Below are 57,671 nucleotides of genomic sequence, written 5' to 3' on the forward strand. Positions count from 1 at the left end.
AATAAATTTGAGACAGCTTCTTAATGTTAGTGTGATTTATTATTTTCAATTAGTTCAACACCAATTCGGTGTTGACAATGATGTCGACATCAGAAGCAACCGCTTCTACACCTGAAGGTAATTTATCATTGTATTTCATGCCGAAATCCTGACGGTTAATTTTTGTTTTAGCTGTAAATCCAGCACGTGTTTTTCCCCAAGGATCCGTAATGATTCCACCGTTTTGTGTTACCTCGAAAGTTACTTTTTTCGTTACATCACGGATCGTCAGATCCGCTATCATCTCATATTTTCCTTTTACTTTCGCATTTTTAAAACTGATAGACTTTAATGTCATTTTAGGGAATTTTTCCGCAGCAAAAAAATCATCGGTCTTCAAGTGGTTGTCACGTGCAGCAATGCGCGTATCGATACTGTTGACGTCGATAGAGAAATTAACTTTGGCATTATTGAAACTTGTTCCTGTTGGGGTTTCAACTGTTCCTTCTACCTTAGTAAATTCACCATCAACAAAGCTGATACCAAGGTGTTTTACATCAAATCTTGCGTTGGTATGTGCAGGGTCTGCAGACCATTTTACTTGTGCCACAGCAACATTAACCATTAATACTGCTACTGCCAGAATTTGGAAAAATTTATTCATCTTATTTTCTTTTTTTATTTATCTAACCTTCAAAAGTTCAAATTGTTTGTTTGAACAAGCTTCTGCAAAGGTGGGATAAACAGACAAAGAAAAAATTGATGTAGGTCAAGAATTTCGATTCGGCTTTAAGATCTGCCTTTTTAGGCGGCTAAGAAACTCCTGCGTAACACCAAGATAGGAGGCTAATTGCATATTGGAGATCCTCGGATAGATTTTAGGGTACCTTTTGATGAAATCCAGATAGCGTTCCTGTGCAGTGAAACCTATGCTCGAGATAATACGGTGCTGCGATGCGATTTGCGCACGTTGTGCCATAATCCTGGAGAGTTTCTCGAAGATGGGATGATCTTCGTAAAGTTTGTCCTTAGCCTTTTTTGAAAGGGTCAGGACGACGGAGTTTTCCAGGGCCTGAATGTTTTGGAGGGCCGGCTCCTGATAATTGAAGCTGGCAATATCACCGATCCACCAATCTTCAATTGCAAACTGTAGGATATGTTCAATCCCATCGGCGGTGACATAGAATGATTTAAATAAACCGCTGATTACGTATGCTTCATGGTGGCATACCTCGCCTGCCCGGAGAAAGTATTCTTTTTTCTTTATTTTCCGTACCTGATAACGTGAGACGATGTCATTTAGTTCTTCCTCAGTGACATCAATACGCTGTTTTACAAATTCCCTGAATTGTTCCATTTGGCTGTAAAATACGAATTTTTTGCCATGCTAATTGAATAAGTTGTCCAATTCCTATCAATTCTAAGGTAAAATAATTCAGTTGCAGGGGATTTCTTGCATTCAATTTTGTCAACACGGTGATAAAATCTACATCTTGGTGTAATATTTGACCGGATATTCGCAAAATTCAGATAGTTTGATCAATAATTGGTATCTTTTGTCAGATTTAAAATATTTGAATTGCTATAACTATAAAAGTGTCTCATGAAGTTTGTCGCCCCCAACACCCTTGAAAATGATAAGGTCGTATTACGCATCATCGAACCAACGGATTTTGATACGCTGTATCAGGTTGCCAAAGATCCCCTGATCTGGGAACAGCATCCCAATAAGGATCGCTGGAAGGAAGAGGTTTTTCAGGGATTTTTTGAAGGGGCCTTGGAAAGTAAGGCTGCTTATTTGATCCTGGATAAGGAAAGTGGAGCCTGCATTGGGAGCACCCGGTACTATGGACTTGATGAGGCGGAAAAATCTATTTTTGTTGGATATACGTTTTATGCCCGTGCGTATTGGGGGGCAGGAATTAATCCCTTGGTCAAAGAGATGATGTTTGACTTTGCCTTCAACTTTGTGGATCGAATCTATCTGCATGTGGGGGCAGAAAACTATCGTTCTCAGAAGGCCGTGGAACGTTTGGGCGCTATTAAAGTGGCCGAAAAGATGGTCAGCTATGTAAATGAGCCAGAACGTAAAAATTTTGAATACGCATTGGAAAAATCCGCTTGGCGGCGGATCAAGAGATAAAGCCTTATTATCCCTTGATGCCGCTAAGTATACTGCCGATAATGACGGTTAATACAATCAATGTAATGATGATATAAAGTCTGTCCTTTTCGATTACAAAACCAAACAGTGAACCAATCACCCGTACGATAGGTGTACAAATCAATAAAAGAACACCCAGCTGTATAACTTGGGGAATATTTCGGCTAAATGCCCCCGAAATAATTCCAGTAATTGTTGTATTGGAATTCCCTTCACCGACAAAATCTCGATAATTCGGTACGGTGTCCTGTCCATGAACAATCAGGTAGAAGATACCGCCGAGAATAAGAATAGAGGAAGCCAATATAACGCCTATTCTTAAAATTTGTCCTACCAACAGTGAGATGTCTTTGTCTCCCCAATAGTGTTTCGAAAATACTTGTTTCATTTTGAGTAATTAGGTCCTTCATTGCCTAGCGGAAGGACGTTACAAACTTAAAATCCTAAATCTGGTAAGCTACCGTTTTTAGAATTTATGCTGGAATCCGTTGAAGATCATTTCCAAGGCCACCAAAGTAATAGCGACGGCGAAAATGATACGTAAAGTCTTTGGGTTCATGCGCTTTAAGAGTTTGGATCCTGTAATGGCACCGCATAATACACCCAGGATAACCGGAAAAGCAATACCTGGATCCATATATCCTCTTTGTAAATAGACCACTGCAGAAGCAGCTGCGGTGACACCGATCATAAAGTTGCTCGTTGTCGTACTGACTTTAAATGGAATTTTCATCATGCTGTCCATCGCGAGTACTTTAAGGGAGCCCGAACCAATGCCTAATAATCCGGAAAGTATTCCTGCAACCCCCATCAAAGAGAAGCCGCCGACGACGTTGGTCAGCTTATACGGGATCAATTTTCCATCAGCAGGGTAGGTGCTATTCAGTTTCAATTTTTCAGCCAAAGCAGAACCGCCGGATAGCGCATGTTCGTTTTTCTTCCGTATAGTCATTGCTGCGGAGAAGATCAGTACAATACCAAAAATGATTGCAATGGTATTCGTCGGCATGTAAATGGCGATGACAGCCCCGATAACAGCACCAATCGTGGTCGCTATTTCTAAAAACATGCCAAGCCGGATGTTGGTGATGCCTTCTTTGACATAGGCTGTGGCTGCACCGGATGATGTCGCTATGGAAGCCAACAAGGCCGCTCCAATGGCATAACGGATGTCAACATGAAACAGAAGAGTCAATAAAGGGATGACAACGACCCCTCCGCCTAAGCCTGTCAGGGATCCTAAGAGTCCTGCTACAAAAGCACCCAGGAGAAGGATGATTGTAAAGGTGAGAATAGTCATAAATATGTGTTTGTTTGTGTGATCCAAAAAACAGCAGCTGTTTAATGGAAGGTAATTTGTTGTAAACTTAAGGGCTTTTTATTGCTTTTGAAACTTTAAACCTGGAATAGATACAAATGTTACATCAAAAGTATTATCAAAAAAATGGTACTGCCTGTCGCTTCACAGCCTGAGGCAGTACCGATGACCTTTATTGGTCTAAGTATATAGTATATAAAATATGGACAATATTATTCAGCTATTGTTTGTTGTACCTTTTCTTTTCTGTTGAAGATATCGTAGATGATTGGGAATACCAACAATGTCAATATCGTCGCTGAGATTAATCCGCCAATGATGACGATCGCCAAAGGTTTCTGTGATTCCGAACCTATACCGGTCGATAATGCAGCCGGCAACAGCCCGATGGAAGCCATGAGTGCCGTCATGACCACAGGTCGTGTTCGCGATTTTACACCTTTATAAATTGATTGGTCATTGGGTAGGCCTTCCTTCTTATTCTGATGGAATTCTGAGATCAGGATAACACCATTCTGGATACAGATCCCGAATAATGCGATCATACCTACCCCTGCCGAGATTCCAAAATTCATACCCGTCACGTGCAAGGCGATAATTCCACCGATCAGTGCAAAAGGAACGTTAGCCAACACGAGCAGCGAATCCTTGATATTTCCGAATAGAATAAACAATAGAAAGAAGATGACGATCAAACTGATCGGTACAACCTGTGCTAGGCGGTGTGTCGCACGCTGCTGATTTTCAAATTGTCCAGTCCAGCCAATAGAATATCCTTCCGGAAGCTTAATTTTACTTACTTTTTGTTGTGCTTCAGCTATGGTGCTTCCTAAGTCACGGTCACGGATGGAAAATTTGATGCCGATATAACGTTTGATGTTGTCGCGATAGATAAAAGCAGCACCATTATCTTTTTCAATGGTCGCGATACTTTTCAACGGAATTAATGTGCCATCACCACATGGAACCATCAGCTGTGCAATATCCTTTTCTGTTTTCCGATATTCGGGCGCATAACGCAGTCGAATGTTGAATTTGCGCTCACCATCGTATAAAATGGAAGCGGTCTTTCCGCCAAAGGCCATTTCCAGTACCGCCTGTGCATCTGCTGGCAGGACATTGAATGCCGCCATACGGGTCCGATCCAATACCACACTAACTTCAGGTTGGCCGATATTTAAGATGATACCAGGTTCTTTAATACCTTGAATACCTTTGACCTGTGCATAAACTTCTTTCGCCAGGCGGTCTAAGGTCGCGAGGTTATCGCCAAAGATCTTGATGCCGTTTTCGGCCTTGAAACCAGCAACGGCTTCAGCAACATTATCCGAGATAGGCTGCGAATAGTTATAGGTGATCCCCTGGAATTGTTTGAGTTTATGGTCCATCTCTTCAATCAGCTGATCCATGGTGATTTTACGTGTCCATTCCTCTTTAGGTTTTAGGGCCACAGCAAACTGAACAAAGCCAAACCCATTGGGGTCGGTACCGTCGTTGCTTCGTCCAGTTTGGGAAAGTACGCCGGTGACCTCAGGAAAAGTTTCTAAAGTACCCTTTAACAGTTTGGTTGTTTTAACCGATTCACGTAATGAAGTGCTCATGGGCATCTCGGCAGTAACCCAAAGGGAACCTTCATTTAATGTCGGTAAAAACTCTGTCCCTAAAAATTTTGCAGAAAATAAGATTGCAGCTAGTAAAGTAATTGCAACGATCATACTCAGACGCTTGTTTCGGAATGTAAATCCAAAACCTTTGGCGACAATTCTATTCCAGAATTCAACAAATGGATTGTGGCGTTCTTTTACATTTTTATTGAGCAGAATATGCGATAAAGCCGGAACGAGTGTCAAGGTAAACAGTAATGCACCCAGCAAAGCAAAACCCAGGGTAAAGGCTAGTGGCGAAAACATCTTTCCTTCTACTTTTTGGAAGGAGAATATGGGCATCAAGGAGGTGATGATAATCAGCTTGGAGAAAAAGATTGCTTTTCCCAAACCTGTTCCTGTCTGTTTGATCCAGCCGGCTTTGGCCATTTTGTTGAATTTCTCCATACCCAGCTTATGAGCCTGGTGATCCAACATGACAAATATCCCTTCCACCATGACCACGGCACCGTCGATGATAATACCAAAGTCTACTGCACCCAAAGAAAGCAGGTTGGCGTTCATACCAGCTAGTTTAATACATAGAAAAGCAAAAAGTAAGGCGAGGGGGATAATGATAGAAACGATGACCGTCGTGCGCCAGTCTGCCATAAAGAGCAATACCATCAAGGTGACGAGGACAATACCTTCAATCAAGTTGTGCATAACGGTATGGGTCGTGAAATCCATGAGATTGTCACGGTCATAGAAGGTTTGCATTTTGACATCTTTGGGAAGGATTTTGTTGTTGAGCTCGTCTATTTTCGCTTTTACAGCGGTCAAGACCTCTCTTGGATTTTCGCCTTTCCGCATCACGATGGTTCCTGCTACCACATCATCATTCTTACCAAAACCAGCTTGGCCCACCCGAGGCATTGCGCTTTCTCTTACCTCGGCTACATTTTTAACAAAGACCGGATTTCCCTTTTGGTTGATTACCGTGATGTTTTCGATATCATTGATCGAGTTGACCAAACCAATACCGCGTACGACGTAGGACTGGCCACTTTTTTCGATGACATCTCCACCGACGTTCAGGTTACTTTTGCTGACAGCATCAAATACCTGTAACGGGGTCAGATTAAATTTGTCGAGTTTGATGGGGTCGGTACTTATTTCGTAAACCAAATCCTGTCCACCAAAAACGTTGATATCGGCTACACCAGGTACACCACGCAAAGCGCGGTCAATGACCCAGGTCTGCAAAGTAAGGAGGTCGCGCGAATTGCGTTGATCGCTATGCAATGTATAACGGAAGATTTCGCCTGTAGGGCCGTAGGGGGGTTGTACTTCAGGGTCGACATTGTCTGGCAGGCTCACAGACCGCATGAGGTTGTTGACCTGATTGCGGGCAAAAGTGTCGTCTACACCATCATCAAAGATGATTTTAACAATAGAAAGGCCAAACATGGTGGTGCTCCGTATGCTAGTTCTCTTTTGGACTGGACTCATGCCCAGTTCGATTGGTGTCGTTACGAAGCGTTCGACTTCCTCCGCACTCCTTCCGTTCCACTGGGTAATGATGGTTATTTGTGTATTGGTCACATCGGGAAATGCCTCAATGGGCATGCTTTTAAAGCTAATGAAACCAGCAATAGCCAAAATACCGACCCAAATAAAGGTAAACGCTTTATTTTTAATGGAAAAGGCGATGATATTTTTAATGAATTTGTTCATTCGTGTAAATGCTAAGACCGATTAATTATTCAATGCTCTATAGATCAAAAGTTTATTGTTGACAACAACTTTTTCACCTTCCTGTAGCCCCGTAGCCATGTAAGTTGTTCCTTCGTTTTGTTTGATCGGCAATATTTCGCGAATCTTAATATCATTTTGGGATTTATAGATCAATACGAAATATTTGTTTTGATCGAAAATGACCGCATCAGAAGGAACTGCGAGCGCTTCCGTATTGGAGCGATGCAACACTTTAATGGTCGCTTTACTATCCGGAATAAGTAAACCATCCTTGTTGTCTAGCACCACGCGTGCCTGCATTGAATTCGTTTGGGGATCGATGATCTTAAAGATTTTATCAATACTGCCCTGGAATTTTTTGTCGGGGTAGCTCAGGGTAGACACAATAGCCGGCATGCCCATACTAATCTTGTCGATATCCGTTTCGTTGACGTTAAGAATTGCCCATACATCTTTTGTATTGGCCACATCAAAGATGTTGTCGCTGCGGTCACTACGCAACTGCATGTCCTTATTGATGTTCTTTTGGACGATGTAGCCATCGATTGGAGATACGACCGAATAAATATTACCTGTACGCACATTGTAGATCTGACTGACGGCCTCTGAACGACGTAGTTGCTCTTTGGCTTTGGTTAATTGCCCCTTTGCTTCCAGCATGTCTTTGTCTGTACTCAGTTTACCATTATACATGTCTTCGGCCACACGGTAGTTTTTCTCGGCGAGTAACACATCGGTTCTAGCATCGGAAAGATCCTTTTGTATACCGGCAACTTCCGTACTTCTGATTGTTGCCAATACCTGACCTTTATGGACATAATCACCCAGAGAAACATTAACGGAGACCACATTCCCCCCAACGAGCGGGAAAATATCAATGTAATTGTTTTGATCGGCCGATATCTTTCCAAAGAAGTTGAGTTCTTCGGTCACATTTTCTTTTTTTACCGTAGCAAAACTTGTCGATTTAAGCATCGTCTCACTAATTTCGAAACCTTTGACAATGGCTGCATTATCTGTTTCTTTATGATTTTGGCAAGAGTAAAGTAGTACTAATGCCACAGCGGCTATAAGAAGTTTTTTAGTTGACATGAGTTGAATTAAATATGGAATTTTGAGCCAGGTAGTTTAATTGTTCGGCGTTGAGAATAATTTCCTTTTTCATATCGTATAGCTTAAGAATGGATATGCGATAGCTGTCCATAAAATCCGTGAACTCAACTAGAGAAATATTCCCTTTTTTAAAATTATTGAATATGCCATCATAGACCACAGCGATGTTATGCAGGTCGTCTGGTGTGATAGTAAAATATTGGGTATATTGATTTTCCCAGGACTGATAGTTTGAACGGATCTGTGATTCCAGCAGCTGCCGTTGGACTTCAATATTTTTCTTTGCCTCTTCTTCGGCGTATTTCGCTTTGATCACATTTCCTTTATTTTGTTTCCACAACGGGATCGGAATGGCGGCTGTGACATTGAGCTCATTGCGGAATACACCTCCATTTTGGCTGTAGGAAAGACCAAGGTTGATATCCGGTGTGTTTAAAGACTGTTGCCATCTGGTAAATAACTGTGCGCTTTCCGAGATCTTCAAGGCAAATTGATAATCGGCATTGTTTTCCAAGGCCAATTGGTAGATGTTTTCCAAAGGCATTGTTGGCTTTACGGCAAGTTCCTGATCTGCTTCTTGATCTGTTAACTTTGGTAATACATCTTCCTGACTGGAAATAAGCACACGTAATTGCTGCTGTAGATTGATACTATTATTAATTGCTGTCGTTTTTTCGTTGTTGAGATCAATGGCCATTGTTTGAAGGCGAACCTGATCTTTTAAAGAAACGTTTCCTTTTTTCCCTTGCTCTTTATAAGCGGCGAGCAGATTATTGAGGTAATCCAGCTGAATTTTAATATCGGCCAACTTATGTTGCTCAAAGTAAAGGGAGTAGAAAGTTGTACGCAGCTGGGCGCGAAGGCTTGCCAGCAATTGGCTAAATTGTAGCTTAGCAAGTTCAACATTTGATTTGGCAAATTCAACTTCATTCTTCTTTTTTCCACCGAGATAAATCAATTGGGATACACTTGCTTCCTTGGATTGACCAATATGAAATGTTTTTTTGTTCTGTGGGTCGTAGGCATTGGCAGACAGTTCCAACTGTGGCAGATCCCATATTTTGGCTTGTATGACGTCTGCCTCGGCTTGACTGATGTCATATTGTTGCGCGAGTAGGGAGAGATTACTTTTAATAAAAGCCTCTTCGCATTCTTGAAGCGTCATCTTTTTTCCCGAGATCTCACTTTGCTTTATTCCAAATGTACTTTCATGAATGCTCAAGTAATCTGCCTGTGGTGGTTTTTGTTGAGCAAAAGCCATGCTATTGCAAAGCAATAAAAATATAAGGGGTGTCTTTGTCATGTGTTTCAAAACTTATGTAACAAAATAACTGGTCGAAGATTAAAGACCCCTTAATAAATGCTTAAAAAAAGCTTAAAAAAGCATGTTTTTCAGATCGGCGGATAGCTATGGATAGGTATAATAATATATGCGTTTATTGCTCATAGACTTGACATTGTCTACCGCACTTAAGCAACTATACTTCCCGGTTCGGAAACAATTTAAATAGTAATACAAAAGTATGCGTAGATTGTTTTAGATCGGCCTGATATGCTATTGTTGCTTGATGCGATTGCATGATACGCTGAACGATACGTAACCCTAGGCCCGATCCTGTTGTTTCACTTGCGTTTTCACCGCGGCTGAATGCATCAAAAATTCGTTTTTGGTCGATTGTACTCAAGGCCGGGCCAGTATTGCTGACAAGCACTTTAAGTTCCCACGTTGATTCTACAATCATTACTTTTACCTCCTTGGTATCGGAATAAAGCGCGGCATTTTTAAATAAATTCACAAAAGCGATTTCAATCAATTGAGCAGAACAGAAAATACTCAGTTTGGGATCTTCGATTCCGCCAATTGAAAAATCCAGTTGTAGGTCGGGGAATACCTTGGCTACCTTTTCATAAGCCGTAAAGATAATTTCATCAATTCTTTCCTCCGCATAAGTCATTTTCAAACGCTCGGAGTCGAATTTTGAAAGTAACATCAACGAATCGGTTACCTCCGAAAGATGTAAGGTTTCTTTGGATATATTACGCAATACCTGCCTTACTTCTTCGCTCAACTGATTCTGATGATAAAGGTTCTCCAGCTGGAAGGACATTCGGGCAAGCGGTGTTCGCAATTCATGAGAGGCGCTGGAATTAAATTCTTTCTGCGATTCGAAAGCAGCCGAAAGCCGTAGCAGCATGGTGTTAAATGCTCGGGTTAGTACAGCAATCTCATCTGTTTTACCGGTATACTCGACAGGTTTGGTCAGTTTGCTGGCATTGATCTGGGTGATATTATCTTTTAATTTATCGAGTGGGATCAATAAACGTTGGATAAGGTTATAACTGAATATCCAGACCAGCACAGCGCTCAGTACAAATAATATGGTTAGGACGAGCGCCAGATGATCCATTTTTTCATTCCCGGAGTAATCCTGTGCTTTTACGATAATATAATAAGGTAAACCGTTGATGCGGTAATATTTGGCCAAGGTTTCGTATTGATCCTGATAGTAGAAAATCTGTTTTTCCTGATTTAGCCGATTGACAATCGAGGCATTCCAGGTAATGGTCTGATCATTTACGGTGCTGAAGACCAGTTGTTTGTTTTTGTCAAGGATGATCACATCTTCATAGAAGAGGCCATCTTCGTCATCGTGGAAATAGTTTTTGTAAGACTGACGGTTGAAATAAGGATTACTGGCGATGTAATGGGAGATATTATCCAATTTATCAATCAGTCGCTGGCGAAATTGATCTTTCCGAAAATCGAAACTAGCATAGTAGATAATCAACATCGCCATACCGAAAAGGACGGAGAATGCAATGCTAAAGCTAATCGCTATCTTCTTTTTTAAATTCATTTTTCTGCCGATAGGTAATAACCAAATCCAGGCCTTGTATGGATTAGTTTATTTTCAAAGTTTTTATCAATTTTCTTTCGTAAAAAGTTGATGTAAACTTCAATTGTATTCTGTGTTGTTTGAAATTGGTTTTGCCATACTTCCTCCGAAATATGTTGCTTGGATAAGGTGCGGCCCTTTGCCTGCGCTAAGATAAGCAGCAGTTGAAATTCTTTTTGAGTAAGATTAATTTCTTCATTTGCACGTAGTACACGGGCCTCATCAGGATAAATGATCAGATCATCGACTACCCATGTTTTTGTTTCATTGCTTTCGCTATGTTGTTGTCGACGCAGTAGGGAATAGATCCGCATCAGTAACTCATCTAAAACAAAAGGTTTGACCAAATAGTCATCCGCGGCCCGGAGAAATGCCTCCTTTTTATCATCTATATCGTCGTATGCTGAGAGAATAATAATTGGGGTAAAGGCGTCATGGCTTCTTATCTTTTTACAAATCTCCAGTCCATTGATTTTGGGCACGTTGATATCCAATAGATAAAAACCATATTTTTTCTGGTGTGTTTTGGCCAAAAACTCAATTCCATCAAAGGCTTGATCACAGGTAAAACCCTGGCTTAACAGAAAAGAGCGAATCTCCTTAGAGAGTACCTTGTCGTCTTCGAGCAGCAAAATGTCCACCATATGTATATCTGTTGTGTTTTCGTAAAAATAAACAAATTTTTGTCATCCTATCAAGGAGATATTTTCTGAGCGCTTAATTTGGTAACATAAGATTTACACGAAGAAATATGAAACAAAAAGAAATCTAAGTAGATTCAAATCGAAATTATAAATAAGTATTATGGAAAGCAGAAGAGAATTCCTCCGAAAGACCCTACTATTTTCGGGAGCAGCAGGTATTGCCAGCTTTATGCCCGCATCGATCCAGAAAGCCTTTGCGATAGACCCTGCCCCAGGAAGCAGTTTTTTAGATGCCGAGCATATTGTCATCCTGATGCAGGAGAACCGCTCCTTTGACCATACGCTAGGTAGTCTTTCGGGAGTTCGGGGGTTTAATGATCCCCGTTCGATACGTTTACCAAACGGTTTACCCGTCTGGTATCAAACGGATAAAGCGGGAAAAACTTATGCTCCTTTTCGATTAAATCTGAAAGAAAGTAAAGTGACCTGGATGGGTTCGCTTCCACATAGTCGAGCAAGCCAGGTGGATGCCTTTAACCAAGGACGTTACGATCATTGGCTGTTATCGAAGCAATCAGGGAATAAACAATATGCGGCGATGCCACTGACATTGGGATACTTTACACGGGAAGATCTACCTTTTCATTATGCCTTAGCGGATGCTTTTACAGTATGTGACCAGAATTTTTGCTCGGGCATGACAAGCACGACGCCTAACCGTTCCTTTTACTGGACGGGTAAGATTACAGAGATGAAAGATGGTCTGCAAAAAGTGAATATTCGGAACGATGACTTTGGCTATGGTAAAATGACCTGGGCAACTTTTCCGGAATTGCTTGAAAAGAACGGCATTAACTGGCGTTTCTATCAAAATGAGACCAGCTGTGGCGGAGGTTTTTCTGGACAGGAAAGAGCATGGTTATCCAATTTTGGGTGTAATCTACTGGAGTTTTTTCAGGCTTATCAAGTTAAATTTAAGGAGAACTATATCAGAAGCCTGGAAACACAGGTTCGGGATTTGCCCATGCAGATTTCTAAGTTGGAAGAGAAGTCACCTTCTTCCGAGGAACAAGCAGAAAAGATACGCGCTGATATTCGCAAAAAAAGTGAAGCACTGGAGCGAGCTGAGACCGAACTAAAGGAATTCAATGCAAACAATTATAACAAGCTAAGTGATTTTACGAAATCATTAAATGAGCGGGCGTTTACGGTAAACAAGGGGGATAAAAATTACAGGTCGCTTGATACCTTACGTTTTAAGACACAGGGAAAAAAAAGCACGCTGGAAGTCCCTAAAGGAGATATTCTTTATCAATTCCGTAAAGACGTTGATACCGGGAAACTGCCTGCCGTATCCTGGTTGGCCGGTCCGCAGAATTTTTCGGACCACCCGAGTGCGCCCTGGTATGGAGCTTGGTATGTATCTGAAGTCTTAGATATCTTAACGAAGAACCCCGAAGTTTGGAAAAAAACAATTTTTATCATTACCTATGATGAAAACGATGGTTACTACGACCATGTTAAACCTTTTCTGGTGCCAGATTTAAAGAAGAAAGATACAGGTGCATGTTCTCCAGGGATCGATACGGAGGTGGAGATGGTTCGTTTAGAAAATGAGCTAAAACAGGGGATTCCTAAAAAACAGGCACGCGAAGGGGCTGTGGGCCTAGGTTTTCGTGTTCCCATGTATATTGCGTCGCCTTGGTCGCGCGGTGGTAAGGTCTGCTCTCAGGTATTTGATCATACCTCTACTTTGCAATTTTTGGAATCTTTCTTTAATAAAAAGCTGAACAAGAATCTGCATTTGGAAAACATCAGTGCATGGCGTAGAACAATCTGTGGGGATTTAACAAGCGCCTTTACACCTTTTACGCAGCAAAAGGAACAACTTCCTTTTCTTGATCGGGATCAATATATCGAAACGATATACAATGCGCAGTTCAAAGAAGACCCGCGAGGCTTTGTTGAGGTTAAGGATCCTGATCTAGCAACTAAAAACGGATGGATTCCGGGATTTGACCGAATACAGGAGCGGGGGATTCGTAAATCCCTGCAATTGCCTTATGCGCATGATGCGGTGGGCTATGTGAAAGATGGACAGTTTCATCTGGCGATGACTGTAGACAACAAGTTTTTCGGAAAAAAGACTTCCGGTACAGCTTTCAACGTGTATAGTCCGTTGGAATATCGTGATGAACAGGGGCAAAGTGAAACCTACCGCAATTGGAATTTTGCGGTGAAGGCCGGTGATCGTTTGACATATCAGTGGGACCTGGCACGATTTGCAGGAGACCGCTATGCTTTTGAATTACATGGTCCAAATGGTTTTTATCGAAAATTTTCTGGACAGAAAGGAGCTGTGGCGCTAGCGGCAACCGTTTCTCCGGAGCTCAAAGCGCTGACTCAGGCGGCAACAGGAAAATTGCAATTGAAACTCGGGAACAATAGCGACCAGCGGGTAACCGTAGTTGTCGAGAGCCTTAGCTATGGAAAATATGCCGTAACGAAAGAAATCGCTCCCGCCGAAGAAGTGCCACTGATCCTCGATGTTGAAAGGCAAGGGAATTGGTATGATATTGCTGTACGACTCAAGGAAGACAGCAGCTTCCTCATTCAGCTCGCAGGGCGATTGGAAACAGGTGTCGAGTGTACAACTGATCCATTATTAGCATAACCTATACTTGTTTCCGCAGGAATGGCGGCCAATTCTTTTTGACTGGTCTACCTGCTGTTGCTATATAAGTTTATCAATCGTATCCGGTTGACCTTATTTACAAGCGGACAAATAAGGCCTCCGGATGGTGTTTTTCTATATAACGACGAAGATATAATTCCGTATCAGAACTTATGGTGCGGTCTTTATGAACGGGGAACGTGTTGTAAACCAGGGTGTGTAGATTGATCTTGCGCTTGGCGATAGCTTCCAGACTTAGTAAGGTATGATTGATACTCCCTAATTTTCCGGATGTGACAAAAATAAGAGGATATTGCATTTCTTGGATGTAATCAATAATCAGATAATCTTCTTTTAATGGAACCATCAATCCACCTGCGCCCTCAATAAGCACAGCATCGTAGCGATGGCTTAATGTCAAGCTTGCCTGTCTGATCTTGGTAAAATCAATTTCACGATTATCTAGGCGCGCTGCCAGATGCGGGGAGGCCGGGTAGGTGAAAATCTCCGGCATGGTGATTTTCTGATGATCTTCCACCGTTAATGGGATTTCCATGAGTTGGCGATGCAGGACGATATCTTCGGAAATAGCTGTATTTCCAGTTTGTACCAGCTTTTGAGTAATGGTGCGTATACCACTTGTATTCCATTGTTTCGCGAGGAGGCCAGTAGCATAACTTTTTCCGATCCCGGTGTCTATGCCGGAAACAAAATAGATATTTTCATTCATTGCTATGTTTCTTTTGTTGGTTGTCCGATTGTGGTGATTGGCGTGTTCAGCTGATGTTTTTTTTTGCAATAATATAGATGGGATGGTAGGTTAGCGCTACGCCTTTTTCTGTCCCGTAACGAGCAGTATACTGGTCGCAGAAAGCCCGGAGCGTGCCTTTTGTCCACCGGTGATTTTTTATTCCCGTCACTCCTGTTTGCTTCAGGTGGAGCAGAACTTGTAAAGGGCTTTCAAAGTATAGTTGTAAATGTTCTTCTCGTGCAACGAGGATCGTATAATTCAATGTTAAAAGTTCGGCAATAAGTTCGGATTTAGATCGATAGCTTAGTCCAACATCTGCAGTAGCATTGATCTCGTGCATATTGTCATGACCAAAAGTACTGAAGGCAAGGATACCCGAGTTCGGTAGCGATACATAACAGTTCTCAAAGAAAGCGCGGGGATTGTTGAACCACTGAATCGTAGAGCAGGAAGCGATTAGATTGATATCTTTGGGAAAAGCATAGGTTTCTGCATCAGCACAGCAGAACGTGTGCGGCGAGGTCAAAATATCCATTACTTCGGGCATCATTGCTGGACAGATATCATTTAAAACCATTTTTTGAGGTTTGAGATGCTGTAGCATCAACCGCGAAAAAAGTCCCGTGCCGCAGCCAATTTCCAATACTTTTTGCGGTTTGAGCGGTATGTACTCCTGCATTAAGCTGATCATTTTTTTTGCTATTTCGTACTGAGCCGTCGCTGCCGACTGATAGTTCGGCGCAGCTTTAGAAAAACGGGCCATAATCCTTTGTTTGTCAATCATGATGATCATTTTAAAAGGTGCTTAAATAATTGTTCGGGATAATGCGTAGCGTCAATTATCGTATATGCGGTATCGGACCAGGCACGTTTTTGATTTTCTACGTGGAAGATTCGGTCTTCTTTACCGATATATGCCTGATGCCATTGAAATGCTGTTGCTGATTTTGTACTTGCGGTTTTTTCAATGGCGATGAGCTCTTTGCGAAGGTCTTCGATGTCCCGTTGGGGGGCTCTCTCAAGAAAGCAGTTAAAAAGGTCCTTAGAGCCACACATGCGGAATCTGAATTTTTCCAGTGTTTTATCGCTCAGTGTATCCAATGTTCCTTTGAATAACTGGGCTGGAATTCCTTTTTCGTCATCTATTGGAAATGGTGTTCCATTGATTGCGGTACACGTACTGATGGGGTAATTGCTGTTTTGGAGCTCGGGCAGTACCGTTGCTGCTGCCCATACCCCCATAGACCAGGCGAAAACCTCAATTTCCCGGTATCCTGCGAGCAGACTTTCATCCAACAGTAAATCCGTATAGCTATAGGCAACAATAAGATCTTTGCCCACAGGAGAGTAGTGCAAAAAAGGCTGTTCATCCATGCCCCAGCCTGCAAAAAATAAAAGCAGTTTTTCGTTGGATTTTGGGTGAAGATACTGCCTTGGGAAATTATCGGCTGAAGTGACCCGTTTAGGGGAGATTCTTTTAAGTATCATAAGCTTGCTGCGAGTTGTTTGATCATGGACGATGTCATTGTTGCTGTTAATGAAAGCCGGATTCTTGAAGTTCCTTCTGGTACTGTCGGCGGACGTATGGGAAGTACGTAAAATCCCTTTCGCTGCAGGTCTTCTGCTTTCAGTATCGTTTCCTTATTATCACCGATAATGACTGGTAGAATATGGCTCTCTGACGGACAATTAAAGCCTTTGGCAATTATTTGCTGTTTAAGCAATAGGCTATTTTTGTGCAGCTGTTGGCGCCGGTCAGTGAAGTCGCTTAAGCGTTCCAGAATAAACGCGGTCCATAAAAGGTTGATCGGTGGTAGCGCGGTTGTAAAAACTAGCGTACGAGCCTTATTGATCAAATAATTCTGGATGGGTTCTTTACAGAGCAGGTAGCCACCAAGCGATGCTAGCGCTTTTCCGAAGGTGCCTGTCAGGAAATCAATGTCGGTAATGCAGTGCTGTTCTTCTGCGCAGCCAAGCCCCCGTATTCCGCGTACCCCTACGGCGTGCGCTTCATCGACATAGAGTAAGGTGTTGGGGTAACGCTGTTTTAGACTGACCAGATAGTGGAGGTCAGTGCAATCACCATCCATACTAAAAATACTTTCTGTGACGATGATGATGCGTGTGAAGCGATGGGCATATTTTGCCAATAATTGCGTTAAGTGGGTGTAATCGGAATGGCGGTACCTGTAGCAGGCCGCATTGGACAGTCGGATGCCATCAATTAGGCTTGCGTGGATACCCTTATCGGCGAGAATTAGTGTCTGTGTATCACACACTGCAGGAAGTATGCCTACATTCATATGATAGCCACTGTTAAAGACCAATGCACTCTCCGTGCCAAACATACGGCAGAGCGTTGTTTCCAATTGCGTATAGCCTGCATGGTTTCCTGTGAGTAGACGTGAAGAGGAAGCACTGAATACAGCATTATCCTTTGTCACTGAGTTTAGAAATTCTTGACGAAGTATCTGATCTGTTGCTAGGCCAAGATAATCGTTAGAAGAGAGGTTGTGATGCGCGTTAACATACTCCTGTTCTGCTTTACCCTGCTGTGTGATAAGGGGTAATTTTCGTATATTCCCTTGTTTTTCAAGGGTAAATAATTCGTCTTCAATGCGCTGGATTAAACTGTTTTCACTCATTGGATTGTGCTGATTACGGCTAGTAATGCCTGTGTTAACTTGTGTAGCTCGCCTTCGTTTATGATAAAAGGGGGCATGATATAAATCAGTTTTCCGAATGGCCTAACCCAAATTCCTTCTTCGATAAACCGCTGTTGTATGCGGGATAGATCGACGGAGTTTTTCATCTCGATAACTGCAATTGCACCTAAAATTCTGAGCTTCTCAACTTGGGGCAGCATTGTAGCAGCGCTAAGTTCCCGTCTCAATTGTTGCTCGATTAATGTTACTTTCGCTTTCCAGTCCGTTGCCAACAGTAATTTGATAGAAGCGTGGGCTACAGCGCAAGCCAAGGGGTTGGCCATAAAAGTTGGCCCATGCATAAATGTACCCGGTTTACCGTTGGAGATTGTAGTTGCAACCTGATCTGAAGTGATCACGGCTGATAGCGTCATATAACCTCCGGTCAGAGCCTTACCGATACACATGATATCGGGCACTATTCCGGCATGCTCCCAGGCAAAGAGCTTTCCCGTGCGTCCAAATCCGGTAGCAATTTCATCAAAGATTAATAGCAGCTGATTTTCTTTGCAAAGATGTGCTGCCTGACGCAAGTACTCCGGATGATAAAAACGCATACCACCGGCTCCCTGAACGATAGGTTCGAGGATGAGAGCGGCCAGTTCGTCCTTATGCGAGCAGATCAGGTCTGCTAAGGGTTGAATATCATTGGCATCCCATTCCTGATCAAATCCTATTTTTGGGGCAGGGGCAAAATAGCGTTTGGGTAAAGCATGTTCAAAGATGCGGTGCATGCCAGTAATGGGATCACAGACCGACATCGCGTTCCAGGTATCGCCATGGTATCCCGAACGAATCGTGACAAAGTTTGTTTTATTGGTCTTTTTTTGTGATACCCAGTATTGAGTAGCCATTTTAAGCGCAACTTCCACTGCAACAGAACCCGAATCGGTATAAAATATTTTGTTGAGTGAAGCAGGGGTGATATCAAGCAGTATTTTACCGAGGGCAATTGCTGGTTCGTGTGTAAGTCCGCCAAACATCATGTGTGACATGCTGCTGAGCTGTGCTGTGACCGCAGCGTTCAGGACGGGATGATTGTAGCCATGGATGGCGCACCACCAAGAGGACATACCATCGATAAGTTGCTGCCCATTTTCCAACTCGATTATACAGCCATCTGCCCGTTTAACCTTGTAGGCAGGTAAGGGATTAGTCATGGTTGTATACGGATGCCATAAATGCGCTCTGTCAAAATCATCGATAAGGTCGTGTTGGTTGATTTCTTTTCCTTCCATTATGGTTTGCTGCATAGGGTTTGTTATTTGTCTTGCTGTTTAGCGATGTTACGCTGGATTTTATGTTCTGGTCTTGACCATCTTGGTCTTTCATCAAGATCATGGTAATGCGCCATCTCCGTTGCGATGGTTTCGGGTTGATTTTTTTTCTCGAAAGGCTGCTGTGCCACTAACCCCAGTGTTTTAAACATATCCATATCTTCGTTGATAGCGGGATTGGGCGTGGTGAGGAGTTTGTCGCCCGAGAAAATCGAATTGGCTCCTGCGAAAAAGCATAAAGCTTGTCCCTCTGTACTCATGTTGGTACGCCCTGCAGAAAGGCGAACCTGTGTGGTGGGTAATATAATTCGGGCTGTAGCGACCATGCGTACCATTTCCCATATCGAAACTGCTTCCATGACCTCCATTGGAGTACCGGGTACAGGAACGAGTGCATTGATCGGTACCGATTCGGGTTGTGGAATGAGCGAAGCAAGCGTGACCAACATCGCTGCACGGTCGGCGATACTTTCTCCCATCCCAATAATACCACCGCTACATACCGTTATGTTGGTTTTACGTACATTTTCGATCGTTTGCAGGCGATCATCATAGCTTCTGGTCGAGATAATTTCCTTATAGTAGTCGGCAGAGGAGTCGAGGTTATGGTTGTAGGCGTATAGTCCGGCTTCTGAAAGACGATGTGCCTGGTTTTCGGTCAGCATACCTAGTGTGCAGCAGACTTCCATGTCAAGTCTATTCAATGTGCGGACCATCTCCAGTACATGATCAAACTCAGGGCCATCTTTAACATTACGCCAGGCGGCCCCCATACAGATTCGTGAGCTACCGCCAGCTTTGGCCGCCAGTGCCTGCTCCTTTACCTGCTCTAGGCTCATTAGGCCTTCCGCTTTTACATTCGTATGGTAACGTGCGGCCTGTGGACAATAGGCACAGTCTTCGGGACAGCCACCTGTTTTTATTGAGATCAATGTGGACACTTGTACTTTGTTGGGGTCGTGATATTTCCGATGTATCGATGCCGCTTCATAAAGAAGATCCATTATTGGTTTGTTGTATAAAGCAACAACTTCTTCCTGCGTCCATTGTGGTTTTGTTTCCATATTATTGCTAATTTTTATGCTAAAGTCAGGTCTATTTTGCTTAATGACCATTGGGATTGAGTAATTCAACGCGATTATTTTTTCTTGATAATTGCAAAGATTATAGTTTAAATGATAACTTTGGTAGTCCGAAATAAACATAATGAGTAGTCCGGTTAGTATAGGTTTTCATTCCATTATTAAGATAGATCGCCGTAAGGAAGATGCCATCTATCTGCAGATTGTTTATCAATTTATCAATGCCGTCAAACGCAATCTATTGGAAGATGGAGATCTGTTGCCCGGAAGTCGGAAGATTGCTGATGAACTAAATGTGCACCGAAAAACCATTGTAGCTGCTTTAGCGGAATTGCAGGACCAGGGCTGGGTGAAAATTTTACCTAATCGCGGAACTTTTGTGAAAAATCCCGAGCGTATCGGCACCTCCAGGTCTGCAGTTAAGGCATTTAGACAGCCGCCTGATTTTGCGCCTTACTTTTTTAGAAAGGAACTCATCTTAGATATGCCTATTTCAGAGGTTCCCGAAAGGTACTATTTTACGGATGGAACACCGGATTATAATGTCATTGGAACGGAGGAACTGGTGCGTTTTTATGCATCCATGGTGAAACGGAAAAAGAAAAGTGATGATTTTCCGACGACGACTGAAGGGAATTTGTTTTTTAGGGACCAGTTAAGCTATTATCTGAATTTAACAAGAGGGTTTCATCTTTCCCGGAATTTATTGTTGCCTATTGCCAGCCGCGAGCAGATTTTTTCAATTTTATCCCGATTATTGATCCGACCAGGTGATATTGTGCTGGTGGAAAATTTAAGTTATTTTTTACCTAACATGATCTTTAGTCAAGCTGGGGCCAAGCTAAAAACCATTCCGGTAGATGCGGAGGGGATGAATGTAGATAAAATCGGAGATCAATTTAAACCCGGAGAAATCAGATGTGTTTACCTCAATACCAGATGTCAGTATCCAACGACGGTTAACCTTTCCGAGCGGAGGAAAATTCAATTATTAGCGTTGGCCGAGCAGTATAACTTTATCATTATTGAGGATGATGTGGATTTTGAGTCTTCTTTTTTTAAGGAGAAAGGCGAATCACTTTTTCGGAAAAATGGCGGTAACCGCGTGATTTATACAGGTGCTTTCGGTAGTTTCTTTGATCCTGGTTTCCAAATGAACTTTTTGATCGCACCACAGGATCTGTTGGATGAAGGTAAAAAGTATTTGAATATCTTCGGAAAACCGAATTTTATGATCGAGAAAACCTTGGGTGAAATTATCCATCAGGGTGATATCTTTCGGTATCAGCGTAAATTTCAGAAAACAATTGCTGAGCGAAAAGAATTGTTTGCCCAATTGCTGTTACGGCATTTTGAAGATCAGATCCGGTTTGAAATCCCGTCCTCGGGACTGGCTTTTTGGATACAGTTTAATCGGGTTGTTTCGCTGACAGCCTTGCAAGAAAAAGTGCGGTTGCTAGGACTCTTGTTGCCGAGTAATTGCCTTTATCAAAATAAAACCGTTACAGCATTGCGGTTGGGGTTTGCCCATCTTGACGAACAAAGTATGGTGACGGCAATTTCTTTGTTGCGTGCTGCTTATGCCGATTTGGTCGGAAATATCGACTAGTTGCTTTGCAGTATATGGGTCAATTTGTTTTTGGCTTCTTGAGGAGACCCACAGCAATCCACAAAGTATGTGTGCTGCCATTGTTTGCTTTTGGTAGCCTGTTTGTTCGTTGGGATGCTCCAATCTGGATAAATTCGGAATCCGCGTTTACCCTCTTGACAACCTGCTGTGAGGATTTCATGTTCAATGAGCGCCTGTTTTGGAAAAACAAATAAGCCGCAATGCTGGTCTTGCTCAACTAAAATAAGGTAATAATCGAAAGGATCATCTGCAGTATAGGGGATGGTTTGACCACCGCTGTCACGTTTCCAAAGAGCAACGAATAACCCCACTTTTCTTGGTGTTATCTTAGCCTTCCTAAATTTGAAGTTTTTGTTGCCCAGTTGAAAATTAAAACCATAATAGGCTCTACCTGGTTGATCTTCCGATAGGAGCGAGCAATGGGGCATAAATATACTTTCGAGCTTATCTAGTACTTTCCTAATCATCTGGTCAGCGATCTGTGGGGCTGCCTGATGGTTAAGATTCATGTTGAGGGATATAGATTAACTGAACAACACCCGATTTGAATGTGACGCTTTGGACAAGTTTTAGGGATAGTCGTTCAGGTAAGTTTTCGAATAAAGGCTTGCCACTTCCCAGGGCAATGGGGTGAACGGAAATGCGATAGACGTCAACAAGGTTGGCTTGGATGAATGTTGTGATTAGACGTGCTCCCCCATATAGCCAAATATCTTTTCCGGGCTGCGCTTTTATTTCCTGAACATGTTCAGTGATATCAGTTTGGATGAAAGTAGCGTTTTCATCTTGTCTTGCTTGACTGGAAAAAACATATTTTTTCTTCGCATGGACATTTTTCCAAAGATTTATTTCCGTTTCATCGGCCGTAGCACCCGGTTGGAAATTACCCCAGGCATCATAGCTCACCCGGCCATAAAAGATGGTATCGACCGAAGCCAAAAAGCCATCGAAATCCATGTCATCATCCATAATGCACCAGTCAACCTCTCCCTGTGAGCCTTCAATAAAGCCATCTAGGGTCATGGCCAGATCCAATATTATTTTTCTCATGTGTGTTATTTGCTTTAAACCTGTTACTTGCGTTCCCGTAATAATAGAAGCTGGGTTAGCTCAACGGCGGATTGTCAGGATAACATAAAGATAGAGAAATAATAAGGTTTGGCCAAATTGCCGAACAACGGAGCAAAGAAAAAGCCCAGCAAAGAATGTCTGGGCTTTGAGATTATATAAGGGGAATAATACTTGCTAAAAAAGTGAAGACCTAGTCTTCATCGGTGATAATATCATCACCATCTAATTCGAAACCTTCACCAAGGAAGGTATTCTCTAGTTCGAATAAATCTGAATCTTTAATCATTTTACTATTTTTTGATATTCAAAGTTATCACCCTTATTTAAGCTAATCGTCAATATAAAATGAAGTTTGTGTTAAGTGATATCGTTATATTTTTTTGAGTACAACATCTAATTTTTCTGCCTGGATGATCCGACTGAAAAACTCTTTTAAATCAAAATACTCTTCCGGCATAAACAAGGGTTTGTTTAATTGTGTTGCAGATTCGATGATCAGAACATCCGGTGTTGTATTATTGATTTTGAAAATATATCGGGCCGCACGTTCAGGAAGAGCCATACTGATGTTTTTTAACTTTCCTTCCGTTGGATATGCATAGCCTTTTGGCAGTTTGATTTCAATGTAGCACTCTTCTTGGACTAAAGAACCAAAGTCGATCGGATAATTCCGCTCCGTAAGGTTGAAGGGATTCTTGGACATTTTTGTGTCAATATAAGGATTGAATAGAAGTTGTTCATTTTGCAGGGTTGCAAAATTCCTAATCTCAATTTCAAACTCCTCCGTTAGCGGTTTATCAAGGGATTCCCGATTCGATACTTTAAAACTATTGATTTTGATGCGATTGTTTTCTTCATCTATTTTTTCGTAGAATTCTTCTTCAGAATTACTTCCTTGAAGGCGCTCACGCATTTTGGAAGCACCATAACCGTTACGTGAGGTAATCCATTTTCCTTTTAATGCACCATCTTCCGACAGTTCACCGTAGAAGAAGTTACTGTAAGTAGATGCAAGATTTGCCTCGAGCTTTACCCAGTCAGATTCGCCTTCCAGGGGAATTGATCTTCCCTGAAAGTTGACACATTTCATTGGAATATTTCCAAACATCTCATAGGGAGAGGTCGCATCCAGCAGGTAGTAGTTTTCACCTATTTTTACCTGGGCAATGACATGGTTGAACTCTGATATCGCTGGTGCATAGAGCCCTGCATAGCCATTCTCACGTGTCGATAAAATAACAGGGATGGCATCTAGTTTCGCATAACGTAAGGCATTGACCAGTCCAAGGTTAATATCGGCGCTATTGCCTGTTCTTTTTTCGATGGCTTCTTTGATATTTTTTGCGTAGATCGAATGGCGGTTATTCCATTTTATTTGTTTCTGGAAGTAGGTATACAGTCGTACCGCTTTCTCCAGGTCATCTTTTGAATCCTGCAATACCGGTTCAATGAACTCCTTCAATGCCGTTTTTCGCTTTACCTGTCCACCAAAACTTTCGTCCTGTACGAGTTTATCTCTGACATTTTCCCAGGTGAGCGAGAAGTCTTTTGTCGGTCCCATTGGAATGCTATACCGACCAAGCTCAAAGAAAATGATTGACCTAAAATTTTTGGAAGAGGTCATGTAATCTTCGGTATGGAAAGCCGGAATATTTTCCATGGTATAGGTGGTTTTATTGCCTAAGACTTCTCCAACTTGAGAATCCAGGCCTGTGTTGTAATTTTCTACCTTCCGGTCACTGACGGCTAATCCCCCCTTTAAATTGGCTTTGTAATGAAAAACTTCGGGAATACGCGTGACGTATTGGCTATAAATTTTTGGGAGATCTTCCTGAAATTCCCAGGCATTTAAGTTAAAAATAAATGGCGATTCTGTGCGGTAGCGGTATTCAATAATTGTACCTTCTTGGACCTGCGGAATGGCCGCTTTCGTTACCGCATAGTTTTCTGAGGCGTTTTCGTTAAAAATATTCGCTTTCGTCATCTCTGTTTCTACAACCTTATCTCCGACGAGGTGATAGGACGCTCCCTTGATGTCCATAAGGACTTCCCGGTCGTTGCCGCTTTTATATAAAGGGATACTGAAATTAGCGTAATTATAAGCTTCCTTATTTAATATTTTAATGCGGACGTGTCTGAAAAATTGAACAACCGGACCTTTGTTTTTATCATAACTTACTTCGGCTGATCCATATTCGCGTAAGACAAAGGCATTTGCTGCTGTATCTATTTTGTCAACAGTAATGGCAAAATCTTCCTTTTTTATTTTACCGAACGAAAAATCTTGCGCTTGTAGGTATACACCACTAAGCAGGAGGAGGCCAGTGAAAAAACTTTTCATAAAAAATGACTGTATGGTTAAGAATTATAACACTAAAGTATGAAATAATTTTAAATCCAAACCCTTATAAATTAAATTGGTTGAAAAGATAAATGGATCGATCAATTGCGATTGCTTATTTGTCCCGATAGCGAGATAAACTTGTGTTGTAATTAGATAGGATGTGCTCAGATCGCATCCTTACAAGGTGAATTCGAAGCTTAACGTGACATAGCGGTAGTCTTCCCCTTTCCATTTTGGTCCCGAAAGTAGAATCTCTTTGGCTTTGGCATCGAGGTAATCATTTGCACTTTGGAGAACGCTGATATTTGTTGGGAGTCCATCTTTATCGATATAGAAGCTTAAACGGACAGTGCCCTCATAGCGGCTTTTAGCTGTTTTTTTCTTGATATAATTGTTGAACGATCTCCAGCCCCAGATAGGTTCGGCACTTTTTGATTTGCGTGAAGACATCGTTGTGACGACGACTTCATCAAGTGAGGCGCCGGAAGGTTGCAGTTTGATCGTCGTATTTTTGCTGCGACGCATATTCAATGCGACAGAATTGTAGCCCAGAGCCATGATGTCGACGAGTGAATCCATTGTGCTGGGTTGGATGGTAGCTTGTCCCTGTGCGTCGGTATTTGTCGCAAACTTGCTATTGGGTTGAATGATTGTCACTCCCGAAATAGGTAAGCCTGTCTCTTTGTCCCGAATTGTAAGTTGTAGCGGGGTACCTTGTTGTTGTGGCATCGCAATACCCGGAGCTCTGCCTGCAAGGGTATTGTTTAAACTTGATGTTCCACGAATCATAATGGTTTGGGAAGCATCTTTTTTCTTTGCCATTGGTGCATAACCGATAACAATTGTACTGTCTGCAGGTCTTAATCCAAATACAGGGCGATCATTATTGAGACCTTCCTTCATTTCTTCCAATGATTTTACACGCAGGGATGGTTCCCGGGATAAAACGGTTACCTCTTCCAGTGGATGCTGTTCATGAAGCCGCGTTCGGTTATTATCGGCTAATTGTGGCAAATGATCTTGAGATCCTATTTTTGATGCAATATCATCTGAAGGAATGATAGAATCTGCTGCTGTAACCTTTGTTTTGGGTTTTTCCTGCGTAATACTTACTTCGGCGGTACGCCTCGCTTCGGATGAATTTTTGTCCTGTTGACGGTAAAGGAGGAGACCAATCCCCAATACGATCACTGCCGCTGCGGCGATGGCAAGTCTCTTCCAATCAAAGACCTTTATTTTAGCGGTATTATCTTTCTGAACACGTTGTGCAATTTGGTTGTTGATTGTTGTAAGTACGGTTTTATTCTGATCCATTTCCATACCCATAAGAATATCGGCCAGCATGGGGTCACGCTGTGCCTCACGTTCAAGCGCGTACATCTCCGTAGGAGATAATTCGCCGTTGACGTATTTCTTTAAGTATGCTATGTCGTAATTACTGTTGCTCATTCCAAGCCTCCATGCAATTTTTTAAATTCCGTTTCCCATTCTGTATATAGCTCTTTACTTCGTTCAAGCTATAACCGGTAGATTCACTAATCTCTTTGTAACATTTTTCCTCTAAGAAGAAGAGTCTGACCGACTGCTGCTGTTTGTCTGGCAACTTTTCCAGACAGCCTTCCATGGCTGTTAGCTGTTCTTCTTTTTCATCATATTGTTCATACTGATGCATGTCTCCCGGAAATTTCACAAATTCATCCAAAGAAATTTGAGTTTTGTTCTTTTGAGACCTCAAATACATCAGACAATGGTTCTTGCTTAATACATAAAGCCACCTTGGGAAGTCCTTGATTTCTTGTTTGTTGACTTTGTGTATTAATTCTTCAAAGATATTCATGACAGCATCTTTACTCAATTCGGAATCTTGGAGATACCGTAAGCAAACATAGTATACCATCTCCGTATGTCGTTGGTATAGATCACCCAATACCTGGAGCTCCTTAGACTCCTGGTAGTGCAGCAAGAGCTCGTGGTCTTGTGCTGTATCTATTTTTGACGACTTGAATGCGAACATTTTATTGGTTAAAAATATTTTTTTTTTCTGGTTTATGGAAATTTAATATTTGAGGCATCCCTTGGCAAAAATGTAAAAGATATGAGAGCAATACTTTTTGTAATAGGCTTGTTGCTATCCTTAGGCGGATATGCCAAGCAAGGATATGAGGTTAGGGGGAAGGTTGTCGATGCGAATACAGGAATGGCAATTGTGGGGGTACAGGTGAACAATGCTGCAACCAAAGCACATGTGCAGACCGATGACAAGGGAAACTATCGTATTCAAGTCCTTGATGGTAAAAACATCTTGATTTTTAGTTATATCGGATATCTTGAGCAGCGGATAGCGGTCAACCATCGGACAACGATTGATGTGGCCTTGGCGCAACAAAACACCACACTGGATGAAGTTGTGGTGACCGGATCTGAGCGCAGGGCGAAGCGTCAGACGGCGTCGGTGCTGAATGTTAATGCAGCTTTGTCAGGGCAAGTATCGGGTCTGTATATTCGAGGGACGGGTTATGTGCCTAATCAGAACCAAGAATCTTATCAAAAAATAAAGGAAAACAAGTTTATCAATCCACGAAAAGAACCCTTATCAACGTTTGCGGCCGATGTTGATGCTGCTTCCTATAGTAACGTACGTCGTTTTATCAATTCAGGAACACTACCTGAAAAAGATGCGGTACGTGTTGAAGAGATGATCAATTACTTTCAGTATCAAGTGGCCGGTCCTAAGAATGGCGAACCTGTAAATATCGTCACCGAATTGACCAAGGCACCCTGGAATACTACACATCAGCTCATGCGCGTAACATTAAAGGCGAAAGATATACCGACGGCGAATCTTAAAGCTTCCAATCTGGTGTTTTTGATCGATGTGTCGGGATCAATGATGGGACCGGGGCGTCTGCCTTTGGTGAAAGCTTCGCTGAAGATGTTGGTTGATCAACTACGTGCTGTAGACCATGTTGCCATTGTGACCTATGCTGGATCGGCAGGGGTAAAACTGGAGAGTACGCCCGGTGATGAAAAGATGAAAATTAAATCGGCTATTGAGGAGCTGGAAGCCGGTGGAAGTACGGCTGGAGCTGCAGGAATTAAGAAGGCTTACGAAATTGCGAAGCAACAATTTATCAAAGGTGGAAACAACCGGATTATTTTGGCTAGTGACGGCGATTTCAATGTTGGGGAAAGCAGTGACGAATCTATGGAAGAGCTGATTGCCAAAGAAAGTAAATCGGGGGTTTTCCTCACAGTATTGGGGTATGGCATGGGGAATCTGAAGGACAGTAAGATGGAAATCCTTGCAGACAAAGGGCATGGGAATTATGCGTATATCGACAACATTTCTGAAGCACGAAAAGCCATGGTGACCGAATTCGGGAGAACCTTGTTTACCGTTGCGAAAGATGTCAAGATCCAGGTCGAATTTAATCCCAGTTATGTGCAGGCATACCGTTTAGTGGGGTACGAAAACCGCTTGTTGGAAGCTGAAGATTTCAATGACGATCAAAAGATGGGTGGTGATATGGGGGTAGGTCATGTGGTGACAGCCCTATATGAAATTGTACCGGTCGGTGTGGAGTCGGGGATGGTCGGAACGGTAGATCCCTTAAAATATCAACAACAAGCGGATCAGGTAGCTGAGCGGAGAAATGCTGAACTGGCAACCGTGAAATTTCGGTATAAGGAGCCCGAAGGGGAGAAAAGCAAGTTGCAACAAAAGGTGATAGGAACTACTGTTACGGAATTGAATCGCGTGAGTGAAGATTTACAGTTCGCCACTGCGGTAGCGGAACTTGGTCTATTACTTCGTGATTCTGATTTTAAGCAAAAGGCCAATTTTGATCAGCTAATCGCGCGCGCAAAAGCTTCCAAAGGCAAAGATGAGGAAGGTTATCGTGCTGAATTTATCCGTATGGCAGAGAATGCACGGGATTTATCGAGATCGAAAGAATAACTAAAAATGGCTAAAGATGAATTTTTCAGTAGCAGCAATCGAAATGCGGCTACTGGAAATAAGTTTAGTTTGTGGGGCAATAGGTAAAAAAGTAAATAAAATCTATATTTTTAGTTCATCAATAAAAGGAACGTATTTTGCTTCTGCTGATTTGCGCTATGTGATATTTGGTGAGTAAGTGCAATCTGAGCGATGTGTTGTTATAGTATATGGAAATAAAAAATGTTAGATAAATGAAGAATTTTTTCTTGTGCTTTCTTTTGGCTATTGGTATTACAGTGCCATCAGTAGCCCAAAATGCGAGCTTGAATAAACAACAGACCATGGCTTATATTAATAAGCTATATAAGGTAGCTTACCGTTATAAGGATACGAAAATTGACACGGTAACGGTAGATGGGAAGGTGTTAACAGTCTTTCTTTCCAGTGGCCAGCATTTTAGAAGTGATATTGCCAAATCAGATGTACTTGTCATTGCAAGAGTAAAATCCGGTTATCAAATTCGATTTAAGTCTTCGCCAAGCACGGATGAAATTTTATGGGCGATCCAAACAGAAGAAGATGCCAAACGTCTGAAAAATGCATTGGAGCATTTGGTTAAAATCGTAAAGACCGAAAAAAAGACAGATCCTTTTGGAAGTTAAATCGTAATCGGGGATCCGTTGGGTAATAGAATGTTCGGCAAGGTATGAGCTTGCCGAACTGAATAGAGAAAGTAGTAGGACTTGCACATGGATATGTGTTGAGGATTGCTGAGGGGGTAACCAAATGCCTACTAGATATAAAGACGATTGGCTTCATGGCCGAAATTGATGTGGCTGTTGAAACCATCGATTGTAAATCATATCGCTTATACGAAGTAAGCATATTAACATGAATTCGGTGTTAAAATGTTGTTATCTTATTGTGATTAAGTGTGTTGTGTGTTTGTTTTTGAATTATTTTATTTCTCCTGTTGATGAATTTAATTCCCGGAAGGAACTTAATCCTCTTTCTAGGTTTATATTTCCGAGATAGCTGCTATTCATGCTCCGATTAGTTCCGTCAGCTGCAACAAAACCTAGATATAGATGATATGTATCACTTTGGGTTAGTTTCGGTATTTGAATAGATTCTCGCAAATCCATAATGTAATTTTGAAGTAAAACACCTTGTGAAGCGTTTATTGGATTTTCAGGAATGAGGAGTACCAAGGTTCGGAAATCTGTCAGATCCTCGTACAAGAGTTTTTCGGTGTTTTTTAGTTCCCAAGTGATATGGATAGTTTCGTTCAACAATTGAAATGTTGCCCCTGTAATCTCTTCGTCCAAACCTCGGCTTATGGCAATCTTTTCATAATCGATATGAAAACCTTCATCGTCTTGTTGCATGGCATGGTGAAGGTTATAGGACATCGCTGCATTAAATGCTGTCATATTTTTAGCGGAGGTTGAGAAGCCGAGCCGTATGACTTTCGTGTAAGGACTTAAGAATTGTTGCATAAGTCCAAATTTGTTTCGGTTGTTCACTTCCTTTTCAGAAAGTGCTCTTTTTTTATTCACCCTCGGAAGAGACCTGACATAATTGATCTCTTTCCATTTACAAAAAACAACTGCCCCCACTTTGCCCGAGGGAGGACCATTTACACCCTGTGTTACATTTGCCATAGTCTTAAATTAAATGTGTAGGGGTACTAACACACAACGAATAGATAAGTTTAGTTTAATCTATTAAATAATTGTAAATAAGGTGTTACGTAATAGGGAATTAATAGGTAGTTAAGACGGCTTCATCCGAATGAGGTCCCTATAAGGTCCCTATAAAGTCCCTATCAAATCCCTTTAAGTGCATTATTTTTTTGGGATGAGATCGCTTGTTGCTTACTTAATGGTTTGCACAAAAAAAGCAGATCCGAGGAGTGATCTGCTTTGACTGATATATATTAGAAGTTGGCTGCTACGTTAACCTAGTAGTAAGGTAAATAGTGGGATCAGGGCAACTATAGAAACCATCATTGTAATACGGTTTTGAAGATATAAACTAATAGACAAGATCAATTCGCTATGTTCAAAGCTTTCTATTTTCCCTCCATTTTTGAGCGAAGAAGGTTTGATTTCGACAACTTCCCCTTGCTCGTTCTCAATTTGCCAGGAGGTCATCCACATATTTTTTGATCTCCACGTGTATTTTTTATCGATTAGGCTAATAGTGGCTTTAGTTGTCCAGGTATCATATTCAATATCGCCGATCAGTTCATTGTTTTGATTGCGAATCTCCGTGTATGGGTTGAAAAATCCCCTATTTTTGAAACGGAACTGATCGTTGTGGATAGAAACATGAGCGTCCAGATTCCAATTGATAGATTCTAAACTTCCTATAACTGCTTCATTGCGGTAGAGGGTTGATTTAGTTCCGAACAAATTATTCTTCCAGTTGTAAATTGATTTCTTTTCCATACCTGTTTATGTTTATAAGTTTATTTTAATTCATTAGTATTAGCCCCGTTCGTTTTGTTACAGTTTTTGGAAATATTTTTTAGAGCCTATTATGGTTATTAGTAGGTGGGGGCATTCTACCTAACATGTTAGATGTCTGCGAAAAAATCCTTATTTTTACCGATAAAATCACATCGAATTGACACACCAGGAAAAGTCGAGCCAGATTAGGAGGGAAATAAATCTTTCCTACCAGCAGCTTAAAGGAATGTACCCCATCTTAAAAAGTCAGAACAGTATTGGAATGGCTCTATTCGCACTGGCGATCCTGGCAATTGTCGTTGTATCGATAGCTTGGTTTCGCGCTGTTGTTCCGACTTGGCTTATGATTGTTAGTAATGCGTTTTTTATGGGCGTGTTGCATGAAATAGAGCATGATCTGATTCATTGGCTTTATTTTAAAAGACAAAAGGCAATTCATCATTTTATGCTTTTTAGTGTATGGATATTACGTCCATTGACGGTAAATCCTTGGATACGCAGGACCTTGCATCATCATCATCATAAGTTTTCGGGTACATTACATGATGTTGAGGAACGCAGTGTTACGAATGGCGAGCAGTGGTCGATCAAACGTCTGTTAACAACTCCCGATGTTGTGTTGGGTGGGCTCTTTCGACTGCATCGCATGTTTAACGATATGGATAACGAGGTGAAAAATGGAAATCTAAAGTTGGAGACTTCTTCAAAACTAAAACGGATTATGTTTTTGAGCATTGTTCCAGTGACGATTTTTGCACATGTGATTTTATATTTCTTTTTTGCAGACCTGTTATTTGGTTGGTTAAGTGAGGTTTTTGAGTTAGATTTGAGTTTTCCACACTATGTTAATAACATGTTGATAAGTCTGCATGGGATCATTTATGTTATTCTATGCCAAACTTATTACGTCAGTTTTGTTTGCATTTTATTACATCAAACATGCATTATTTTGGTGATGTTGAAGCTGGAAATGTTATTGAGCAGACGCAAGTATTGACAGTTTGGTGGACTTTTCCGATGCAATTGTTTTGTTTCTTTTTCGGTTGGACACATAGCATCCATCATTTTGTCGTCAATGAGACATTTTACGTACGTCATATTGGGCGCAAGAAGGCACAAGAAATTTTGCGCAAGTATGGGGTTCGTTTTAATGATTTGGGAACGTTTAGAAGGGCAAACCGTTTTCGTGAACTTTCCAACAAAGAAGTTTAGTCCTTTTTATTTACCTTTTTTTACGATAGGTTTTATAGTTACCATGCTGCTGATAGACGAGGGCTCCCTCTTCACAATAGTTGGTTAGATAAACAGAGAATTTGTTGCTTTGGCTCTTGTCAATACCCAATTGGACCAACACTTCCGAAACACGTCGTGCTGCGTGGAAAAAATCCGAATGATAGACGAGGTCATCCAGTTTTTTGCTTAGCGTGATTCTTTCCTGCGCATCAGGAGGTAGGGAATAGGGCGAATTAAAAACAATATCATGCTGAAAAAATACCGTCGGTTGGATTTCCAGGCTGCGGCATAAAGTTAAAAAGTTTGTGAGCGTTAAGTCTTTTCCCTTTTCTATACCATTGAGTGTTCCTGTTGAAATGCCTGTTAGATGGGATAGATCCCGTAGTGAATAATAAAGATCATTTCGTTTCGCGCGAAAGCGTAAACCAATTGTTTCCAGTAATGCTTTGTCTTCATCCGTCATACAACGAATTGAATGACAATTTGCGCAAAATATAGTTCATTATTTTGTTTAAAAATTTGTACTTATTATTTTTTCTTTTATATTTGTTATAACAGATGATTTAATCGGTACTGAGATTTGTTTAGTAAATAGACTCTACGTCACCGTCCTGTGTAAACCAATATAAAAAGTTATTATCTAGTAGCACACAGGCGAATGAAAAACGAAATTATTTAAGCAGATATTGTCGATTTACCTGGCTTCGGTTTCCAAGAATCCGTCAAGTTCCACCGGAGCCGTGGTAAATTGTCGAGTACGTCGGCACAATGACCGAAATTTTGGTCAGATTCTACCAGATTGTGTATGACGACAAAAGTCGACTTGCCCGGCTTCGGTTTCCAAGAATCCGTCAAGTTCCGCCGGAGCTGTGGTGAGTTGCATGGTTGCGGCTATTCGCCTGTTATTGTCCACTCATAAAATAATAGATCAGATAAAACACAATCAACACACATACTGCAATAATAAGTGTACGTTTGAGATTTCGACCGGCAGGTTCATCATCTTTTTCCTCAACGGCAACATCAGGTAGTTTCTCTTCCTGTTTTTGATCGCTATGTTCGGGGGTTTCATATTTATTTTCCATCACTCAACTTGTTTGTTATTGTAAATAGAACAGTTGCAAATTGTAAATCGTTGAGTTGGGTATATTTTTATTCCTATAAAAAAGCATGTTATGGAGCGCTGAGCACGCGACTTGAATAAATAAAACGGTAAAGCATTGTGTTTTTTCGAGTATTTGCATACATTGCGGCTATAATTAACGCGACAAACCTAAACAACCTGTAAACCTGCGTTTACAAATAATTTTGCGTTAAACGAAGTCTGTAATAAATAATTGAGCACTAAATGAAAAGAAGAACTCTTATCGGAACATTGGTAGCTGGATGTATGATGTTGGCTGTTAGTCCAACATTTGCACAACAGAAAGCTGCAAAAAAGGAAATTGGTCTACAGTTATATTCTGTACGTGAAGAAATCGGTAAAAACGCCAATTTCGACCAGATTCTGCAAAAGATCTCAGCATTGGGTTATACAGGAGTGGAAGCTGCTGGATACAAAGATGGTAAATTATATAACTTGAGCCCACAAGAGTTTAAGGCAAAAGTTGAAAAAGCTGGAATGAAGGTGATTTCATCACATGCAACGAAAACGCTATCAGAGAAAGAGTTAAGCTCTGGAGATTTTACAGAATCCCTAAAATGGTGGGACGAATGTATTGCTACGCACAAAGCAGCGGGAATGAAATACATCGTCACGCCTTGGATGGATGTACCTAAAACACTTAAGGATCTGGAAACGCAATGTCGCTACCTGGATGCTGTGGGTGCGAAATGCCGTCAGCAAGGAATCATTTACGGATACCACAACCACTCGCATGAGTTTAGAAAAGTGGAAGATAAAGTGATGTACGATTATATGTTAGAGCATACAAATCCTGAACATGTATTCTTCGAGATGGACGTCTATTGGGCGGTCATGGGGCAAGTTAGTCCGGTTGATTACTTCAATAAATATGCGGGCAGATTCAAGGCTTTGCACATTAAGGACCACCGCGAAATTGGCCAAAGTGGTATGGTCGGTTTCGATGCAATTTTTAACAATTCAAAAGTTGCTGGCCTGCAATATATTTTTGTTGAGCTGGAAGAAACACGTAACGATATTTATACCGGTTTACAACAAAGTATCGATTATCTGAAAAAAGCATCTTTTGTAAAGGCTAGCTACTTAAAATAGCCAAAAATCGGGAGAAAATTGACCCAGTTGAGACAATTCTCCGTTTGATAGATTTATTATTTTTCGTTAACTTGAATGTAATAAAAAGGGATTTTTTATTGAATTAAATTAGACCATATGAAACGGATTATTGTTGCCACAGACTATGCTGAAGAGGCCGAACATGCCTTAAAGTTTATTATGGAAGTTTTTGCAGGAAAAGAATACGAGCTCGTTTTATTTTCTCTTCAAAATCCTTCCATTCATGCAATGAACGCTCGACTTTCTCCCGATTCTATGTTCAAGATTTTTGAACATCAAAGTAAGGTTTTACGACGTAAAGCCGAGGCGATTACGGCCGAAAGTGGTGTTTTGACTATTCCTTATCTTGCGGCAGGTTTGTTTTATGACCAGATGACAAAATGCATCCAGGAGACGAATGCGGATTTGTTGGTGATGGGAATGGCCAAACGTTCCTTTGATCAGGACATGCTGGGGAATACCACCACGGCAGCAATCAGTAAGTTAAAAATACCTATCCTTTCCGTTCCGCTGGGCGCAAAATTTACGGGTCTGGAGCATATTCTTTTTGCCTGTGATATTGTTCGTGGTGTACAAAAGGAAATTCTTGAAAAAGTCAAGGATTTTGCCGCTGAATTTGGTGCGGTACTGGAGGTTCTCAATATTCGAAAAACTGTTGAGCAGCTGAATGAGGAAAAAGGAAAAGAAACACGTGAAACCATCAACGATGTGATGGGAATCGTAAGTTATTACTACAAAAATGTAACCTCCAATGAGGTTGTAAAAGCGATCCGGGACGAAGTAAAAGAGAGCAGTACGGATCTGCTGGTCATGATCCCCTATAAGTACGGTTTTTGGAGCTCATTGACCCACCGGAGTAAAACACGGATGATGGCATCGGGTCTGGATGTTCCTTTACTGACCATCTCGATCTAATTTTTTTTATTATAAAAGCCCAGGTGAACTGAGATCAGCTGGGCTTTATCTTGATTGTACTTATTGAAATAGGGGGAGTATCCTATCCCAAATTTGCTGGTAGGCTTTATTGTCCCGGACGATCCCCTTATCTTCATCATAATAATTAGGTGCATCAAAGCTCCCGCCTTTACGCCTCTCTATTGAAAATATATTTAAAACTATTTTTGCTCTTTTAGCTTGTAAAGGGCTGATCAGGAAGTTGAAAATTAATTTTTCTCCTTCTTTATTGCTTAGGAGATTATTGTTTTCGAGATACGTACTAGTTTGAATAAATCCCGAAGGCCGATCGAGCTGTGCAATAAAATAACCGCCATCCTGAAGCACTTGAATTATCTTGCTGTATGCTGAATCACTTGTGATCGGGATGGTTTTAGTACGCTCTGGATTTTGTGCCAACAGGGGGCTGGAAAAGAAGAATACATAAGCAATCAACATCAAGGAGAATTGGATAAAATGTTTCATATTGCCGAATTAAAGATCTTATCTAATGAATACTGTAATTTAACAATTTTATTTTTGATGACGGGTAATTAGATTGTCACGCTGTTATTTAATTCGTATACCTAATATTTTTAGACTACGTTCTTCCTGATCCAAGGTTGCTATATTGGGTAAGTTGGCCCATTCCTTGAAACCCATCTTTTCAAATAATGCGATACTAGGAAAGTTGTGTGCAAAGATAAATCCCAATAAGGTATGTACGCCTAAACCTGGGGCTTTATCAATGCAGTACTGGAGAATCTGTTTACCCAGGCCCCGGCCGCGTTGCTGTTCGTCCAAATAGATACTAATTTCTACTGTTGCATCATAAGCTGGACGACCATAGAAAGATTGAAAACTTACCCAGCCAAGTACCTGGCTATTTACATCTTCTATCATCCACAGGGGTCTTTTCGAAGCGTTGTGTTCGTCAAACCATTTTTGTCTACTGGCGACAGATACTGGACTAGTGTCTGCTGTGACCATGCGAGAGGCTATGGTAGAATTGTATATTTCTACGATGCGTGGTAAATCTTGTTGCGTGGCGTCACGAAATTTTAATTGATTCATGGTTTGTACTGTTTATTTGTTGTTTGGACGACGCTGATATTCTGTCCGAAGATAGCTTGTGTTGCGAAGAACAAGCAGATAAAAAGAATGAATTTCATGTAGATCGGCTGTATCGTAAATTTGTTTTTGTCAAACTTAGATAAATTGCTTTTTATATGCAATACAATACAGATCATAAAAGTAACAATTCGAGCATGTATGACATTTCTTTTTGTGCGTTGACTGGCTTGTAAGTTGTCGTTTATAAGGATCACTGCAGTAAAGCACACGATTTCTGTGTTTTATGAGTAAAATTTACACTAATTTGAACAAATATTTCACTATATAGTGTTATTTTTTTCTCATCTTAGATTATTCAAAGATATCTCATTAGCGTTACTGATGATAAATCTTAGCGAAATAGCCTGTCTTTTCGTTTCGTTATACAGGAATTTTTCTATGCGGGAATTTTTCACCAGGTTCCGGTCGCCATAAAATCACTAAAAAATTATCAAAGAAGGATCCAGGAAAGAGATGGGCTAAGCAGCTACGCTGATAGCTACTTTTTGAACACAACGAATCAATTATGAACGCATTACAAGCTGTACCTACAATCCGAATCCGTTCAATGGATGTTATGCGTGGTCTTACGCTATTCCTGATGTTATTTGTTAATGACCTGTTTATTCCAGCTGTGCCTAAATGGTTGGTTCATACAGAAGCAGATGAGGACGGAATGGGGTTGGCGGACTGGGTTTTCCCGGGATTTCTTTTTATGGTTGGAGTGGCTGTTCCTTATGCTGTGGCAGCCCGGGAAAAGTTAGGATCGTCGACAACGGTTATTTTTGTTCATATGCTGATCAGAACATTAAGTTTATTGCTTATTGGGGTATTGATATTGAATGGTTCGCGAGTTGATCCACAGCTGACGGGAATGTCGCATTTGTTGTGGTTGGGACTGCTGTATGTATTCGTTTTTCTGATTTGGAATCATTATCCGAAAGATTCTACCTATCCGCTCTTTTTTAAGGGGATGCGTCTTGTTGGTGTAGTGGGTATTATTTATCTCGTATACATGTTTAAAGCCTCTGATGGAAAAGGCCTGGAAGTAGGATGGTGGGGGATTTTAGGGCTGATTGGATGGGGATATTTTGCTGCGGCTTCTATTTTCTTGTTGAGTCGGGGTAGGATAATCGTTGTTGTATGTGGCTGGCTGATATTTTTTCTGCTCAATATTTTGGCTCACACCGAATTAAAAATTGAACTTTCTGGCATTGGACGGTATCTGCATGTCCTATTATCCGGTAATATACCCTGTATTGTGTTAGCCGGAACACTTGTGGGGATGCTTATGAAACGGTATGCGGCAACGCCGCGCATCTTGTTGCGTATCTTGTTTCTCCTTGCCACGATCTGGCTGGCTATGGGTTTTGTTTTGCGTTTTTGGTTTATTTTATCCAAAATCCATGGTACGCCGAGTTGGGCATTGGTTTGTTGCGGGATTAGCGTATTGCTTTTGATACCGCTTTATTATTTTATAGACGTGAAAGGCTACCAGCGGGGTATGCGGGTTTTTGAGGAGGCTGGAAAGAACTCATTAACGACCTATCTTGCTCCCGATCTAATCTACTTTATCTGCTGGGGTTTTCATCTTCCCCTGTTCTTCTATAAACAATCGGAGTATATGGGCTTAGCTATTGCCGGTTCATTGCTTTGGGCTTTTGCGATGTTGTGGTATGCGATCTTGCTGAAGAAGCTACCTATTTATCTGAAACTGTAGGTCGCCCATAAGCATCGAATGCGCATACTTTAACGACCATATTTTAGGACAATCAATATCATCTTGAAACAAAATAAAAAGCTATTATGGAATCTAAATTGAAATCAATACTTTGTCGGGCCTTCACTGTTCTATTATTGACCTTACTATTGTCCCCTAGTGTAAGTCGTGCACGAGCAAAAAACAAAAAAGTTGTTATCGCCTATGTCACCTCCTGGTCTAAAGTGATGCCTGATCCGACCTATCTGACGCATATCAATTATGCCTTTGCACATGTCAGCGATAGCTTTGATGGCCTGCGTATAGATAATGAATCTAGATTGAAAGCTATTACGGATCTTAAGAAAGCACATCCACATCTAAAGGTATTGTTGTCTATCGGTGGTTGGGGAAGTGGCCGATTTAGTGAAATGGCAGCTGATGAAATGAATCGACAGAAGTTTGCCAAAGACTGTTTACGTGTCGTAAAGGAGTTTAATCTTGATGGTATTGACATCGACTGGGAATATCCAACGAATTCTTCTGCGGGAATTTCGTCTTCTTTAGCCGATACGGAAAATTTCACCTTGCTCATGCACGATATTCGCAAGGCTATCGGTAAGAAGAGACTGTTGACTTTAGCTTCTGTGGCGAGCGGTAAGTATATTGCTTTTGACAAGATTGAGAAGGATGTGGATTTTGTGAATATCATGACTTATGATTCGGGGCACCCGCCGTACCATCATGCGAGTTTGCATCGTTCCGCTATGTCGGGTGGTACAACCTGTGTGGAGGCTGTAAAGGCGCATGTCGAAGGCGGTATGCCTGTGGAAAAATTGGTGCTGGGAATTCCATTCTATGGTCGGGGCAATAAAACTGATGTCAAAGGTTTTATAGATTATAAAGATCTGCTTGCCTTGCAGGGCTTTGAGCAGAAATGGGACGATGAAGCGAAAGCACATTATCTTGTCAACGATAAAGGGGAGTTTGTGTTGACCTATGAAACGCCAGAGTCGATTGCACTTAAATGCGATTACGTACACACGACGGGGCTGCTCGGTGCGATGTATTGGGAGTATGCAGGAGATACAACAGGTGGTGTCTTACGGGATGCAGTCTACAAAGGTATTATGCAATAAACAACAAAGCCGAACTTAAAGTTCGGCTTTGTTGTTTGTGGAGCTGGAGAGATTCGAACTCTCGTCCAGTCATGGTACTGTATACGCTTTCTACATGTTTAGCTTCTCTTTAATTGTCGGGCGAGGGAAGGTGAGTCGCTTACCTATACCGTACGCCGTAGTTGCTGTTTCTCACAAGTGCTTAGCAACATCACACTTGCCAGTTCTATTGTTCGATGCCCCGAATGTTAAACCAAAGAACAGGATCTAACGGGACAAATAGCTATGTTAAGTCTAACTTAAGCAGCTAAGGCGTAGTTTTCTTCGCCAGTTATAATTCTGAAAGTTCAGATTAAAGTGCTCTACTAACAACGCACTACATGCTTACATATCCGTCTCCATCCTGTCAATTCCGGTCAACCCCAATTATGTCCTACAAAGGTACTATTTTTTTGCTAAATGGGCAAGATATACGCGATTCTTGTTTAATGCCCTGGTTTTGAATGGAAAACAAATGACGCTTTATAAAATTACTTAGGATCAGGTATGGCCAGTATAAAACCTATGGAATTCGTGAAATATTAATGTTGCTTGCAATTATACAGTGTGAAATAAAAGTTATTTGATCGGCTGAATGCTCGGTATTTTCACAGGGACTTTGATAGGCAAGGAAGTTCTTGGTATACCTATGTTTCCAATAAAAAAGCTGGATGTAATATCCAGCTTTTTTATGATTTAATCAATCCAATTATTTGATCAATCCAGCTCTTTTCAATAGGGGTTCTACCGAAGGTTCCTGTCCGCGGAAGCGTTTGTATAGCACCATTGGATGTTCGGTTCCACCTTTTGAAAGGATATTATCCTTGAATTTAGTCGCGATTTCCTTATTGAAAATACCGTTTTGTTTAAAGTAGTCAAATGCATCGGCATCCAGGACTTCGGCCCATTTATAGCTGTAATAGCCTGAAGAATAACCGCCATTGAAAATATGGGAGAAGGCCGTACTCATGGCATTTTCCTTGACATCGGGATAGAGTTTTGTTGAGGCAAACTGTTCGTCTTCGAATGCTTTCAGATCCGAGATCGAAGTTGGATCCTGTCCATGCCAGCCCATATCCAATAGCCCAAAGCTCAATTGGCGCATAGTCGCCATCCCCTCAAGAAAGGAAGCGCTTTCGCGGATCTTTTCGACAAGTTCCATCGGGATCACTTCGCCAGTTTCATAGTGTTTTGCAAATAGCTCAAGGGCTTCTTTTTCATAGCACCAGTTTTCCATCACCTGACTCGGTAACTCGACAAAATCCCAATACACAGATGTTCCGGATAGTGTAGGATAAGTGCTGTCAGCGAGCATACCATGTAGGGCGTGTCCGAATTCGTGAAATAATGTCGTCACTTCCTGAAAGGTCAACAGCGAAGGTTTTGACGCTGTAGGACGCGTAAAATTGCAGACAATAGAGACATGAGGACGTTCTTGTTTACCATCTTGAATGTACTGTGGTTTGAAAGAGGTCATCCATGCCCCATTTCTCTTGCCCTTACGCGGGAAGAAATCGGCATAGAAGATAGCCACTAATTCACCATTGTCTTTACTGACTTCAAATGTTTGTACTTCTTCGTGGTAGGTATCTATTGTATCGACTTCTTTGAAGTTGATGCCAAACAAACGATGCGCTACTTCAAAAGCGCCTTGTAAGACATTTTCGAGTTTGAAATAAGGTTTGAGCTTTTCATCGTCCAGATTAAAGCGTTCTTGTTTCAGCTTTTCGGCATAATAGGCGCCATCCCATTTTTCCAGTTGGTCTATGCCATGTAAGTTTTTTGCAAATTGGGATAATTCTGCAAATTCTTTTACTGCTGCTGGTTTCGCTTTTCCCAGTAGGTCGTTTAGAAATTCCTTGACTTTGTCTGGGGCTTGTGCCATACGTTCGGCAAGGACAAAGTCGGCATGGGTAGCGTAGCCTAATAATTTGGCCCGTTCGAAGCGAAGTTTTACAATTTTAAGGACATTGTCCACGTTGTTGTGCTCGTTATCTTGAAATCCTTTGCGGCCTGCCGCGAGGGTAATTTCTTTGCGAAGTTCCCGATTGTCGGCATACGTGACAAAAGGAAGGTAGCTTGGAAAATCCAGGGTAAAAAGCCAGCCTTCTTTTTCGTTGGCTTTAGCCAGAGCATGTGCAGCTTCTATGGCACCCTCTGGAAGTCCGGCAAGATCTTTTTCGTCTGTTACCAACAGCTGGTAGGCATTGGTTTCGGCGAGGACATTCTCGCCGAATTTCAATTTTAAAAGCGATAGCTCGGCATCTATTTCGCGGAGTTTTCCTTTTTGTTCATCATTCAAAAGAGCTCCGTTGCGTACAAAATCCTTATAGGATTTTTCCAATAGGGTCGTTTGTTCTGCCGTCAATGTCAGTTGATCTTTCTGATCGTATACAGCCTTAACTCGTTTGAAAAGATCGAAATTTAAGGTGATATCATTTCCTAAAGCAGATAATTTTGGGGCTACATCCTGTGCGATTTTTTCAAGATCGGCGTTGGTTTCAGCGGAATGAAGGTTGAAAAAGATATTGGACAAGCGGTCTAGTGTTTGTCCTGAGTAAAACATCGCAGCGATCGTATTGTCGAACGTTGCCGTTTCGGGATTGTTGACGATTGCATCGACTTCATCTTTTGTCTGCTGAATAGCTTCATCAAATGCGGGAATATAATCTTCGTTTTTTATCTGTGAAAACGGAGCTGTGTCGTGCTGCGTTTTAAATTTCTCTGTTAAAATACTCATAGGAGTAAATGTAATAAATATTTATTTCAAGCGATAGCATCTACTTAAATTATGGAGCTGAGATGATATTTGACCGAATCGGCGTTTAAGCTGTGTCGAAAACGTATGGGGAATTGGCACTGCATAAAAAAAGAGCTCATAGGAGCTCTTTTTTTATATTGGGATAAGCGACTAGGCTAGTTTTCCTAATGCTTCTTTGATTCTTTTTAAAGCTTCGATCAAACTTTCATCTGAAGCTGCATAGGACAAACGGATGTAGTTGTCGTTACCGAATGAATCTCCACCTACAGTGGCTACGTGACCAACATTCAATAAGTACAATGCCAAATCAGATGAGTTTTTAATGACATTACCATCTTGGTCTTTTTTACCAAAGAACGAAGAGATTTCAGGGAAGAAATAGAATGCACCCTCTGGTAGATTTGTTCTTACACCTGGGATTTCACTCAATAGATCGTATACCAATTGGCGACGACGAGCGAAAGCTTCTTTCATTTTGTTGACAGATTCTAATCCTTGTTCATAAGCGACGATACCCGCACGTTGAGAAATTGAACAGGTACCTGAGGTTGTCTGTCCTTGTAATTTATCATTTGCGGCGGCAATGGTTTTGTTAGCAGCGATATAACCTAAACGCCATCCCGTCATTGCAAATGCTTTTGAAAAACCATTGATGATAATCACTCTATCTTTGATGCTTTCAAATTGTGCGATGGATTCGTGTTTGTCTACAAAGTTGATATGTTCGTAGATCTCATCGGATAGGATAAATACCTGCGGATGTTTTTCGAAAACTTCAGCTAATGCAGCCAATTCATCTTTGCTGTAAACTGTTCCAGTAGGGTTGTTTGGCGAAGAGAACATGAACAATTTGGTTTTTGGTGTAATTGCCGCTTCCAATTGTGCTGGTGTAATCTTAAAGTTATTGTCGATCTCTGTATTGATAAATACTGATTTTCCTTCTGCTAAAACGACCATTTCGGAGTATGATACCCAATAAGGTGTTGGGATAATTACCTCATCACCGGGGTTGATCAAAGTCAAAATTACATTAGACAGGGATTGTTTTGCACCTGTAGAAACAACAATTTGAGAGATATCATAATCTAAATTGTTTTCTGTCTTCAACTTGTTTACAATTGCCTGGCGCAATTCAGGGTATCCCGGTACCGGCGAATAACGCGTCCAGTTTTCATCTAGGGCTTTCTTCGCTGCATCCTTTACATGCTCAGGGGTGTTGAAATCAGGTTCACCTACGCTAAGGCTAATTACATTAACGCCTTTTGCTGCTAATTCGCGGCCCAACTTGGTCATTTTAAGTGTAGCCGATTCGGACAAATTATTTATCCTGTCTGATAAGTATGATGATGTGCTCATGGTAAGACAAAGATATTACATACGTTGCAAATAATCTTCTTTATTTTTGAGAATTTACAAAGAAAAGTAGCTCTTTTATTGGGCTTTTTTAACAAAAGGGCTATTGAAGCGATTTAGCACAGTTATTTAATTGATCCCCGACGTTGGATGTTCAAAACTAATCGTTCTGATTTGTCGTTATATCTTTACCTTTGCGCTCACAAAAATGTTGGCTAGTCCTCATTTCATCATTTGCTCATAAACGGTTTCATATAGAAGATAAGCATCATGTCAAGACAAAGAAGATTGGTTTTATTATCGCTTTTTACGGGAATAGGTCTGATGATTGTGAAGTTTTTTGCCTACTTCTTAACGGACTCCAGTGCAATCTTTACAGATGCGGCAGAGAGTATTGTTAATGTGATTGCTTCGGGTTTTGCATTTTATAGTATTTATCTTTCGGCACAGCCTAAGGATGAGAATCATCCTTACGGGCATGGTAAAGTGGAGTTCTTTTCGGTGTTTTTGGAAGGTGGACTTATTTTCATCGCTGGAGCCATTATCTTAGCCAAGGCTTGTTACAATCTTTTCTTTCCTGCAGCGTTAACACACCTCGAACAAGGGATTTATCTGATTGGTATTACATCTGTGCTAAATTTTGCTGTCGGATTCTATATCATGAAGCGCGGGCGTGCATTGGGCTCCATTACCTTGGTGGCAGATGGAAAACATCTGCAGGTCGATGCCTATAGTACGGTCGGATTGATACTGGGGTTATTGTTGATGAAACTGACAGGTTTCCTGTGGATCGATGTAGTCATCTCCATTGTATTGGGGCTTTTTATTCTCTTCAATGGTTATAAGCTACTTCGCCAATCGATCGGTGGATTGATGGATGAATCGGATACAGCACTTGTGCAGGATGTTGTTGAAATCTTGGAGCGCAATCGGAAAGATGAATGGATTGATGTCCATAATCTTCGTGTACAGCGCTATGGGAACGAACTCCATGTAGATTGCCATCTTACACTTCCCCGTTACCTTGACCTTACCCAGGTGCACGATGAAATTTCTGCTGTGGATAAGATTGTCAATAAGGAGATGTCGGTACGAACCGAATTTTTTGTTCATGCGGATCCTTGTCTTCCACAGTGCTGCCAGTATTGTCAGGTCGACAATTGCCCAATTCGTACGGAGCAATTTCGGGTAAGAATTTCTTGGGATACGGAAAATGTTACGCGGAATCAAAAACATTTTTTATATGCTATTGCCGAATAGGGAATACTGTTTCTTTCTCCTAATTAACAGGCATACGGTATCGTCTGATTTCTTCATGTATAGTAAACTAAAAAAAAGCCAGGTTATATAAATATATATAAAAAAAGGTATCTTTGCCTTTTAGCAAAAGAGTTTAAAAATCCTATATGAAGCACATTCGTAATTTCTGTATTATTGCGCATATTGACCATGGCAAAAGTACTTTGGCAGACCGCCTTTTAGAGTATACCAATACCATCAGTCAGCGTGAGGCACAGGCACAATTACTTGATAATATGGATTTGGAACGTGAACGTGGTATTACGATCAAGAGTCACGCCATCCAAATGAATTATAAAAGAGATGGTCAGGAATATATCTTGAACCTAATCGATACCCCGGGACACGTGGATTTTTCTTATGAGGTGTCGCGTTCAATTGCTGCCTGCGAGGGCGCTTTATTGATCGTTGATGCATCTCAAGGTATTCAGGCCCAAACGATTTCAAATTTATATCTGGCGTTGGAACATGATTTGGAAATTATCCCGATCCTCAACAAAATGGATCTTCCAGGTGCTATGCCAGAAGAAGTCAAAGATCAGATTGTGGATTTGATCGGTGGTGACCGTGATGCGATTATTCCTGCATCCGGTAAAACAGGTCTTGGGGTTCCGGATATTTTGGAAGCTATTGTAGACCGTATTCCACATCCTGTGGGTGATCCTGACGGACCTTTGCAAGCCTTGATTTTTGACTCTGTTTTCAACTCATTCCGTGGTATCATGGCTTATTTTAAAGTTGAAAATGGTGAAATCCGTAAAGGCGACCGCGTGAAATTTGTTGCCACTGGGAAAGAATATTTTGCCGATGAAATTGGGACGCTGAAGTTGAATCAAGTACCCAAAGAAGTCATTAAGACCGGTGATGTTGGTTATATTATCTCTGGAATTAAGGAGGCACGTGAAGTGAAAGTGGGGGATACCATTACGCATAAAGATCGTCCTTGTTCTGAGGCTATCCAAGGGTTTGAAGAGGTGAAACCGATGGTCTTTGCGGGTATTTATCCTGTAGATACGGAAGATTACGAGGAGTTGCGTGAATCTATGCACCGTTTGCAGCTGAACGATGCTTCTTTGGTGTTTGAACCAGAGTCGTCAGCAGCCCTGGGTTTCGGCTTCCGTTGTGGGTTCTTGGGTATGCTTCACATGGAGATTATTCAGGAGCGCCTCGAGCGCGAGTTTGATATGACGGTTATCACGACAGTTCCCAACGTATCTTATAAGGCCTATATGACCAAAGATAAAGAGGAAGTGATCGTACATAATCCTTCAGATCTACCAGATCCAAGTAAATTGGATTCAATCGAAGAGCCCTATATCAAAGCTAATATTATTACGAAATCGGATTTCGTAGGACCAATTATGTCTCTTTGTATCCAGAAACGTGGTACGATCATGAATCAGCATTATTTGACTTCAGATCGTGTTGAATTGGTTTTTGAAATGCCAATGGGAGAAATTGTATTTGACTTTTATGATAAGTTGAAAACAATCTCTAAAGGTTATGCTTCATTTGATTACCACCAGATTGGTTATCGCAAGTCAGACTTGGTCAAATTGGATATCCGATTGAACGATGAACCTGTAGATGCCCTGTCGTCGTTAATTCACAGAAGTAACGCCTATGATTTTGGTAAAAAGATCTGTGAAAAACTAAAAGAACTGTTACCACGTCAACAATTTGAAATTCGTATTCAAGCGTCAATCGGCGCAAAGATCATCGCACGTGAGACGATCTCCGCTTTACGTAAAGATGTTACAGCAAAATGTTATGGTGGTGACATCTCCCGGAAGCGTAAGCTTTTGGAGAAACAAAAGAAAGGTAAGAAACGCATGCGTCAGGTTGGGAACGTAGAGATTCCGCAATCTGCATTTATGGCGGTATTGAAATTAGATTAATCAAAATAACACTATAATAAAGGAGCTCTTGGGCTCCTTTTAAATACAATAAAATCTCCTAAACATGAATCTATTAGATGGTAAACTAGTTTCCGAAAAAATTAAAGAGCAAATTGCGTTAGATGCGGCTGAATTTACGACACAGACTGGCCGCAAACCTCATCTGGTTGCTATCCTTGTGGGGAATGATGGTGGTAGTGAAACCTATGTGGCCAGCAAAATGCGCAATTGTCAACTGGTCGGTTTTGAATCAACAAACATTCGTTATGATGAAAACATTACCGAGGATGAATTGATCGCTAAGGTCAAAGAAATCAATCAGGATGAGTCTATTGACGGTTTGATTGTTCAGCTGCCTTTACCAAAACATATTGATCCGGATAAAGTTACCGAAGCAATTGATTACCGCAAAGATGTGGATGGTTTCCACCCAATCAACCTCGGGCGCATGCAACGTAATCTTCCTTGTTTTATTCCAGCAACACCATATGGTATTATGCTGATGTTGGAATATTATAAGATCGATACTGCAGGCAAGCACGCCGTTGTGGTTGGAAGAAGCAATATCGTAGGATCGCCAATGAGTATCTTACTGGCACGTAATTCCAATCCAGGTAATTGTACAGTGACATTAACACATAGTCGTACAAAAGATCTTAAAACGGAGGTTCTGAGAGGCGACATCGTTGTTGCAGCAATTGGTAAGAAAAATTTTGTTACGGCCGACATGGTTAAAGACGGTGCAGTAGTGATCGATGTGGGTATCAATAGAGAAACTTCTACAGCAACGAAATCTGGTTTTAAGTTATATGGGGATGTTGATTTTGAAAATGTTGCTCCTAAGGCCTCGTGGATTACACCTGTACCAGGGGGCGTAGGTTTGATGACGATTGTTGGTTTATTGAAAAATACGCTCGAAGCTGCGAAAGGAACGATCTATCCAAAGCAATAATTTTGTCTATTTGGCATAGAAGTTGTAAATTGATGTATGCGCGCTCTGATGAGCCGTTGAAAACTACACTCATAAATCAATTTATAATGAAAAAAATTGCACTTTTAGCAGTCGTAGCAGGAGCATTGGTGATGTCTTCTTGCAACAATTCGGAGAAAAAAGACACTACAGCGACAGATTCGGCACAAACCGTCGGTGAGCATGTAGATGCGGCGATCGCAGATTTGAAAAATGCGGAAGAAAATGCGCGTTTGAAAGCAGAACAAGCAAAAAAGGATCTGGATGAAGCTATCGCAAAAGGTGATAAAGCAGCTGAAGAAAAAGCTCGCGCTGCTTCTGAAGAAGCTAATACTGCCTGGGAAAAAACAAAGGCTGCGCTACGTAATGCCGGTGAGGATGTAAAAGAGGGATTGAAAGATGCAAAAGATGCGACAGTGGATGCAACGAACACGGCTGTTGATAAAACAAAGGATGCTGCAAAAGATGTCGCTGACGGTACGAAGAAAGTTGCAAATGATGTTGCGACTGGAACGAAAGAGGCCGCTAAAGATGTAAAAGATGCTTCCAAAAAAGTAGGTGACGATATTAGCCGGAAAGCAAAAAATGTAGGTGAAGCGTTAAAGAATTAGTCGACGTATTTCATTTTAAAGATAGGGAAGGTGGGCACTTTTTTGAGTGCCCACCTTTTTTATATCATATCGTTATCATATTGACTTCAATACGCTTATTGGTAATAATCCCATAACAATTTGGAGAGCTTACGGGTAAGTGCCTCTGCTTCATTTGTTTTACCCCAGCTTTTGTCCGTGTTGTTCTTGGTGAAAATACTGAAAACGTAATCTCCTTTCGGCGCATTGACCAAAATGACCTCATTGCGTACGTCATCTAAAGAGCCTGTTTTTGAAGCTGTTTTGATAGTGGAAGGGATTTGCGATAGCCCTCTCTCGTCATAGAACATGTTGCCCATAAAACGATACATCTGATCGGAAGATTTTGAGGACACAACTTTGCCTTGTCGGATTAGTGTGACCAAGTCGGCCATTTCTTTTGGTGTAGTCTGGCCCCAACCATATTTTTCCCAATCCGGTTTCCGCCCCTCCGTCTGCGAGTTGACACGTGTATGGGGCAGTTGAAGGCTACTCATTAATTGATTGATTGCGATACCTCCTCCTGCTAGCTTTTGATTCCAAATGCTGGTTACATTATCACTATACGATAGCATAAGTGCGACCAAAGTTTTCAGGTCAACCTGTGTACTATCCTTAAAGAACTGCATCAGTCCTGAGCCACCATAGCGTTGACTCGAACGGTAGAGTAGTTGCTGATCAAGTTGTAGTTCTCCTTTTTCAATTTTATCAAAGATACCGACTAAAATGGGGATTTTGACAATGCTTGCTGTAGGGAAAATGCTGTCGCCCTGAATGTTGACTTCTTTATTTTTTTTAAGATGGTGTACATAAATGCCAACATCGCCTTGAAAACCCTGAATGAGCTGTTTTATCTGTGATTCGAGTTTTTTATCGGTAGCGGCTTTTTGTCCAAAGGACATTAATGATAAGAATAGTAACGTAAATGATAGGAATATTTTGTGCATTGTGAAGTTATAATGTATGTTAAATGTGGTGGATAATAGTTATTTTTATTTTTTATAGGGCTTAAGTTATGAAATATCCATGATTCGTACGCATAAACATCGCTGAAAAATAAACTGGATATTCTAGTATGGACATTGAAAGACTGGTTTTTGACTATGAAGTTATTTATGATTTTGATCGGTTGTAAGCCGAAAAATAGACGGACAGAACAGCATGACATTTTCTTTGGCATTGGGAATGAGCTCAAGGATTTTGTTGATCCCATTAAAGATTTTTGGCCTGAGGCTGATGGTAAAATCCATATTGATGCCTACCGTATTGTCCATAAGATCGGGGAATATGAAATTAAGGTTACTGAAAGGGGGAATGGACAGGATGTTGATTCGGAGGTGAAATTGTTTTTTGTTAATTTAGGGGGATACAAACCGAATGAATTTGATGAGTTCCATTACAAAGAGCTTATTGTTGCATCGAGTTTGGCCAAGGCTACTGAAAAGGCAAAACGGACTGTTTTTTGGAAGCACCACAGTTCGGCACACATCGATGATAAGTATGGTTTGGATGTTGATGATATTTATGAGATCGAAGATTTGCTATTACCTCGTGATAAAGAGCAGTATAGTATTCAAATTACTCCAAAGACCGGTTTGGAAGAAGATACCATTGCGAATGGCTATTTTAAACTGAGCGCGTTATAGAGGGAATGCGCTATTCGATTTCTTAAACATAAAAAAGGCTTCTCTATAAAGAAGCCTTTTTTATGTTTAACCAACTTATTGTTGGTTCTGATGTTGTTTTCTAATGACACTATGTTTTTTGCCGTATACAAAATAAATCAATAAGCCTATACCAAGCCAGACGGCCAAACGCTCCCAGCTTTCTATTGGCAATGAAGCCATCATTAAAATACAGACCAAGATTCCCATGATCGGAACGAAAGGAACCAGTGGTGTTTTAAATGGGCGCTCCAAATTGGGGTCTGTTTTACGTAGTACTAAAATACCTACACATACGAGGGTGAAGGCAAATAGGGTACCGATACTGACCATATGGCCAAGGTCTGAAACTGGAACGAAACCTGCGAATATACTGACGAATACCATGAAAATAGCGTTTGTTTTCCAAGGAGTCTGTCTTTTGGATAAGTCTGAGAATATCTTTGGAAGCAAACCATCCTTACTCATCGAATAAAATACGCGGCTCTGACCAAGTAACATCACGAGAATAACTGAAGTGTATCCTGCAATAATCGTAATAATCAACGCTGTATTTAAGAAATGGTAGCCTGTTCTGGCAAAAGCTGTCGCAACTGGCTTAGCGTCCCCCTTAAACATCGTGTAATGTTCGATTCCGGTCATTACGTAGGAGAATAAAACATACAAAAGTGTACAGATTATTAATGAACCGATGATACCAATAGGCATACCTTTTTTTGGATTTTTTGCTTCTTGGGCAGCTGTACTCACCGCGTCAAAACCGATGAATGCAAAAAATACAACGCCTGCAGCACGCAATACACCGCTGATGCCAAAGTGGCCAAAGTCATCACTCTTTAGAAATGACCAGAAGCTTTGTTGCCCACTTTTTACAAGCTCTTCACCTGCATTTACAGGAATAAATGGATCGTGGTTTGCAGGATTGATAAAGCTCCAACCCAAGGCGATAAAAATCAATACGACGCCGACTTTTAGAATTACCAATATATTGTTTACACGGGATGATTCCTGTGTGCCACGCATCAGCAATAGCGAGAGTAAACAAACAATAATGATCGCAGGTAAGTTAACCACGCCACCTTCCCAAGGGCCTTTGAGTAGGGTATCGGGGAGTTGGATGTGGAATATCATCAGGAGCTGGTTGAAATATTGGGACCAGCTGACGGCTACTGTAGCTCCTGCTAGTGCATATTCGAGGACGAGATCCCAGCCGATAATCCAGGCGACAAATTCACCCATTGTGGCATAGGAATACGTGTAAGCACTTCCTGCAACAGGAATCATAGAGGCAAATTCGGCATAACAAAGACCTGCGAACCCACAGCCTACTGCTGCGATAATGAAAGATAGGATAACAGCTGGCCCTGCATTTTCAGCAGCGGCAATTCCTGTTAGGGAGAAAAGTCCTGCCCCAATGATGGCCCCAACACCGAGGGCGATAAGGCCCGAGCTGGACAGTGTCCTCTTTAGCGTGTGTTCACCATTTTCATTTGCTTCAGCAATGAGTTGAGGAATCGATTTTTTAAATAGCATAGGATTAATTCTTTACGATTATTTAGCTTTTTAATTGTTTAATTAATGTCAAATATAAATGATCTCAATGAAAAAAGGGAAGATTGCTCCTCCCTTTTGTAATAAAATCTGAATCAAATGCTTGTTTGGGTACTAATATGCTGCTGTAAAGCGTTTATTGAGGAATTGTTTGTTCTCAATTTCGTCTGCTATTGCTACAGCAAGATCCTCTACTGATAACCTAGATCGACCTTCCTGATCAAATACAGGAGCATCAAGGCCTGTACGGTATTTTCCTGTACGGGTTCCACCAGCATGGGAATTCATTTCTATAGCAGGACTAAACATGGTCCAGGTAAGTTGATCTTCTTTTTGGATGGTTTTCAGGTAATCTGCTGCAGCTAAAGCCCCAGGTTTAATTTCTTTTGGAAAATCCGGTGAATCGACCAGTCTATTTCCATCAATCAATAAACTTCCTGCACCACCAATAACAATGAAACGATTGATACCGGCATCCTTAACAGCCTGTTGGATTGCCAATGCACCTTTTGTAAAATCTTCATAAAGATTAGGGTTGGTCCATCCGGCATTGAAAGCCGAAACAACAACATCAACACCTTTTAGAGCAGAAACCAATTGATTATTATCATTGATATCTACTTGGAGTTTGGTTACTTTTTCAGTCGATGGAATATTTTCGGTGTGGCGGGCGATTGCAACGACGTCATAGTTGCGGTCTACCAATTCTTTTACGAGATGAGATCCTACGTATCCTGTGGATCCAATTACTGCTACTTTCATGTTTCCTTTAATTAAATGTTTTGCTAAAATCAGCTAGGGTTATCTTTCCCAAACGCTGTACAATATCAGTGTCGACTTCCTGATACAGATACTGGAGTTTGGAGTTGATATTTTTGCCAACAACACAGGCCGGATTGGGATTGTTAAATTTCCCGCCGAAATCGCTTTGCTTGGTGCTGATATAAATATCAGCCAAGGTAATCGTTGGATTCTCGGGATTTATGCGAATACCGCCGCCCTTACCTTCTTTACTCGTGAGTAAAGATGCTGTTTTAAGAGATGCAATTTCTTTGCGAACCACACTTGCATTGACCTGAATGCTTGACGCAATATATTCAGAAGAAAGCCATTGATTTGCCTCCTCTAACTGTGCCAGAACCATAATGTGTAATGCTGTTGCGAACCTCAAGTTGTGTAACATCCTCTGCTGATTTTTCTAAATTATAACACAAAGTAACAGAAAAGGTTTTAAACTGAAATAAAAATTATTACAGTTTAAAACCTTCTGACAATCACGTGATAAAAGTGTTTGTTTTTTATTTTTTCTCGTTAAATTTTTTATAACTATCCATAATATAGACCTTCAAAGTTTCTTGGCTGCTGTTTTGGATAAATTTATAAGATGGTCTAAATCGTTCCTTAAACAGGGCTAGATCCGAACCATTGAGCGGAGTCAATTCTTTGATCAGGTTTTCTGTGAACTTTCTGTCAACTGCTCTTTTTTCGAGTTCATCGACCAGAAGTTTATAGTTTGAACGGGCTTGTTTTCCCTCTTTGCTAAATATGCGGCTTGGAGAAATCCGTACTCCACCGCGATTTTGACTTGCGTCAGAATACTTTCCTAAAGTCTTCTCGCGCTGGATTTCAGCAGCAAGTCTGCTGTCTGTCATCCGTTCGACGACAACTTCACTCAGTTCGATAACATTATTCATTCTGTTCAAATAGATTCTGCGTAAGCTTGTATCATAAATGAAGACCGTATCCTGTTCGTATCCGACGGCCTTGATCAACAAGAGGTCGTTTATATTGGCGTCAATAGCAAAGGAGCCATCTCTATTGGTCTGTACTTCAACCTTGGTTCTTAAATTTTGGATCTGTGCAGCCTCGATTTTCTCACCGCTGACAAGTTCCATAATAATCCCCTTGGTTTTTTCCTGTGCAACAAGATGTCCACTCATTAGCGTAATAAGTAAGCAGCTTAGAATCGTTTGTAAGATTTTCATGCGAATAAATATAGTATGTATTTTCAATCTATGAATGAACAGGATATTTGCTGTTTTGTTTACGCCATACATTCATGATTGTTCTCTAGCCAAAAATAACGAATAGATTTTGAAAATTTGCTAATTTGCTTTCCACGAATTATTGTCTGGATTCTTGTCTGGCATAACCATGTCTGGATCTAACTGTACGGATTGCAATGATTCTGTGGTCGGTATTTTAAATTGCCATACATCGTTTCTTTCCCAGATTTCCACCGGTAGTTTTTTTCGGATCTTCTTGCCCGATACGGTTGTCGCTTCAATAATAACTGGCATCGGTAATTTTTCGAGATTTTCCACAGTGACAAGTGCGCCAAATTTTGGCTCGTTGTTGACATAGGATACTGATTTTATACCTTGGTCCATTTGCCAGTTGTTGACAAACCACCCGCGCCAGAACCAGTTTAGGTTTTCTCCAGCACCGTTTTCAATGGCTTTGAAGAAATCCTCTGGAGTAGGGTGTTTGTAAGCCCATTCTTGGATATATTTTTTAAAAGCGTAATCGAAGCGCTCGGGACCGATGATTTCGTTTCGCAATAATTTCAGTCCATAAGCTGGCTTATAGTAGACCAAAGCACCAATATTACGTTCTTTCATGTTTTGCGGAGTACTCATGATCGGTTCAAGATTACGGGCAGTAAAGATGTAGGATCTGCTCGCCTGATTACGGTAATATTCACCATTATTGAATTCCTTTGTAGCGAGTTCGTTAATAAATGTATTGAACCCTTCATCCATCCAGCCATGTTCACGTTCGTTGGATGCGACAATCATTGGGAACCAATTGTGACCAAACTCGTGGTTAGTAACCCCCCAAAGTGAACCTGCTTTGGCCCGATTGCCACAGAACGACAAGGCTGGGTATTCCATTCCACCAACATTGGAAGCTACATTCACAGCTACAGGGTAAGGATATTCAAACCAGCTTTTTGAATAGATTTCAATTGCGGCTTTTGTATATTCTGTCGAGCGTTCCCAGGCATTGTTACTGTTACTTTCAATTGGATAGGCTGACAAAGCAAGGGATTTTTTTCCGCTGGGCAGATTGATCTTCGCACCATCTACTATAAATGCCGTAGAGGAGGCCCAAGCAATGTCTTGCGCATTATTAAGTTGATATTTCCAGGTTAAGGTTTTCTTGTCAGGTCTGGAGTTTTTTGCGGTAACTTCTTCGGCGGAGCGGATGATTACGGTTTCATCGCTACGTTGTGCCTGTTGGTATCGTTTGAGTTGCTCAGCTGTAAATACTTCCTGTGGGTTTAACAATTCGCCACCCAAGACAACCATGTGGTTTGCTGGAGTAGTGATCTCAACCTGGTAATTTCCGAATTCACGATAGAACTCTCCTGGTCCTGTATAAGGAAGCGTATTCCAACCTCTAATGTCGTCATAGACACACAGTCTTGGGAACCATTGTGCAATGGCATAGATTTTTCCGTTTTTTGTATCAAGTATACCGGTACGATCAGCTCCATATTTAGGAACGGTGTATTGGTATTTAATCTTAAAAGTTATTTTTCCGCCCTTGCTCTTTAATGCCGTCGGAAGTCGAAGCTGCATGCGGGTATCGTCAATAATATGTTCGATCGTATTTCCGTTTACGTCCGTAACCGATTGTATCTGATATCCACCATCAAAAGTGGAGTTGCCATCACCGTAACGGCTGTCGGTCAAGGGGGAGATCAATTGACCACGGCCATGTTGTGAAAACATATTTTGATCTAACTGCAACCACAGATAGTTCATATTGTCCGGACTATTGTTACTATAAGTAATCTCAACAGCTCCTGTAATTTGATCATTTTGATCATTCAGGGAAGCCTGAATTTTATAATCGGCTGCATTTTGCCAGTAGGCAGGGCCCGGTTTTCCGGCTGCGGAACGATATTCGTTACCATTATTTTTAAAAAACAAGGGTGCAAAGGCCTCAGTATAGCTATAATTGGATGTTTTCTCCTGTGCAAAGGCCGGATAAGCATAGCTCAACGCAACAAGGCTTAAAGAAGCCAGTGCAATTCTTTTCATCATACGTTTACTTAAATTATGTTTATTTGCTCCAATATACAATGAAAAGTACATTGAGCCAAAAAAAACGAAAACGACGTCTTAAAAGTTAAGGGAAAAAGGGGGACTTTAAAGGTGTATTTGGTACAATTGGAGGCTTTTTAAGACCTCCATTCCAGGGAGCTTTCTGGAACTATTTTAAATTTGTTACGTACTCTGTTTCATTAAAACCAAGTAATATGCCTTTATTGTATTCAATAACGGGACGTTTAATCATACTCGTGTTTTCCTGAAGCACCTTATTGGCGCTATTACTGTCTACGACTTGTTCTTGAGTTTCCGGAGATAGTTTTTTCCATGTAGTTCCCTTTTTATTCACTAAGGCCTGCCAGTCTACCTGTGTTTCCCATTCTTTTAATTTATCCTCACTGACACCTTCTTTTTTGAAGTCATGAAATTGAAAGGGGATATTGTTGTCTTCCAACCATGTAAGTGCTTTTTTTACTGTGTTACAATTTTTGATACCGTATACCTGTAGCATAATAGTGACAATTTGGTGAATCCAAATTTAATCAATCTCGACACAATATTTAAAATAATTCGTATTTCTGAATACATTCAAGATGCCTTATCTGTGATCCAATGATAATTGCGGATATCCTGTTGTTCATGGTATTGGGAAAAATAGGGACAAGTGGACTATTCTATTCAAAGGAATAATCAGAGGTTTATGATTTGTTAAGATTCTATATTCCCTATGGATTGATAGTGTATTTAGTACACTATAAAAATTAGGAAGTAATAATAATTTTTAATAATTTAGTAGCTTCAAGTATAATGAAAGATTAAAATAAATCAATAACAGAAATATGAGCCTAAAAGATTTTAAAGGTGTATTGACAGGAGATCAAGTACAAGAGTTGTTTGAGGTAGCGAAGAAACATAAGTTTGCTTTGCCTGCGGTAAACATTATCGGAACAAACTCTATCAATGCGGTTATGGAAACTGCGAAAGCAGTAAATTCTCCTGTAATTATTCAATTGTCAAATGGTGGAGCGCAATTCTACGCTGGTAAAACCTTGAACAACGATAATTTACAAGCTTGTGTATTGGGAGCGGTATCTGCAGCACAACATGTTCATTTATTAGCTGAGCATTATGGTGTAGCGGTTATTCTGCATACAGATCACGCAGCTAAGAAACTTTTACCTTGGATCGACGGTTTGTTGGACGCTGGCGAGAAATTCTTTGCGCAACACGGAAAACCATTGTTCTCTTCTCACATGTTGGATTTATCGGAAGAGCCAATTGAAGAAAATATTGAAATTTCAGCTAAATACTTAGCACGTATGAAACCACTTGGTATGACTGTAGAGATCGAGTTGGGTGTTACAGGTGGTGAAGAAGATGGTGTTGACAACTCGGATGTAGATAGTTCAAAACTGTATACTCAGCCGGAAGAGGTTGCCTATGCTTTTGAAGAACTGTCTAAAGTATCTGACAAATTTACAGTGGCAGCTGCATTTGGTAACGTTCATGGTGTTTACAAACCAGGTAATGTGAAGTTGCAACCAGTTATATTACACAATTCACAAGAATATATTCGTGAGAAATATAATCTTACTGCTGAAAAACCAGTAAACTTTGTATTCCACGGAGGTTCTGGTTCATCTCCTGAAGAAATTGCAGAAGCGATTTCATACGGTGCAATCAAAATGAACA

Annotated in this window: 53 protein-coding genes and 1 other RNA gene (1 of these 54 running past the window's edge); 18 read left to right on the top strand and 36 right to left on the bottom strand. The window is 41.1% G+C overall.

The window, feature by feature from the left end; translation table 11 throughout:
• Positions 1–49: 49 nt before the first annotated feature.
• Complete coding sequence (locus tag B3E92_RS09145; RefSeq protein ID WP_286896349.1) at positions 50–643, bottom strand: YceI family protein; 594 nt, start codon at positions 641–643, stop codon at positions 50–52.
• A gap of 105 nt (positions 644–748) precedes the next feature.
• Positions 749–1,336 carry a Crp/Fnr family transcriptional regulator gene (locus tag B3E92_RS09150; RefSeq protein ID WP_070562877.1) on the bottom strand — a complete coding sequence of 196 codons (588 nt, stop codon included), beginning with the start codon at positions 1,334–1,336 and terminating at the stop codon, positions 749–751.
• 246 nt (positions 1,337–1,582) lie between these two features.
• Here B3E92_RS09150 and B3E92_RS09155 point away from each other — a divergent pair, with 246 nt between their 5' ends.
• Complete coding sequence (locus B3E92_RS09155; RefSeq protein WP_046672418.1) at positions 1,583–2,122, top strand: GNAT family N-acetyltransferase; 540 nt, start codon at positions 1,583–1,585, stop codon at positions 2,120–2,122.
• Between the two features lie 7 nt (positions 2,123–2,129).
• On the opposite strand, the gene B3E92_RS09160 is transcribed toward B3E92_RS09155, so the two are convergent.
• From B3E92_RS09160 to B3E92_RS09190, 7 genes are all read right to left on the bottom strand, one after another.
• Positions 2,130–2,531, bottom strand: coding sequence for a DUF1634 domain-containing protein (locus B3E92_RS09160; RefSeq protein WP_070562870.1), 402 nt, complete (start codon positions 2,529–2,531; stop codon positions 2,130–2,132).
• A gap of 78 nt (positions 2,532–2,609) precedes the next feature.
• Positions 2,610–3,443, bottom strand: coding sequence for a sulfite exporter TauE/SafE family protein (locus tag B3E92_RS09165; protein WP_070562867.1), 834 nt, complete (start codon positions 3,441–3,443; stop codon positions 2,610–2,612).
• A 230-nt stretch (positions 3,444–3,673) separates the two neighbouring features.
• Entirely contained in the window at positions 3,674–6,781 is a 3,108-nt protein-coding gene (locus B3E92_RS09170) for an efflux RND transporter permease subunit (protein WP_286896351.1), read from the bottom strand.
• A 21-nt stretch (positions 6,782–6,802) separates the two neighbouring features.
• On the bottom strand, positions 6,803–7,864 hold the full coding sequence (locus B3E92_RS09175) for an efflux RND transporter periplasmic adaptor subunit (RefSeq protein ID WP_286896354.1): 1,062 nt from the start codon (positions 7,862–7,864) through the stop codon (positions 6,803–6,805).
• Between the two features lie 19 nt (positions 7,865–7,883).
• On the bottom strand, positions 7,884–9,176 hold the full coding sequence (locus B3E92_RS09180) for a TolC family protein (RefSeq protein ID WP_286896357.1): 1,293 nt from the start codon (positions 9,174–9,176) through the stop codon (positions 7,884–7,886).
• Positions 9,177–9,393: 217 nt separating this feature from the next.
• A complete protein-coding gene (locus B3E92_RS09185; RefSeq protein WP_286896359.1) occupies positions 9,394–10,773 on the bottom strand; it encodes a HAMP domain-containing sensor histidine kinase in 1,380 nt (459 codons plus the stop codon).
• Positions 10,770–11,456 (bottom strand): response regulator transcription factor, encoded by a 687-nt coding sequence (locus B3E92_RS09190; protein WP_204990845.1) that lies wholly within the window; start codon positions 11,454–11,456, stop codon positions 10,770–10,772. The genes B3E92_RS09185 and B3E92_RS09190 overlap by 4 nt, the downstream gene beginning before the upstream one ends.
• 160 nt (positions 11,457–11,616) lie before the next feature.
• Between B3E92_RS09190 and B3E92_RS09195 the strand changes: the two genes are divergently transcribed.
• A complete protein-coding gene (locus B3E92_RS09195) occupies positions 11,617–14,130 on the top strand; it encodes a phosphocholine-specific phospholipase C (protein ID WP_286896363.1) in 2,514 nt (837 codons plus the stop codon).
• Positions 14,131–14,227: 97 nt separating this feature from the next.
• Here the strand turns inward: B3E92_RS09195 and bioD are convergent, their stop codons facing one another.
• The 6 genes from bioD to bioB are packed head-to-tail and all read right to left on the bottom strand — an operon-like array spanning position 14,228 to position 19,927.
• Positions 14,228–14,929 carry a dethiobiotin synthase gene (gene bioD, locus B3E92_RS09200; RefSeq protein ID WP_286896366.1) on the bottom strand — a complete coding sequence of 234 codons (702 nt, stop codon included), beginning with the start codon at positions 14,927–14,929 and terminating at the stop codon, positions 14,228–14,230.
• Positions 14,907–15,665, bottom strand: a complete 759-nt coding sequence (gene bioC / locus B3E92_RS09205) for a malonyl-ACP O-methyltransferase BioC (protein ID WP_286896367.1) — start codon at positions 15,663–15,665, stop codon at positions 14,907–14,909. Before bioC ends, bioD begins: the two co-directional genes overlap by 23 nt.
• Positions 15,666–15,670: 5 nt before the next feature.
• Positions 15,671–16,369 carry a DUF452 family protein gene (locus tag B3E92_RS09210; protein WP_286896369.1) on the bottom strand — a complete coding sequence of 233 codons (699 nt, stop codon included), beginning with the start codon at positions 16,367–16,369 and terminating at the stop codon, positions 15,671–15,673.
• Positions 16,366–17,526 (bottom strand): 8-amino-7-oxononanoate synthase, encoded by a 1,161-nt coding sequence (locus tag B3E92_RS09215; protein ID WP_286896371.1) that lies wholly within the window; start codon positions 17,524–17,526, stop codon positions 16,366–16,368. Before B3E92_RS09215 ends, B3E92_RS09210 begins: the two co-directional genes overlap by 4 nt.
• Complete coding sequence (bioA, locus tag B3E92_RS09220; RefSeq protein ID WP_286896372.1) at positions 17,523–18,839, bottom strand: adenosylmethionine--8-amino-7-oxononanoate transaminase; 1,317 nt, start codon at positions 18,837–18,839, stop codon at positions 17,523–17,525. The genes B3E92_RS09215 and bioA overlap by 4 nt, the downstream gene beginning before the upstream one ends.
• 8 nt (positions 18,840–18,847) lie before the next feature.
• A complete protein-coding gene (gene bioB / locus B3E92_RS09225) occupies positions 18,848–19,927 on the bottom strand; it encodes a biotin synthase BioB (RefSeq protein ID WP_112375545.1) in 1,080 nt (359 codons plus the stop codon).
• Between the two features lie 142 nt (positions 19,928–20,069).
• On the opposite strand from bioB, the gene B3E92_RS09230 reads away from it, so the two are divergent.
• Positions 20,070–21,554: a PLP-dependent aminotransferase family protein gene (locus tag B3E92_RS09230; protein ID WP_286896373.1), complete on the top strand. Its 1,485-nt coding sequence runs from the start codon at positions 20,070–20,072 to the stop codon at positions 21,552–21,554.
• Here the strand turns inward: B3E92_RS09230 and B3E92_RS09235 are convergent.
• The 5 genes from B3E92_RS09235 to B3E92_RS09255 form a co-directional block, all read right to left on the bottom strand.
• A complete protein-coding gene (locus B3E92_RS09235) occupies positions 21,551–22,084 on the bottom strand; it encodes a MepB family protein (protein ID WP_286896376.1) in 534 nt (177 codons plus the stop codon). The two genes, B3E92_RS09230 and B3E92_RS09235, sit on opposite strands and share 4 nt — an antisense overlap.
• Entirely contained in the window at positions 22,074–22,625 is a 552-nt protein-coding gene (locus B3E92_RS09240) for a dihydrofolate reductase family protein (RefSeq protein ID WP_112375548.1), read from the bottom strand. Before B3E92_RS09240 ends, B3E92_RS09235 begins: the two co-directional genes overlap by 11 nt.
• Before the next feature lie 391 nt (positions 22,626–23,016).
• Entirely contained in the window at positions 23,017–24,987 is a 1,971-nt protein-coding gene (locus B3E92_RS09245; RefSeq protein ID WP_286896379.1) for a DUF3857 domain-containing protein, read from the bottom strand.
• Positions 24,988–25,167: 180 nt separating this feature from the next.
• Complete coding sequence (locus B3E92_RS09250; RefSeq protein WP_286896383.1) at positions 25,168–26,439, bottom strand: TonB family protein; 1,272 nt, start codon at positions 26,437–26,439, stop codon at positions 25,168–25,170.
• A complete protein-coding gene (locus B3E92_RS09255) occupies positions 26,426–27,004 on the bottom strand; it encodes an RNA polymerase sigma factor (protein ID WP_286896387.1) in 579 nt (192 codons plus the stop codon). The genes B3E92_RS09250 and B3E92_RS09255 overlap by 14 nt, the downstream gene beginning before the upstream one ends.
• A gap of 81 nt (positions 27,005–27,085) precedes the next feature.
• Here B3E92_RS09255 and B3E92_RS09260 point away from each other — a divergent pair, with 81 nt between their 5' ends.
• From B3E92_RS09260 to B3E92_RS09270, 3 genes are read left to right on the top strand one after another with little or no spacing between them, the layout of a single operon-like run.
• A complete protein-coding gene (locus tag B3E92_RS09260) occupies positions 27,086–28,948 on the top strand; it encodes a vWA domain-containing protein (RefSeq protein WP_286896392.1) in 1,863 nt (620 codons plus the stop codon).
• A gap of 16 nt (positions 28,949–28,964) precedes the next feature.
• Positions 28,965–29,126 (top strand): hypothetical protein, encoded by a 162-nt coding sequence (locus tag B3E92_RS09265; protein WP_172462450.1) that lies wholly within the window; start codon positions 28,965–28,967, stop codon positions 29,124–29,126.
• Positions 29,127–29,181: 55 nt separating this feature from the next.
• Positions 29,182–29,592, top strand: coding sequence for a hypothetical protein (locus B3E92_RS09270; RefSeq protein ID WP_070565800.1), 411 nt, complete (start codon positions 29,182–29,184; stop codon positions 29,590–29,592).
• 294 nt (positions 29,593–29,886) lie between these two features.
• Here B3E92_RS09270 and B3E92_RS09275 read toward each other — a convergent pair whose 3' ends face one another.
• Together B3E92_RS09275 and B3E92_RS09280 are read right to left on the bottom strand one after the other, a co-directional pair.
• Complete coding sequence (locus B3E92_RS09275) at positions 29,887–30,594, bottom strand: DUF6266 family protein (RefSeq protein WP_286896396.1); 708 nt, start codon at positions 30,592–30,594, stop codon at positions 29,887–29,889.
• Positions 30,595–30,888: 294 nt separating this feature from the next.
• Entirely contained in the window at positions 30,889–31,383 is a 495-nt protein-coding gene (locus tag B3E92_RS09280; protein ID WP_286896398.1) for a hypothetical protein, read from the bottom strand.
• A gap of 178 nt (positions 31,384–31,561) precedes the next feature.
• Between B3E92_RS09280 and B3E92_RS09285 the strand changes: the two genes are divergently transcribed.
• Complete coding sequence (locus tag B3E92_RS09285) at positions 31,562–32,401, top strand: hypothetical protein (protein WP_286896401.1); 840 nt, start codon at positions 31,562–31,564, stop codon at positions 32,399–32,401.
• Positions 32,344–32,616 (top strand): hypothetical protein, encoded by a 273-nt coding sequence (locus B3E92_RS09290; protein ID WP_286896403.1) that lies wholly within the window; start codon positions 32,344–32,346, stop codon positions 32,614–32,616. Before B3E92_RS09285 ends, B3E92_RS09290 begins: the two co-directional genes overlap by 58 nt.
• A gap of 10 nt (positions 32,617–32,626) precedes the next feature.
• On the opposite strand, the gene B3E92_RS09295 is transcribed toward B3E92_RS09290, so the two are convergent.
• Positions 32,627–33,100, bottom strand: a complete 474-nt coding sequence (locus B3E92_RS09295; protein WP_112375556.1) for a helix-turn-helix domain-containing protein — start codon at positions 33,098–33,100, stop codon at positions 32,627–32,629.
• Between the two features lie 439 nt (positions 33,101–33,539).
• Positions 33,540–33,722, bottom strand: a complete 183-nt coding sequence (locus B3E92_RS09300; RefSeq protein ID WP_070565808.1) for a hypothetical protein — start codon at positions 33,720–33,722, stop codon at positions 33,540–33,542.
• 263 nt (positions 33,723–33,985) lie between these two features.
• On the opposite strand from B3E92_RS09300, the gene B3E92_RS09305 reads away from it, so the two are divergent.
• Positions 33,986–34,873, top strand: coding sequence for a sugar phosphate isomerase/epimerase family protein (locus tag B3E92_RS09305; protein ID WP_070565810.1), 888 nt, complete (start codon positions 33,986–33,988; stop codon positions 34,871–34,873).
• A 117-nt stretch (positions 34,874–34,990) separates the two neighbouring features.
• Positions 34,991–35,809: a universal stress protein gene (locus B3E92_RS09310; RefSeq protein WP_070565812.1), complete on the top strand. Its 819-nt coding sequence runs from the start codon at positions 34,991–34,993 to the stop codon at positions 35,807–35,809.
• 60 nt (positions 35,810–35,869) lie between these two features.
• Here the strand turns inward: B3E92_RS09310 and B3E92_RS09315 are convergent, their stop codons facing one another.
• Positions 35,870–36,313, bottom strand: coding sequence for a hypothetical protein (locus B3E92_RS09315; protein WP_286896406.1), 444 nt, complete (start codon positions 36,311–36,313; stop codon positions 35,870–35,872).
• A gap of 84 nt (positions 36,314–36,397) precedes the next feature.
• A complete protein-coding gene (locus B3E92_RS09320) occupies positions 36,398–36,901 on the bottom strand; it encodes a GNAT family N-acetyltransferase (protein WP_286896408.1) in 504 nt (167 codons plus the stop codon).
• A gap of 565 nt (positions 36,902–37,466) precedes the next feature.
• Here B3E92_RS09320 and B3E92_RS09325 point away from each other — a divergent pair.
• A complete protein-coding gene (locus B3E92_RS09325) occupies positions 37,467–38,660 on the top strand; it encodes a DUF5009 domain-containing protein (protein WP_286843016.1) in 1,194 nt (397 codons plus the stop codon).
• 86 nt (positions 38,661–38,746) lie between these two features.
• Entirely contained in the window at positions 38,747–39,778 is a 1,032-nt protein-coding gene (locus B3E92_RS09330; protein WP_286896410.1) for a glycoside hydrolase family 18 protein, read from the top strand.
• A 35-nt stretch (positions 39,779–39,813) separates the two neighbouring features.
• Here the strand turns inward: B3E92_RS09330 and ssrA are convergent.
• From ssrA to B3E92_RS09345, 3 genes are all read right to left on the bottom strand, one after another.
• Positions 39,814–40,181, bottom strand: a transfer-messenger RNA (tmRNA) gene (gene ssrA, locus B3E92_RS09335).
• A gap of 324 nt (positions 40,182–40,505) precedes the next feature.
• Positions 40,506–42,536, bottom strand: coding sequence for a M3 family metallopeptidase (locus B3E92_RS09340; protein ID WP_286896411.1), 2,031 nt, complete (start codon positions 42,534–42,536; stop codon positions 40,506–40,508).
• Between the two features lie 171 nt (positions 42,537–42,707).
• Complete coding sequence (locus B3E92_RS09345; protein WP_236560274.1) at positions 42,708–43,913, bottom strand: pyridoxal phosphate-dependent aminotransferase; 1,206 nt, start codon at positions 43,911–43,913, stop codon at positions 42,708–42,710.
• Positions 43,914–44,180: 267 nt separating this feature from the next.
• Here B3E92_RS09345 and B3E92_RS09350 point away from each other — a divergent pair, with 267 nt between their 5' ends.
• From B3E92_RS09350 to B3E92_RS09365, 4 genes are all read left to right on the top strand, one after another.
• On the top strand, positions 44,181–45,170 hold the full coding sequence (locus B3E92_RS09350) for a cation diffusion facilitator family transporter (protein ID WP_286769961.1): 990 nt from the start codon (positions 44,181–44,183) through the stop codon (positions 45,168–45,170).
• A gap of 146 nt (positions 45,171–45,316) precedes the next feature.
• Positions 45,317–47,107, top strand: a complete 1,791-nt coding sequence (gene lepA / locus B3E92_RS09355; RefSeq protein ID WP_046672392.1) for a translation elongation factor 4 — start codon at positions 45,317–45,319, stop codon at positions 47,105–47,107.
• 64 nt (positions 47,108–47,171) lie between these two features.
• Positions 47,172–48,059, top strand: a complete 888-nt coding sequence (locus B3E92_RS09360) for a bifunctional 5,10-methylenetetrahydrofolate dehydrogenase/5,10-methenyltetrahydrofolate cyclohydrolase (RefSeq protein ID WP_046672391.1) — start codon at positions 47,172–47,174, stop codon at positions 48,057–48,059.
• A gap of 86 nt (positions 48,060–48,145) precedes the next feature.
• A complete protein-coding gene (locus tag B3E92_RS09365) occupies positions 48,146–48,688 on the top strand; it encodes a hypothetical protein (RefSeq protein WP_070566155.1) in 543 nt (180 codons plus the stop codon).
• A 95-nt stretch (positions 48,689–48,783) separates the two neighbouring features.
• Here B3E92_RS09365 and B3E92_RS09370 read toward each other — a convergent pair whose 3' ends face one another.
• Positions 48,784–49,653 carry a serine hydrolase gene (locus B3E92_RS09370; protein WP_286896412.1) on the bottom strand — a complete coding sequence of 290 codons (870 nt, stop codon included), beginning with the start codon at positions 49,651–49,653 and terminating at the stop codon, positions 48,784–48,786.
• Positions 49,654–49,809: 156 nt separating this feature from the next.
• Between B3E92_RS09370 and B3E92_RS09375 the strand changes: the two genes are divergently transcribed.
• Positions 49,810–50,352: a DUF1543 domain-containing protein gene (locus B3E92_RS09375; RefSeq protein ID WP_286896414.1), complete on the top strand. Its 543-nt coding sequence runs from the start codon at positions 49,810–49,812 to the stop codon at positions 50,350–50,352.
• A gap of 75 nt (positions 50,353–50,427) precedes the next feature.
• On the opposite strand, the gene B3E92_RS09380 is transcribed toward B3E92_RS09375, so the two are convergent.
• The 6 genes from B3E92_RS09380 to B3E92_RS09405 form a co-directional block, all read right to left on the bottom strand.
• The gene (locus B3E92_RS09380; RefSeq protein ID WP_046672387.1) at positions 50,428–51,903 is read right to left on the bottom strand and encodes an amino acid permease; all 1,476 of its coding nucleotides are present in this window, start codon (positions 51,901–51,903) and stop codon (positions 50,428–50,430) included.
• A gap of 132 nt (positions 51,904–52,035) precedes the next feature.
• On the bottom strand, positions 52,036–52,683 hold the full coding sequence (locus B3E92_RS09385) for an NAD(P)-dependent oxidoreductase (RefSeq protein WP_070566149.1): 648 nt from the start codon (positions 52,681–52,683) through the stop codon (positions 52,036–52,038).
• Between the two features lie 7 nt (positions 52,684–52,690).
• Positions 52,691–53,104 (bottom strand): RrF2 family transcriptional regulator, encoded by a 414-nt coding sequence (locus tag B3E92_RS09390; protein WP_286896415.1) that lies wholly within the window; start codon positions 53,102–53,104, stop codon positions 52,691–52,693.
• 115 nt (positions 53,105–53,219) lie between these two features.
• Positions 53,220–53,861 (bottom strand): hypothetical protein, encoded by a 642-nt coding sequence (locus tag B3E92_RS09395; protein WP_286766967.1) that lies wholly within the window; start codon positions 53,859–53,861, stop codon positions 53,220–53,222.
• A gap of 165 nt (positions 53,862–54,026) precedes the next feature.
• The gene (locus B3E92_RS09400; protein WP_239468752.1) at positions 54,027–55,973 is read right to left on the bottom strand and encodes a M1 family metallopeptidase; all 1,947 of its coding nucleotides are present in this window, start codon (positions 55,971–55,973) and stop codon (positions 54,027–54,029) included.
• 169 nt (positions 55,974–56,142) lie between these two features.
• Positions 56,143–56,490, bottom strand: a complete 348-nt coding sequence (locus B3E92_RS09405) for an ArsC family reductase (RefSeq protein WP_070566141.1) — start codon at positions 56,488–56,490, stop codon at positions 56,143–56,145.
• A 328-nt stretch (positions 56,491–56,818) separates the two neighbouring features.
• Here B3E92_RS09405 and fbaA point away from each other — a divergent pair, with 328 nt between their 5' ends.
• Positions 56,819–57,671 carry the 5' portion of a class II fructose-bisphosphate aldolase gene (gene fbaA / locus B3E92_RS09410; protein ID WP_046672381.1) on the top strand. The gene runs 227 nt beyond the window's last position, so 853 of the gene's 1,080 nt are visible here — the first part of the coding sequence; the start codon lies at positions 56,819–56,821; its stop codon lies beyond the right edge, outside the window.

This window comes from Sphingobacterium sp. UBA6317 (assembly GCF_002440385.1).
GTDB classification, from domain to species: domain Bacteria; phylum Bacteroidota; class Bacteroidia; order Sphingobacteriales; family Sphingobacteriaceae; genus Sphingobacterium; species Sphingobacterium multivorum.

What these genes read in the sequence shown, in the direction of transcription:
- B3E92_RS09320 (WP_286896408.1), bottom strand. Translation starts at nt 36,901, where the DNA reads ATGAATCAATTAAAATTTCGTGACGCCACGCAACAAGATTTACCACGC.
- B3E92_RS09270 (WP_070565800.1), top strand. Translation starts at nt 29,182, where the DNA reads ATGAAGAATTTTTTCTTGTGCTTTCTTTTGGCTATTGGTATTACAGTG.
- B3E92_RS09190 (WP_204990845.1), bottom strand. Translation starts at nt 11,456, where the DNA reads ATGGTGGACATTTTGCTGCTCGAAGACGACAAGGTACTCTCTAAGGAG.
- bioB (WP_112375545.1), bottom strand. Translation starts at nt 19,927, where the DNA reads ATGGAAACAAAACCACAATGGACGCAGGAAGAAGTTGTTGCTTTATAC.
- B3E92_RS09385 (WP_070566149.1), bottom strand. Translation starts at nt 52,683, where the DNA reads ATGAAAGTAGCAGTAATTGGATCCACAGGATACGTAGGATCTCATCTC.
- B3E92_RS09290 (WP_286896403.1), top strand. Translation starts at nt 32,344, where the DNA reads ATGCATTATTTTGGTGATGTTGAAGCTGGAAATGTTATTGAGCAGACG.
- B3E92_RS09315 (WP_286896406.1), bottom strand. Translation starts at nt 36,313, where the DNA reads ATGAAACATTTTATCCAATTCTCCTTGATGTTGATTGCTTATGTATTC.
- B3E92_RS09330 (WP_286896410.1), top strand. Translation starts at nt 38,747, where the DNA reads ATGGAATCTAAATTGAAATCAATACTTTGTCGGGCCTTCACTGTTCTA.
- B3E92_RS09400 (WP_239468752.1), bottom strand. Translation starts at nt 55,973, where the DNA reads ATGATGAAAAGAATTGCACTGGCTTCTTTAAGCCTTGTTGCGTTGAGC.
- B3E92_RS09210 (WP_286896369.1), bottom strand. Translation starts at nt 16,369, where the DNA reads ATGATACTTAAAAGAATCTCCCCTAAACGGGTCACTTCAGCCGATAAT.
- B3E92_RS09145 (WP_286896349.1), bottom strand. Translation starts at nt 643, where the DNA reads ATGAATAAATTTTTCCAAATTCTGGCAGTAGCAGTATTAATGGTTAAT.
- B3E92_RS09215 (WP_286896371.1), bottom strand. Translation starts at nt 17,526, where the DNA reads ATGAGTGAAAACAGTTTAATCCAGCGCATTGAAGACGAATTATTTACC.
- B3E92_RS09300 (WP_070565808.1), bottom strand. Translation starts at nt 33,722, where the DNA reads ATGGAAAATAAATATGAAACCCCCGAACATAGCGATCAAAAACAGGAA.
- bioC (WP_286896367.1), bottom strand. Translation starts at nt 15,665, where the DNA reads ATGATTGACAAACAAAGGATTATGGCCCGTTTTTCTAAAGCTGCGCCG.
- B3E92_RS09240 (WP_112375548.1), bottom strand. Translation starts at nt 22,625, where the DNA reads ATGAGAAAAATAATATTGGATCTGGCCATGACCCTAGATGGCTTTATT.
- lepA (WP_046672392.1), top strand. Translation starts at nt 45,317, where the DNA reads ATGAAGCACATTCGTAATTTCTGTATTATTGCGCATATTGACCATGGC.
- B3E92_RS09380 (WP_046672387.1), bottom strand. Translation starts at nt 51,903, where the DNA reads ATGCTATTTAAAAAATCGATTCCTCAACTCATTGCTGAAGCAAATGAA.
- B3E92_RS09245 (WP_286896379.1), bottom strand. Translation starts at nt 24,987, where the DNA reads ATGAAAAGTTTTTTCACTGGCCTCCTCCTGCTTAGTGGTGTATACCTA.
- B3E92_RS09325 (WP_286843016.1), top strand. Translation starts at nt 37,467, where the DNA reads ATGAACGCATTACAAGCTGTACCTACAATCCGAATCCGTTCAATGGAT.
- B3E92_RS09370 (WP_286896412.1), bottom strand. Translation starts at nt 49,653, where the DNA reads ATGCACAAAATATTCCTATCATTTACGTTACTATTCTTATCATTAATG.
- bioA (WP_286896372.1), bottom strand. Translation starts at nt 18,839, where the DNA reads ATGCAGCAAACCATAATGGAAGGAAAAGAAATCAACCAACACGACCTT.
- B3E92_RS09295 (WP_112375556.1), bottom strand. Translation starts at nt 33,100, where the DNA reads ATGACGGATGAAGACAAAGCATTACTGGAAACAATTGGTTTACGCTTT.
- B3E92_RS09185 (WP_286896359.1), bottom strand. Translation starts at nt 10,773, where the DNA reads ATGAATTTAAAAAAGAAGATAGCGATTAGCTTTAGCATTGCATTCTCC.
- B3E92_RS09305 (WP_070565810.1), top strand. Translation starts at nt 33,986, where the DNA reads ATGAAAAGAAGAACTCTTATCGGAACATTGGTAGCTGGATGTATGATG.
- B3E92_RS09350 (WP_286769961.1), top strand. Translation starts at nt 44,181, where the DNA reads ATGTCAAGACAAAGAAGATTGGTTTTATTATCGCTTTTTACGGGAATA.
- B3E92_RS09310 (WP_070565812.1), top strand. Translation starts at nt 34,991, where the DNA reads ATGAAACGGATTATTGTTGCCACAGACTATGCTGAAGAGGCCGAACAT.
- B3E92_RS09340 (WP_286896411.1), bottom strand. Translation starts at nt 42,536, where the DNA reads ATGAGTATTTTAACAGAGAAATTTAAAACGCAGCACGACACAGCTCCG.
- B3E92_RS09165 (WP_070562867.1), bottom strand. Translation starts at nt 3,443, where the DNA reads ATGACTATTCTCACCTTTACAATCATCCTTCTCCTGGGTGCTTTTGTA.
- B3E92_RS09345 (WP_236560274.1), bottom strand. Translation starts at nt 43,913, where the DNA reads ATGAGCACATCATCATACTTATCAGACAGGATAAATAATTTGTCCGAA.
- B3E92_RS09180 (WP_286896357.1), bottom strand. Translation starts at nt 9,176, where the DNA reads ATGGCTTTTGCTCAACAAAAACCACCACAGGCAGATTACTTGAGCATT.
- B3E92_RS09230 (WP_286896373.1), top strand. Translation starts at nt 20,070, where the DNA reads ATGAGTAGTCCGGTTAGTATAGGTTTTCATTCCATTATTAAGATAGAT.
- B3E92_RS09375 (WP_286896414.1), top strand. Translation starts at nt 49,810, where the DNA reads ATGAAGTTATTTATGATTTTGATCGGTTGTAAGCCGAAAAATAGACGG.
- B3E92_RS09170 (WP_286896351.1), bottom strand. Translation starts at nt 6,781, where the DNA reads ATGAACAAATTCATTAAAAATATCATCGCCTTTTCCATTAAAAATAAA.
- B3E92_RS09275 (WP_286896396.1), bottom strand. Translation starts at nt 30,594, where the DNA reads ATGGCAAATGTAACACAGGGTGTAAATGGTCCTCCCTCGGGCAAAGTG.
- B3E92_RS09360 (WP_046672391.1), top strand. Translation starts at nt 47,172, where the DNA reads ATGAATCTATTAGATGGTAAACTAGTTTCCGAAAAAATTAAAGAGCAA.
- B3E92_RS09255 (WP_286896387.1), bottom strand. Translation starts at nt 27,004, where the DNA reads ATGTTCGCATTCAAGTCGTCAAAAATAGATACAGCACAAGACCACGAG.
- B3E92_RS09405 (WP_070566141.1), bottom strand. Translation starts at nt 56,490, where the DNA reads ATGCTACAGGTATACGGTATCAAAAATTGTAACACAGTAAAAAAAGCA.
- B3E92_RS09260 (WP_286896392.1), top strand. Translation starts at nt 27,086, where the DNA reads ATGAGAGCAATACTTTTTGTAATAGGCTTGTTGCTATCCTTAGGCGGA.
- B3E92_RS09365 (WP_070566155.1), top strand. Translation starts at nt 48,146, where the DNA reads ATGAAAAAAATTGCACTTTTAGCAGTCGTAGCAGGAGCATTGGTGATG.
- B3E92_RS09155 (WP_046672418.1), top strand. Translation starts at nt 1,583, where the DNA reads ATGAAGTTTGTCGCCCCCAACACCCTTGAAAATGATAAGGTCGTATTA.
- B3E92_RS09390 (WP_286896415.1), bottom strand. Translation starts at nt 53,104, where the DNA reads ATGTTACACAACTTGAGGTTCGCAACAGCATTACACATTATGGTTCTG.
- B3E92_RS09195 (WP_286896363.1), top strand. Translation starts at nt 11,617, where the DNA reads ATGGAAAGCAGAAGAGAATTCCTCCGAAAGACCCTACTATTTTCGGGA.
- B3E92_RS09150 (WP_070562877.1), bottom strand. Translation starts at nt 1,336, where the DNA reads ATGGAACAATTCAGGGAATTTGTAAAACAGCGTATTGATGTCACTGAG.
- B3E92_RS09280 (WP_286896398.1), bottom strand. Translation starts at nt 31,383, where the DNA reads ATGGAAAAGAAATCAATTTACAACTGGAAGAATAATTTGTTCGGAACT.
- B3E92_RS09250 (WP_286896383.1), bottom strand. Translation starts at nt 26,439, where the DNA reads ATGAGCAACAGTAATTACGACATAGCATACTTAAAGAAATACGTCAAC.
- B3E92_RS09265 (WP_172462450.1), top strand. Translation starts at nt 28,965, where the DNA reads ATGAATTTTTCAGTAGCAGCAATCGAAATGCGGCTACTGGAAATAAGT.
- B3E92_RS09235 (WP_286896376.1), bottom strand. Translation starts at nt 22,084, where the DNA reads ATGAATCTTAACCATCAGGCAGCCCCACAGATCGCTGACCAGATGATT.
- B3E92_RS09395 (WP_286766967.1), bottom strand. Translation starts at nt 53,861, where the DNA reads ATGAGTGGACATCTTGTTGCACAGGAAAAAACCAAGGGGATTATTATG.
- B3E92_RS09160 (WP_070562870.1), bottom strand. Translation starts at nt 2,531, where the DNA reads ATGAAACAAGTATTTTCGAAACACTATTGGGGAGACAAAGACATCTCA.